Below are 57671 nucleotides of genomic sequence, written 5' to 3'. Positions count from 1 at the left end.
GTGATATCACCATTGAGCCGCTTCTGCCTGCCAGTCTGACTGAACTGGCGGATGCGGAGCAATTTATGGCGCGTCTGCCGGAGCTGGATAACGCCTTTGCAGCACGCGTCGCTCAGGCGCGCGATGAAGGCAAAGTGTTGCGTTTTGTCGGAGCGATTGCAGAAGATGGTCACTGCAGCGTTAAAATTGAGGCGGTAGACGGCAACGATCCGCTGTGCAAAGTGAAAAACGGTGAAAATGCGCTGGCGTTCTATAGCCGCTACTATCAGCCGATTCCGCTGGTACTGCGCGGGTATGGTGCAGGGAATGATGTTACCGCAGCGGGCGTGTTTGCTGATTTGCTGCGTACGCTGTCGTGGAAGTTAGGAGTTTAATGATGGTAAAAATTTATGCACCGGCCTCCATCGGCAACGTCAGCGTTGGCTTTGACGTGCTGGGAGCCGCGGTGTCGCCGGTGGATGGATCGCTGCTGGGTGACTGTGTGGCAGTTGAAGCGGCCGATCGTTTCAGCCTTGAGAATCGCGGTCGGTTTGTCAGCAAGCTGCCTGACGATCCCAAAGAAAATATCGTTTATCAGTGCTGGGAGCGTTTCTGTCAGGCGATTGGCAAAGAAGTGCCGGTGGCGATGACGCTGGAGAAAAATATGCCGATCGGCTCCGGCCTCGGCTCTAGCGCCTGTTCCGTCGTGGCAGGCTTAATGGCGATGAACGAATTCTGCGGCAAGCCGCTCAGCGATACCGCACTGCTGGCGCTGATGGGCGAGCTGGAAGGGCGTATCTCTGGCAGCGTACATTATGACAATGTGGCTCCGTGCTTTCTCGGCGGCGTACAATTGATGATTGAAGAGCAGGGGATTATCAGCCAGCAGGTGCCCTGCTTTGATGAGTGGCTGTGGGTTATGGCGTATCCCGGCATTAAAGTCTCTACCGCGGAAGCGCGGGCGATTCTGCCGGCGCAATATCGCAAGCAGGATGTGATTAAACATGGCCGCCTGCTGGCTGGCTTTATCCACGCCTGCCATACCCGGCAGCCGCAGCTGGCGGCTAAGTTAATGCAGGATGTGGTGGCCGAACCGTACCGCACCAAACTGCTGCCAGGCTTCGCCGCAGCACGGCAGGCGGCAGCCGATATTGGCGCGCTGGCCTGCGGCATCTCGGGCTCCGGTCCGACGCTTTTCGCTGTTTGCAATGAGATGGCAACGGCGCAGCGGATGGCAGACTGGCTGAGCCAGCACTATCTGCAGAATGAAGAAGGCTTCGTCCATATCTGCCGTCTTGATACGGCTGGCGCACGTAAACTGGGATAACGTATGAAACTCTATAATCTTAAGGATCACAACGAGCAGGTCAGCTTCTCGCAGGCAGTCAAACAGGGGCTGGGCTCGCAGCAGGGGCTGTTCTTTCCACTGGAGCTGCCGGAATTTGAACTGACCGATATCGATGCGATGCTGGAGATGGACTTTGTCAGCCGCAGCAGCAAAATCCTGTCTGCTTATATCGGCGATGAAGTTACCCCGCATCAGCTGGCTGAGCGGGTCAAAACGGCCTTTACCTTCCCGGCACCGGTGGCGAAAGTCAGCGAAGATATCGCCTGTCTGGAGCTGTTCCACGGCCCGACGCTGGCATTCAAAGATTTCGGCGGCCGCTTTATGGCGCAGATGCTCTCCTATGTCTCCGGCGCAGATGAGCAGATCACTATTCTGACTGCGACCTCAGGCGATACCGGCGCTGCCGTAGCGCACGCTTTCTACGGTATGGACAATGTGCGTGTAGTAATCCTCTATCCACAGGGCAAAATCAGTGCCCTGCAGGAAAAACTGTTCTGTACGCTGGGTGGCAATATTGAAACTATCGCGATTGATGGCGATTTCGATACCTGCCAGTCGCTGGTTAAGCAGGCGTTTGATGATGAGGAGCTGAAAAAAGCGATTGGCCTTAACTCCGCTAACTCCATCAATATCAGCCGCCTGCTGGCGCAGATCTGCTACTACTTTGAGGCGGTCGCACAGCTTCCGCAGGAGCAGCGTAATCAGCTGGTGGTTTCCGTACCCAGCGGTAACTTTGGCGATCTCACGGCTGGCCTGCTGGCGAAATCGCTCGGTCTGCCAATCAAACGGTTTATTGCCGCAACCAACGCCAACGACACCGTACCGCGCTTTCTCGGCAACGGTGCCTGGCAGCCAAATGCCACCGTGGCTACCCTGTCAAACGCAATGGATGTCAGCCAGCCGAACAACTGGCCGCGCGTGGAAGAGCTGTTCCGCCGTAAAACCTGGCGTCTGACCGATCTCGCTTACGGTGCGGTCTCTGATGAGACGACGCAGGCCACGATGCGCGAGCTGGCCGAGCTGGGCTACCTCTCAGAGCCGCACGCGGCCATCGCTTATCGTCTGCTGCGCGATCAGCTGCAGGAAGGTGAGTATGGATTGTTCCTCGGTACAGCGCATCCGGCGAAATTCCGCGAGAGCGTAGAGGAGATTCTGGGGCAGACGCTTACGCTGCCGCAGGCGCTGGCCGATCGCGCCGATCTGCCGCTGCTGTCACACCAGATGCCGGCAGAGTTTGCCGCACTGCGCAAATTCCTGCTGCAGTAACAGATCGGGGCGTAGTTTATGGCAGCCAGGGGCGCATAAATGCGCCCCCTACAGGTACCCCATCCGTAGGGGCACCATTCATGGCGCCCGGATTGATGCGTGTTTGAAACGTGATGACGCCATTNATAAATGCGCCCCCTACAGGTACCCCATCCGTAGGGGCACCATTCATGGCGCCCGGATTGATGCGTGTTTGAAACGTGATGACGCCATTCATGGCGCCCGGGTTGATGTGCGTACGAAACGTGATGACGCCAGGGGCGCATAAATGCGCCCCCTACGGATATTGGATGTTCCCGTAGGGGCGCCATTCATGGCGCCCGGGTTGATGTGCGTACGAAACGCGATAGCGCCAGGGGCGCATAAATGCGCCCCCTACAGGTACCCCATCCGTAGGGGCACCATTCATGGCGCCCGGATTGATGCGTGTTTGAAACGTGNGCCAGGGGCGCATAAATGCGCCCCCTACAGGTACCCCATCCGTAGGGGCACCATTCATGGCGCCCGGATTGATGCGTGTTTGAAACGTGATGACGCCATTTATGGCGCCCGGGTTGATGTGCGTACGAAACGCGATAGCGCCAGGGGCGCATAAATGCGCCCCCTACGGATATCCCATCCCCCCGTAGGGGCGCCATTTATGGCGCCCGGGTTGATGCGCGTACGAAACGTGATGACGCCCCGGCATCAATTGATTTATGCCTGCTCCTGACGCTTAAACACCAGCTCATTTCCCTGGCTGGCTGCCGCATCAAAACGGTATCCATCCACATCAAACTGCTTCAGCTGATCTGGCTGTGTCAGACGATGCTCAATTACAAAACGGCTCATCAGACCGCGCGCTTTTTTGGCATAAAAACTGATGACCTTATAGTGGCCGCTCTTTTCATCCAGAAACACCGGTTTTATCAGCCGGGCATTCAGTTTCGCCGGCTTTACCGCCCGGAAATATTCATCTGACGCCAGGTTAATCAGCACCTGGTCCCCCTGCGCCTGTAGCGCCTGATTCAGCGCTTCCGTGAGCGTATCGCCCCAGAAACTATAGAGATCGCGGCCAGCGGGGTTTGCCAGTCGGGTGCCCATCTCCAGCCGGTAGGGCTGCATCAGATCCAGCGGACGCAGCAGGCCGTACAGCCCTGAGAGCATACGCAGGTGCTGCTGGGCAAAATCAAAATCTGCCTCGCTAAAGCGTTCAGCCTGCAGGCCGGTATAAACATCCCCTTTGAACGCCAGAATAGCCGGACGCGCATTTTCCGGCGAAAAGGGCGGCTGCCACTGGTTAAAGCGCTCGGCGTTCAGGTGCGCCAGCTTATCGCTGATACGCATCAGCGAAGCGATATCAGCCGGAGAGAGGGCGCGCGCAACGTCAATCAGCTGCTGCGATTTTTCCAGCAGCTCAGGCTGGGTAAAGCGGGGGGTGGCAAGCGGGCTCTCATAATCCAGCGTTTTAGCCGGTGAAATCACCATCAGCATACCGGGTCTCCTTGTGCGCCTGCTTAAATATCAGGACATTAACGGAAAATGTATTGCGCGGAGTGTATCAAAAAAGCGGCATTAATCGGCAAATCACTCCTATTTGTCAGCGCTATCGTAAAGGGCACGCCACGATGTTGCGCCGCTGATTGCGCGTGATATTATCGATTCAGCCTTTTATACCCTGACAGTCAACCAAAGAGAAAAGAGAACCATGACGGATAAACTTACTTCCCTGCGTCAGCTGACTACCGTGGTCGCCGACACCGGTGATATTGCAGCGATGAAGCTCTATCAGCCGCAGGATGCCACGACAAACCCTTCCCTGATCCTCAACGCTGCTCAAATCCCTGAATACCGCAAGCTGATTGATGAAGCGATCGGCTGGGCACGTCAGCAGAGCAGCAACAAGGAAGAGCAGCTGGCGCTGGTCTCTGACAAACTGGCTGTCAACATCGGGCTGGAGATCCTCAAACTGATCCCGGGCCGCATTTCCACGGAAGTGGATGCACGCCTCTCCTACGATACCGAAGCGAGCATCGCGAAAGCGCGCAGCCTGATCAAACTTTATAACGACGCAGGCATCAGCAACGATCGTATTCTGATCAAACTCGCGTCAACCTGGCAGGGCATCCGTGCAGCGGAGCAGCTGGAAAAAGAGGGTATCAACTGTAACCTTACGCTGCTGTTCTCCTTTGCACAGGCACGCGCCTGTGCAGAAGCGGGCGTTTTCCTGATCTCCCCATTCGTAGGCCGTATTCTCGACTGGTACAAGCAGAACACCGACAAAAAAGAGTATGCGCCGCATGAAGATCCGGGCGTAGTGTCCGTATCTGAAATCTACAGCTACTACAAACAGCACGGCTATGAAACCGTGGTGATGGGTGCCAGCTTCCGTAACGTGGGCGAAATCATTGAGCTGGCGGGCTGCGACCGTCTGACCATCTCTCCGGGCCTGCTGAAAGAGCTGGCTGAGAGCGAAGGCAGCGTTGAGCGCAAGCTGAGCTACAGCGGCGAGATCAGCGAGCGCCCGGCGAAAATGACCGAAGCGGAGTTCCTGTGGCAGCATAATCAGGATCCGATGGCGGTCACTAAGCTGGCGGAAGGCATCCGCAACTTTGCCGTTGATCAGGGCAAACTTGAAAAGATGCTGACTGAACTGCTGTAAGCATGACGCCGCGGCGGTGCCTTGCCGCCGCGGCATTACGCATTTCTCTGCTCTGCGCTTTGTATTATCCTTTCTGCATCTCTCTTTCTTTGCCGCCACGCGGCTAACCACAGCGATACTCTTATGGATACTTTACGCATTGGATTAATTTCCGTTTCCGATCGCGCAGCAAACGGCATTTATCAGGATCAGGGCATTCCGGCACTGGAGAGCTGGCTCAGCGGTGCGCTGGCTACACCTTTCGAGCTGGAGACGCGCCTGGTGCCGGATGAACAGCCGATGATTGAACAGGCGATCTGTGAGCTGGTGGATGAACGTTTCTGCCATCTGGTGCTGACCACCGGCGGTACCGGACCGGCACGCCGCGACGTGACGCCGGATGCTACGCTGGCGGTAGCGGATCGCGAAATGCCTGGCTTTGGTGAGCAGATGCGTCAGATCAGCCTGCAGTTTGTACCCACTGCCATTTTGTCACGCCAGGTAGGGGTTATCCGCAAACAGTCGCTGATCCTCAATCTCCCCGGCCAGCCGAAATCGATTAAAGAGACGCTGGAAGGGGTAAAAGCGGAGGATGGTAGCGTAAGGGTACCCGGAATTTTTGCCGCCGTGCCTTACTGCTTACAGCTGCTGGAGGGGCCCTATATCGAGACGCATGCGGCGGTGGTAGCAGCATTTCGTCCGAAAAGCGCACGGCGTGAGACAAACCTCTGAATATAAGACTTTTCAGGCATAAAATTCAGCCTTGCTGGTGTGGTGCGGGTTTGCCGGTATAGTAACGTCTGCTCTACCTTTCCCGGCTCTGGATACCGCACCCTTATGGACTCGCTCACCTCGCATCGACTTAACCGGCAGGACTATAAAACCCTGTCGCTGGCTGCCCTTGGCGGGGCGCTGGAATTCTACGACTTCATTATTTTTATCTTCTTTGCTGCCGTCATTGGCGAGCTCTTTTTCCCGCCCGATATGCCTGACTGGCTGCGTCAGGTGCAGACGTTTGGTATTTTTGCTGCCGGCTATCTGGCGCGACCGCTGGGCGGCATCGTTATGGCGCACTTTGGGGACAAAGTCGGCCGGAAAAAGATGTTCAGCCTGAGTATTCTGCTGATGGCGCTGCCGACCCTGGCGATGGGCGCGCTGCCCACCTATGCGAGCATAGGTATCGCTGCACCGCTGCTAATGCTGCTATTGCGGATGCTGCAGGGGGCGGCAATTGGCGGTGAAGTGCCGGGCGCCTGGGTGTTTGTTGCTGAGCACGTGCCGGAAAAGCGTACCGGCTTTGCCTGCGGCACCCTGACCGCAGGCCTCACTGCCGGTATCCTGCTGGGTTCACTGGTGGCGACGCTGCTTAACAGCACGGTTTCGCCAGCAGCAATGCGCGACTACGGCTGGCGACTGCCATTCTTCCTTGGCGGTCTGTTTGGACTGCTGGCGATGTGCCTGCGTCGCTGGCTGCATGAGACCCCGGTGTTTCAGCAGATGCAGCAGCGAAAAACGCTGTCTGAACGGCTGCCGCTGCAGGCTATTTTGCTGCACCACAAGCGCAGTATCGCGATCTCAATGCTGCTGACCTGGCTGCTCTCCGCCTGCATTGTGGTGGTGATTTTAATGGCGCCCGCACTGATGCAGAAACAGGGCGTGCCTGCTGCGCTGAGCCTGCAGGCAAACAGCCTGGCCACCGTCATGCTGCTGGTCGGATGCGTGCTGGCAGGCTGGATCGTAGATCGCGCGGGTGCGGCGCGTACGCTGATAGCGGGATCGCTGCTGCTGGCTTTCTGCAGCTGGCACTTTTTCCAAAACACCGGCAGCGCGCCGCAGATGCTGTTTTTCTGGTACGGCGTAGTGGGGCTGAGCGTCGGCGTGGTAGGCGTAGTGCCGTTTGTCATGGTGCGCGCCTTTCCGCCCGCGGTACGCTTTACCGGCATCTCTTTCTCATACAACGTTGCTTACGCGATTTTCGGCGGCCTGACGCCCGTCAGCGTAACGCTGATGATGCAGCTGACGCCTATGGCACCGGCCTGGTATGTACTGGTGCTGGCAGCGATCGGTGCCGCTGTCGGCTGCTGGCTGTGGCGTGACGCACGTCAGCCAGCGGGGCACTCCTCGCGTTCTTTATCCTGATGAGCCCGGTACGGCGGGCAGCGCTGCTCCGCCGTACTGCTGCTGAAGTTGTACATTTTTCCGCCATTTATCCCGTCCGGGTAAAAGAATCGAAATATTTTTTGCTTTTAACCCTTGATGCGTATCGAAGCGGCCCCATTTACTTGTCATCGGGCGTTGTGAGGCAGCAAAAAAGCCTGCAGTCGCAGTTGAAAGTGGCGGTAACGACCACATCTCTGCATCACAACCCAATTTGACAAAGAATTTACGTGGGAGACGTTTAGATGGGTAAGATTATTGGTATTGACCTGGGTACAACCAACTCTTGTGTGGCGATCATGGACGGCGGCAAGGCACGCGTGCTGGAAAACGCTGAAGGCGATCGCACCACGCCGTCAATCATTGCGTATACCGCAGACGGCGAAACGCTGGTAGGTCAGCCGGCTAAACGTCAGGCAGTGACCAACCCGCAGAACACCCTGTTCGCTATCAAGCGTTTAATTGGTCGTCGTTTCCAGGACGAAGAAGTGCAGCGTGATATCAAAATAATGCCGTACAAAATCACCGGTTCTGACAACGGTGACGCATGGCTGGACGTGAAGGGCCAGAAAATGGCACCGCCGCAGATCTCTGCTGAAGTGCTGAAGAAAATGAAGAAAACCGCGGAAGATTTCCTCGGTGAAGCGGTGACTGAAGCGGTTATTACCGTACCGGCTTACTTCAACGATGCACAGCGTCAGGCAACTAAAGATGCGGGCCGTATCGCAGGCCTGGACGTTAAGCGTATCATCAACGAACCTACCGCAGCAGCGCTGGCTTACGGTCTGGATAAAGGCCAGGGCAACCGCACTATCGCGGTTTATGACCTGGGCGGTGGTACTTTCGATATCTCAATCATTGAGATCGATGACGTTGATGGCGAAAAAACCTTTGAAGTGCTGGCAACCAACGGTGATACCCACCTGGGTGGTGAAGACTTCGATAGCCGCCTGATCAACTATCTGGTAGCCGAGTTCAAGAAAGACCAGGGTATCGATCTGCATAACGATCCGCTGGCGATGCAGCGTCTGAAAGAAGCCGCTGAGAAAGCAAAAATTGAGCTCTCTTCAGCGCAGCAGACCGACGTTAACCTGCCATACATCACGGCAGATGCGACCGGTCCTAAGCACCTGAACATCAAAGTGACGCGTGCGAAACTGGAATCGCTGGTAGAAGACCTGGTAACCCGTTCAATTGAGCCGCTGAAAGTTGCGCTGCAGGATGCTGGCCTGTCAGTCTCTGACATCAACGATGTCATCCTGGTAGGTGGTCAGACTCGTATGCCAATGGTGCAGGCGAAAGTAACCGAGTTCTTCGGCAAAGAGCCGCGTAAAGATGTGAACCCGGACGAAGCCGTAGCGGTTGGTGCTGCCGTTCAGGGTGGCGTACTGGCAGGTGATGTGAAAGACGTTCTGCTGCTGGACGTAACGCCGCTGTCGCTGGGTATTGAAACCATGGGCGGCGTAATGACCGCGCTGATCAGCAAGAACACCACTATCCCGACCAAACACAGTCAGGTGTTCTCTACTGCTGAAGACAACCAGTCTGCCGTGACCATTCACGTGCTGCAGGGTGAGCGTAAGCGTTCCGGCGACAACAAATCGCTGGGTCAGTTTAATCTCGATGGCATCCAGCCTGCACCACGCGGTATGCCGCAGATCGAAGTCACCTTTGACATCGATGCTGATGGTATTCTGCATGTGTCAGCGAAAGATAAAAACAGCGGTAAAGAGCAGAAAATCACCATTAAAGCCTCTTCTGGTCTGAACGAANATGGCATCCAGCCTGCACCACGCGGTATGCCGCAGATCGAAGTCACCTTTGACATCGATGCTGATGGTATTCTGCATGTGTCAGCGAAAGATAAAAACAGCGGTAAAGAGCAGAAAATCACCATTAAAGCCTCTTCTGGTCTGAACGAAGAAGAGATCGAAAAAATGGTGCGCGACGCGGAAGCGAACGCGGAATCTGACCGCAAGTTTGAAGAGCTGGTACAGACGCGCAACCAGGGTGACCAGATTGCGCACAGCACCCGCAAGCAGCTGGATGAAGCGGGCGACAAGCTCTCTGCAGAAGACAAAGCACCTATCGAAGCTGCACTGACTGAGCTGAATACCGCGCTGAAAGGCGAAGATAAAGCGGCCATTGAAGCGAAAATGCAGGCGCTGATGGAAGTCTCCGGCAAACTGATGGAGATGGCACAGCAGCAGGGCCAGGCAGGCGCAGCGGACGCCGGCGACGCGTCAGCACAGCAGCAGGATGACGTAGTCGACGCTGAGTTCGAAGAAGTTAAAGATAAAAAATAATTGCCCCTGACCGGGCGCGACGGCTGGCCTGACAGCCGTTGAAACCAGCACGGGCGTAGGAGTTTCTCCACGCCCGTGCAACTATGTTAAGGGCAGAACAAAATGGCTAAGAGTGATTTTTACGAGATCTTAGGCGTCTCAAAATCGGCTGATGAGCGTGAAATCAAAAAGGCTTATAAGCGCCTGGCGATGAAATATCACCCGGACCGCAATCCGGGCGACAAAGAGGCCGAAGCAAAATTTAAAGAAGTGAAGGAAGCGTACGAAATTCTGACGGATGCTCAGAAGCGTGCGGCCTATGACCAGTATGGTCACGCAGCCTTTGAACAGGGCGGCGGTGGCGGCGGCTTTGGTGGCGGCTTCGGCGGCGGCGGCGCAGACTTCAGCGATATCTTTGGCGACGTATTTGGCGATATCTTTGGCGGCGGTCGCCGTCAGCGTGCATCACGCGGTGCCGATTTACGCTACAACATGGAGCTGACGCTGGAAGAAGCGGTACGCGGCGTGACCAAAGAGATCCGCATCCCGGTACTGGAAGAGTGCGACGTCTGCCACGGCAGCGGCGCCAAAGCGGGCACGCAGCCACAGACCTGTCCGACCTGCCACGGTGCAGGCCAGGTACAGATGCGTCAGGGTTTCTTCACCGTACAGCAGGCGTGTCCGACCTGTCACGGTCGCGGCTCGGTCATCAAAGATCCGTGCAACGCCTGTCATGGTCATGGGCGCGTAGAGCGTCAGAAAACGCTGTCGGTAAAAATTCCGGCGGGTGTAGATACCGGCGACCGCATTCGTCTGAGTGGCGAAGGGGAAGCGGGCGAGCATGGCGCGCCGGCGGGCGATCTCTACGTTCAGGTATCGGTGAAGAAGCACCCTATCTTTGAGCGTGAAGAGAACAACCTCTACTGCGAAGTGCCGATCAACTTTGCGATGGCGGCGCTGGGCGGTGAGATTGAAGTGCCGACGCTGGATGGCCGCGTGAAGCTGAAAGTGCCTGCGGAGACCCAGACCGGCAAGCTGTTCCGCATGCGTGGTAAAGGCGTGAAATCAGTGCGCGGTGGCGCCGTAGGCGACCTGCTGTGTCGTGTGGTGGTGGAAACCCCGGTCAGCCTGAACGATAAGCAGAAAGCGCTGCTGCGTGAGCTGGAAGAGAGCTTTGGTGGTCCGAGCGGTGAGAAGAACAGCCCGCGTTCAAAAAGCTTCTTTGATGGTGTGAAGAAGTTCTTTGATGACCTGACGCGCTGATTCAGCAGCAGGGTTGCAGACGAAAGCGGAGAGGTGACTCTCCGCTTTTTTATTGTTTTTAAACTGGCGTAAAGACGCGGTAAGCGGCTTTTATCACAGGGTTAACGCGGTTACACTCCTTAACAAATTGTCTTTGCTCAGGAGGAGTAGTGAATAAGCCCCGCTCAATCAAAACGTTGCTGAAAAGCTTTATAGAAAGCGATGCCAGCAACGGTATGGTATTAATTCTGGCTGCGGTCGCAGCTATGGTGCTGGCGAACAGCGCGGAAACAGCCGCTGGCTACCAGAGCTTCCTGGCTGAGCCGGTACAGATCCGCTTTGGCGCGCTTGATATCAGCAAGAATCTGCTGCTGTGGATCAACGATGCGTTAATGGCGCTGTTCTTTCTGCTGATTGGCCTGGAAGTAAAACGCGAGTTAATCAGCGGCGAGCTGGCCAGTCGCGATCGCGCCATTTTCCCGGTCATTGCTGCCCTCGGCGGTATGGTTGCGCCGGCGCTGATTTTCCTGATCTTCAACCATGACAATGAGATTGCCCGCAACGGCTGGGCGATCCCGACCGCGACCGATATTGCGTTCGCCCTGGGCGTCCTGGCGCTGCTTGGCAGTCGTGTTCCCGTGGCGCTGAAAGTGTTCCTGATGGCGCTGGCCATCATTGACGACCTTGGCGCCATTGTGATTATCGCTCTCTTCTATACCAGCGATCTCTCTGTGCTGTCGCTCAGCGTGGCGGCTGCCGCCATTGTGGTGCTGGCCATTCTTAACCGCTGTGGCGTACGTAACATTGCCGTCTATATGCTGGTCGGGATTGTGCTCTGGACCGCGGTGCTGAAGTCGGGCGTGCACGCCACGCTGGCGGGCGTGGTAGTTGGCTTCTTTGTACCACTGGAGGAGAAAGAGGGGCACTCACCCGCTGAACACCTGGCACACGGCCTGATGCCGTGGGTAAACTGGCTGATACTGCCGCTGTTCGCGTTTGCTAACGCCGGAATTTCACTGAGTGGTATCACGTTTGGTGACGTGCTGTCACCGGAGCCGCTGGGTATTATTCTCGGGCTGCTGATCGGTAAGCCGCTGGGTATTACGCTGTTCTGCTGGCTGGCCGTGAAGCTGCGTCTGGCAGCGCTGCCGGGCGGGACAACGATACGCGATATCATGGCCATTGGCGTGCTGTGCGGCATCGGCTTTACCATGTCTATCTTTATCAGTTCGCTGGCGTTTGACGCCGCCCATGAAGAGCTGGTGACCTTCTCAAAACTGGGTATTCTCAGCGGTTCGCTGCTGTCGGCCGTCATTGGCTATACGCTGTTGCGGATCAAGCTGCGTTAACCGGAGAGGAGGCGTCAGCCTCCTCTTACTCTGCCAGCGGCGGATAACAGGCATAAAAAAACCGGCTATACGCCGGTTCTTTCTACAAAGCGATAAACAGACGGGCGATTAAGCCAGTTTGTTGATCTGAGCCACCAGGTTTGCTTTATGGCGTGCAGCTTTGTTCTTGTGGATCAGACCTTTAGCAGCCTGACGGTCCACGATTGGTTGCATTTCGTTGAATGCGTTCTGCGCAGCAGCTTTGTCGCCGGTTGCGATAGCCGCGTATACTTTCTTGATGAAAGTACGCATCATAGAACGGTTGCTCGCGTTATGCTTGCGACGTTTCTCAGATGTTACGGCGCGTTTCTTAGCTGATTTGATATTAGCCAAGGTCCAACTCCCAAATGTGTTCTATATGGACAAATCAAAGGCCGAGGACTATGCCTTTTGCGCCTTCTTTTGTCAATGGATTTGTGCAAATAAGCGTCGTTTTAACCACGACACCCGCTTACGTAATTGATGGCGCAAGATTCTACCAGCAACCCCGCTCTGAATACAGTATTTCGCAAGAAATTTCTTCAGCAGGTAGGGTGGTTTGTTGCCCGGCGGCGGGCCAGAGGGCGCTTCAGCGCAGGAAAGGCGTGTATACGGGTTAACCTCAGCGCTATTCAAGGGTATAATCCGCCGATTTCCACCGGTTTGAGTCAGCCATGAAGTTAATCCGCGGTATTTATAATCTGAAACAGCAGCATCGCGGCTGCGTTCTGACCATTGGTAATTTTGATGGTGTGCATCGCGGTCATCAGGCGCTAATGGCGCAGCTGATTGCAGAGGGCCGCAAGCGCAACCTGCCGGTGGTGGTGATGCTGTTTGAACCGCAGCCGCTGGAGCTGTTTGCGGGTGAAAAAGCACCGGCCCGTCTGACGCGGCTGCGTGAAAAACTGCGCTGGCTGCAGCGTGCTGGCGTCGACGCCGTGCTCTGTATCCGGTTTGATCGTCAGTTTGCCGCTTATCCGGCTCAGCGTTTTATCAGCGAGCTGCTGGTGGAAAAACTCGACGTGCGCTTTCTGGCGGTGGGCGATGATTTCCGCTTCGGCGCTGGTCGCGAAGGGGATTTCCTGTTATTACAGAAAGCGGGTGCAGAGTATGGCTTTGAGGTCATTAGCACCCAGACCTTCTGCGACAGCGGTAAGCGCATCAGCAGTACGGCTGTCCGCCAGGCGCTGGCGCAGGATGATTTTGCGCAGGCGCAACAGCTGCTTGGCCATCCCTTCAGCATTTCAGGTCGCGTGGTGCACGGTGATGCACTGGGCCGGACCATCGGTTTTCCGACCGCTAATCTGCCGCTGCGTCGCGCGGTCACGCCAGTTAAGGGCGTGTTTGCCGTGGAAGTGCTGGGTCTGACCGCAGAGCCGGTGCCAGGCGTCGCCAATATCGGTACCCGCCCGACGGTAAAAGGTTTACGTCAGCAGCTTGAAGTTCATCTGCTCGACACACATATGGATCTCTATGGCCGCCATATTGAGGTGGTGCTGAAACAGAAGATCCGCGATGAACAGCGCTTTGCCTCGCTGGATGCGCTGAAAGAACAAATTGCAAAAGATGTGGTGACAGCCCGCCAATTCTTTGGGCTACAAACACCGGTTTAATGACCGACAGACGGAATCGAGAATCTGATGAGTGACTATAAATCTACCCTGAATTTGCCGGAAACGGGGTTCCCGATGCGTGGCGATCTGGCCAAACGCGAACCGGGCATGCTGCAGCGCTGGTACGATGACAATCTCTACGGCATCATCCGCGCCGCCAAAAAAGGGAAAAAAACCTTCATCCTGCATGATGGCCCTCCGTACGCAAACGGCAATATTCATATTGGTCACTCTGTTAACAAGATTCTGAAAGATATTATTGTTAAGTCGAAAGGCATGGCAGGGTATGACTCACCCTATGTTCCGGGCTGGGACTGTCACGGCTTACCGATCGAGCACAAAGTTGAGCAGATGATTGGCAAGCCGGGCGAGAAAGTTAGCGCGGCGGAGTTCCGTGCCGCCTGCCGCAGCTATGCCGCTGAGCAGGTAGAAGGACAGAAAAAAGATTTTATCCGCCTTGGCGTGCTGGGCGACTGGGATCGACCCTATCTGACCATGAACTTCACGACCGAAGCCAACATCATCCGTGCGCTGGGTAAAATCATCGGTAATGGCCATTTGCATAAAGGCGCGAAGCCGGTGCACTGGTGCATGGATTGCCGTTCAGCGCTGGCGGAAGCGGAAGTGGAGTATTACGACAAAACCTCTCCGTCTATCGACGTGATGTTCAACGCGCTGGATGCCGACGCGGTGCGGTCAGCCTTTGGCGTCAGCGCCTCAGAGGGGCCGGTTTCACTGGTGATCTGGACCACCACGCCGTGGACCATGCCCGCCAACCGCGCAATCTCCCTGCATCCCGAATTTGAGTACCAGCTGGTCCAGATTGAGGGCCGCAGCCTGATCCTCGCTAAAGATCTGGTGGAGAGCGTGATGAAGCGTGCCGGCATCAGCGAGTGGCAGGTGCTGGGTGAATGCCAGGGCGCAGCGCTGGAACTGCAGCTGTTTCAGCATCCGTTCCTGACGCAGGTTCAGTCGAAAGTGGTGCTGGGTGAGCACGTGACGCTGGAAGCGGGTACCGGTGCGGTGCATACCGCGCCCGGACACGGCCCGGATGACTACGTAATCGGTCAGAAATATGGCATCGAGACCGCTAACCCGGTGGCACCAGATGGTACCTATCTGCCGGGCACTTATCCGTCGCTTGATGGCGTTAATGTCTTTAAAGCCAACGACATGATTGTTGAGCTGCTGAAAGAGAAGGGCGCGCTGCTTCACGTGGAGAAGCTGCTGCACAGCTATCCGCACTGCTGGCGTCACAAAACGCCAATCATCTTCCGGGCGACGCCGCAGTGGTTTATCAGCATGGATCAGCAGGGGCTGCGCGCGCAGTCGCTGAAAGAGATCAAAGGCGTGCAGTGGATCCCGGACTGGGGTCAGGCGCGTATCGAAGCGATGGTTGCCAACCGTCCTGACTGGTGCATCTCGCGTCAGCGTACCTGGGGCGTGCCTATGGCGCTGTTTGTGCATAAAGAGAGCGAGCAGCTGCACCCTGACACGCTGGAGCTGATGGAGAAAGTGGCGCAGCGCGTGGAGCAGGATGGCATTCAGGCGTGGTGGGATCTCGATCCGCGCGAACTGATGGGTGACGACGCCGATCTGTACGTGAAAGTGCCGGATACGCTGGATGTGTGGTTTGACTCCGGATCAACCAGCTTCTCGGTGGTCGATGCGCGTCCGGAGTTTGAGGGACACGCGCCGGATATGTATCTGGAAGGCTCCGATCAGCATCGCGGCTGGTTTATGTCGTCGCTGATGATCTCCACGGCGATGAAAGGCAAAGCGCCTTACCGTCAGGTACTGACCCACGGCTTCACCGTCGACGGTCAGGGCCGCAAAATGTCGAAATCAATCGGCAATACCGTGGCACCGCAGGATGTGATGGATAAGCTTGGCGCCGACATTCTGCGCCTGTGGGTCGCCTCTACCGACTACTCCGGCGAAATGGCGGTATCGGATGAGATCCTGAAGCGCGCAGCCGACAGCTATCGCCGTATTCGTAACACCGCACGCTTCCTGCTGGCTAACCTGGCGGGCTTTAACCCGGCCACTGACTGCGTTAAGCCAGAAGAGATGGTCGTGGTCGATCGCTGGGCGGTAGGACGTGCGCTGGCTGCACAGCAGGATATCGTTGCCTCCTATGAAAACTACGATTTCCATGAAGTGGTGCAGCGTCTGATGCACTTCTGCTCCATTGAGATGGGGTCGTTCTACCTCGATGTGATTAAAGATCGTCAGTACACCGCGAAGGGCGATAGCCTGGCGCGTCGCAGCTGCCAGACCGCGCTGTGGCACATTGTGGAGGCGCTGGTGCGCTGGATGGCGCCTGTCATGTCCTTTACCGCTGATGAGATTTGGGGCCATCTGCCGGGCGAACGCGCGCAGTATGTCTTCACTGAAGAGTGGTATGACAATCTGTTCGGCCTTGCAGCGGATGAGCCGATGAACGATGCGTTCTGGGCCGATCTGCTGAAAGTACGCGGCGAAGTTAACAAAGCGATCGAGCAGGCGCGCAGCGACAAGCGCATCGGTGGCGCGCTGGAAGCGACGGTCACGCTCTATGCGGAACCGGAACTGGGCGCGAAGCTGCAGGCGCTTGGCGACGAGCTGCGCTTTGTGCTGCTGACCTCCGGCGCGTCGGTAGCCGATTACGCAACGGCGAGCGATGAGGCGCAGCAGAGCGAGTTGCTGAAAGGGCTGAAAATCGCTCTGCATAAAGCAGAAGGCGAGAAGTGCCCGCGCTGCTGGCACTATACTACCGACATAGGCCAGAATCCGGAGCACGCCGACGTGTGCGGACGCTGTTACTCAAACGTAGCCGGCGACGGTGAAGTACGGAAATTTGCCTGATGACTAAACTCAGTTCTACCGGACTGCGCTGGAGCTGGCTGGTGCTGGTCGTTATCGGCATCGATATGGCCAGCAAGCTGTGGGTCATGAACAATATGATGTTGCATGAAACGCAGCCGCTGATGCCGTTTCTGAATCTGTTCTATGCGCATAACTATGGCGCTGCGTTCAGTTTCCTGGCAGACAAAGGTGGCTGGCAGCGCTGGTTCTTTGCCGGTATTGCCATTGCCATTGTGGTTGCACTGCTGGTGATGATGTATCGCAACCGCGCCAGCAACAGGCTCAGCAATATTGCGTATGCGCTGATTGTGGGCGGTGCGCTTGGCAACCTGTTCGATCGCGCCTGGCACGGTTTTGTCGTCGACTTTATCGACTTCTATGTCGGTAACTGGCACTTCGCCACGTTCAATATCGCTGACTGCGGCATCTGCATCGGCGCGGCGCTGGTGGTGCTTGAGGGATTCTTCAGCCCCAGCGGCAAAAAAGCAACATCCTGACGTCTGCTGCCTGCACGCCGGTCACGGCTGCAGGCACGGGCATGATGAAAAAGAGAGTAAGGGTAACCGATGACAGAGACAGTTCAGCCCGATAGCGCGCTGCTGGTGCATTTCACGCTCAAGCTGGAGGATGGCTCTACTGCCGAATCCACCCGTGCTAACGGCAAGCCTGCGCTGTTCCGTCTGGGTGACGGCAGCCTGTCGGCGGCGCTGGAGCGCGAGCTGCTGGGGCGCAAAGCGGGCGATCGGCTCGCCTTTACCCTGGCGCCGGAAGATGCGTTCGGCGCCAGCAGCCCGGATCTGATCCAGTACTTTTCGCGTCGCGACTTTATCGACGCGGGCGAGCCGGAAATCGGTGCGATTATGCTGTTCAGCGGCGTGGGCGGCAGCGAGATGCCTGGCGTAATCCGTGAAATTTCCGGTGACTCAATCACTGTGGATTTCAATCATCCGCTGGCGGGGCAGCCTGTCCGGTTTGATATCGAAGTACTGGAGATCGATCCGGTACTGGAGGATAACAATGCAAATCCTGTTAGCTAACCCGCGCGGTTTCTGCGCCGGTGTGGATCGCGCTATCAGCATCGTTGAGCGGGCGCTGGAGATGTATGGCGCACCAATCTACGTGCGTCATGAAGTGGTGCACAATCGCTATGTAGTGAGCAGCCTGCGCGAGCGTGGCGCGATCTTTATCGAAGAGATTGCTGAAGTGCCGGATGGTGCCATTCTGATCTTCTCAGCGCACGGTGTGTCACAGGCGGTACGCGCTGAGGCAAAAGCGCGCAATCTGACCATGCTGTTTGATGCCACCTGTCCGCTGGTAACGAAAGTCCATATGGAAGTGGCGCGTGCCAGCCGTAAAGGGGTTGAGGCGATCCTGATTGGTCACGCCGGTCATCCTGAAGTGGAAGGCACTATGGGGCAATACAGCAACCCTAATGGCGGCATGTATCTGGTGGAATCACCGGAAGATGTGTTTAAGCTGACCGTCAAAGATGAGAACAACCTCTGCTTTATGACGCAGACTACCCTGTCAGTTGATGACACCTCTGACGTCATTGACGCTTTACGTCAGCGCTTCCCGGCCATTATCGGCCCGCGCAAAGATGACATCTGCTATGCCACCACCAACCGGCAGGAAGCGGTGCGCGTGCTGGCACAGGATGCTGAAGTGGTGCTGGTGGTGGGCTCAAAAAACTCCTCTAACTCTAACCGGCTGGCTGAACTGGCGCAGCGCGCAGGCAAGCTGGCGAAGCTTATCGACTCCGCGGACGATATTCAGGAGGAGTGGGTAACCGGCGTAGAGTGTATTGGCGTGACGGCAGGGGCTTCTGCGCCCGATATTCTGGTACAGCAGGTGATCCAGCGCCTGCGCGAACTCGGTGGTGAAGCGGCCATTGAGCTGATTGGCCGCGAGGAAAATATCGTATTCGAAGTGCCAAAAGAGCTGCGCGTTGACGTGCGCAACGTGCAGTAAGCGCTTAACCTTTGCTACCGTATCAGGCCGACATTGTTCGGCCTTTTCTTTATGTACGGCTGCGTGCCTCGTCACAACCAGCCGCCGGGATTGCTTTTACTGATAATGTTTTATCGCTGTCCTGAAATTCTTATATCCCTTTTTTATTGTGGCGTGACGGTTAGCTGATGGTTAACCTGTTTACGCTTTGCATGCATAGTTTTGTATCAGGAATGAATAAATATGAGTGATATCCGCTTAGCTATTGTTGGTGCGCCGGGCCGCATGGGACGTAATCTGATTCAGGCCGCGCATCAGGCGGAAGGCGTGGCGGTGGGCGCTGCGCTGGCGCGCAGCGGCTCTTCACTGCTGGGTACAGACGCGGGTGAGCTGGCGGGCATCGGTAAAACCGGCGTCACCGTCACCGATGATTTGCTAAAGGTAGTGAACGATTTCGATGTGCTGATCGACTTCACGCGTCCGGAAGGCACGCTGGAGTATCTGGCCTTTTGCCGCCAGCATCAAAAGGCGATGGTGATTGGCACAACCGGTTTTGATGACGCCGGAAAAGCCGCAATTCGTGCAGCGGCAGAGGAGATCGGCATTGTGTTCGCTGCCAACTTCAGCGTTGGCGTCAACCTGATGCTGAATCTGCTGCAGCAGGCGGCCTCAGTGATGGGAGAGTATGCGGATATTGAGATCGTTGAGGCGCACCATCGCCATAAAGTTGATGCGCCCTCAGGAACCGCGCTGGCAATGGGTGAAGCCATTGCGGACGCCATGGAGTGGAAGCTGGAGGATCATGCGGTTTACGCGCGTGAAGGCCATACCGGTGAGCGCAAACCGCACACTATCGGTTTTGCCACGGTGCGCGCCGGCGATATCATTGGTGAGCATACTGCTCTGTTTGCTGATATCGGCGAACGGATAGAGATTAGCCATAAGGCTTCAAGCCGGATGACCTTTGCAAAAGGTGCCGTCCGGGCTGCTGTATGGGTTGAGTCGCGTAAAAGTGGTCTTTATGACATGCGAGACGTGCTTAATTTAGCAAGAAATTGATTGTTGTGAGCCATCGTGATGTGGTTTTTCAGTCGCTAGTGCATTGATTGGCAGGGCAATATTCTTATTGCCCTTTATTTTTGTCAAAATAACCTTTTCGTTATAAAATATCTTCGTAATGGCTTTATTTTCAAGTTAACTCATCTTTTTATCAGCCTGTAAGGTTAAATTTGACCATTTGGTCAAAAATTTTCCCTGACTTCCCTCATTTGGCGTTTATGGTGAGCAGGCAACCGATTAATCACCTCGCTAAGATGCTGCTTTTGACCTGTTTGTACTGTATTTATGTTATAGCCTCCGAAAAAGATAAAAAAACAGCCTCTCCGGGTAGACATCAGCAGAGGTGATCATTAGAATGCGCGCAATTTGCCAAAAATCGAGCAGTCAGGCGGTTTTTGCATTGATTCAGGCCAGCATTATGAATTAATATGCATATATTGTGACTGTTTATTCCCTGGAGGATGTTTTGATTAAGTCAGCGCTCTTGGTTCTGGAAGACGGAACCCAATTCCACGGTCGGGCCATCGGGGCTACGGGTTCGGCAGTGGGTGAGGTCGTTTTCAACACGTCAATGACCGGTTATCAAGAAATCCTTACTGATCCCTCCTATTCCCGCCAGATTGTTACTCTTACTTATCCCCACATCGGCAACGTTGGCGTCAATATCGCAGATGATGAATCAAACCAGATTCACGCTCAGGGCCTGGTGATCCGCGACCTGCCACTGATTACCAGCAACTTCCGCAGTGAAGAGAGCCTTTCTGCCTGGCTGCAGCGCAATAATATTGTCGGCATCGCTGATATCGATACGCGTAAGCTGACGCGTCTGCTGCGTGAAAAGGGCGCGCTGAACGGCTGCATCATTGCGGGTGACGCACCGGACGCCGCGCTGGCGCTGCAGAAAGCGCAGGCGTTCCCGGGGCTGAAAGGTATGGATCTGGCGAAAGAAGTGGCTACCACGGAGACTTACACGTGGCAGCAGGGGAGCTGGACGCTGCAGGATGGCCTGCCTGAGCAGCAGTCCGCTGACGCACTGCCTTACCACGTGGTCGCCTATGNGGCGCCAAGCGCAACATTCTGCGTATGCTGGTGGATCGCGGCTGCCGCCTGACGGTGGTACCGGCGCAGACGCCGGCAGAAGAGGTGCTGGCACTTAATCCGGACGGCATTTTTCTCTCTAATGGCCCGGGCGATCCGGAGCCGTGCGACTATGCAATCCGCGCGATTCAGGCGTTTCTGGAGACAGAAATCCCGGTATTTGGTATCTGCCTGGGTCATCAGCTGCTGGCGCTGGCCAGCGGTGCAAAAACTGTCAAGATGAAGCTGGGTCACCACGGCGGCAACCATCCGGTAAAAGATCTCGATAACAATACTGTGATGATCACCGCACAGAACCACGGTTTTGCCGTCGATGAGAGCCAGATACCGGCCAATCTGCGCGTGACGCATGTGTCGCTGTTTGACCAGACCGTGCAGGGTATTCATCGTACCGATAAACCCGCTTTCAGCTTCCAGGGACATCCGGAAGCGAGTCCTGGCCCGCACGATGCGGCGCCGCTGTTCGATCACTTTATCGAACTGATTGAAGCCTACCGTTCAAACGCGAAGTAATCAGGAGCCTCCGATGCCAAAACGTACTGACATAAAATCTATCCTGATCCTTGGCGCTGGCCCGATCGTTATCGGTCAGGCGTGTGAATTTGACTACTCGGGCGCACAGGCGTGTAAAGCGCTGCGTGAAGAGGGCTATCGCGTCATTCTGGTTAACTCCAACCCGGCGACCATCATGACCGACCCGGAAATGGCTGACGCGACTTATATTGAGCCAATTCACTGGGAAGTGGTGCGCAAAATCATCGAAAAAGAGCGCCCGGATGCGGTACTGCCTACCATGGGCGGGCAGACCGCGCTGAACTGCGCGCTGGAGCTGGAGCGCCAGGGCGTGCTGGAAGAGTTTGGCGTGACCATGATTGGCGCCACGGCTGACGCTATCGATAAAGCTGAAGATCGCCGTCGCTTTGACGTGGCGATGAAAAGCATCGGTCTCGATACCGCCCGTTCGGGTATCGCCCATACGATGGAAGAGGCGCTGAAGGTTGCGGAGGAGGTCGGTTTCCCGTGCATTATTCGTCCCTCCTTTACCATGGGCGGCACCGGCGGCGGTATCGCTTACAACCGCGAAGAGTTTGAAGAGATTTGTGAACGCGGCCTCGACCTCTCCCCGACCAACGAGCTGCTGATAGATGAGTCGCTGATTGGCTGGAAAGAGTATGAGATGGAGGTGGTGCGCGATAAAAATGATAACTGCATCATCGTCTGTTCAATTGAAAACTTCGACGCCATGGGCATTCACACCGGCGACTCCATCACCGTAGCACCAGCGCAGACGCTGACCGACAAAGAGTATCAAATCATGCGTAACGCCTCGCTGGCGGTGCTGCGTGAGATCGGTGTTGAAACCGGCGGCTCTAACGTTCAGTTCTCGGTCAACCCGAAAGATGGGCGTCTGATTGTCATCGAAATGAACCCGCGCGTGTCGCGCTCCTCCGCGCTGGCGTCCAAAGCTACCGGGTTCCCGATTGCTAAAGTCGCGGCTAAGCTGGCGGTGGGCTTTACGCTCGATGAGCTGATGAACGACATCACCGGCGGCCGCACGCCGGCGTCGTTTGAGCCCTCAATTGACTATGTCGTGACCAAAATCCCGCGCTTTAACTTTGAGAAGTTTGCGGGTGCCAACGATCGCCTCACGACACAGATGAAATCAGTGGGTGAGGTGATGGCGATTGGCCGTACCTTCCAGGAGTCGATGCAGAAAGCGCTGCGCGGCCTTGAAGTCGGTGCTAACGGCTTTGATCCAAAAGTGGATCTGGATGACGCCGATGCGCTGACCCGCATCCGCCGCGAGCTGAAAGACGCCGGCTCGGACCGCATCTGGTATGTTGCTGACGCGTTTCGTGCCGGTATGTCGGTGGATGGCGTATTTAATCTCACCAACATCGATCGCTGGTTCCTGGTACAGATTGAAGAGCTGGTGCGGCTGGAAGAGCAGGTTGCACGTGAAGGCGTTAACGCACTGGATGCCGGTTTCCTGCGTGCGCTGAAGCGTAAAGGCTTTGCCGATGCGCGTCTGGCAGCGCTGGCGGGTGTGGCAGAAAGCGAAATCCGCAAGCTGCGTCAGCAGTACAATCTGCATCCGGTCTATAAGCGGGTGGATACCTGTGCCGCTGAGTTCTCGACGGATACCGCCTATATGTATTCCACCTATGAGGAGGAGTGCGAAGCGAACCCGAATCAGGATCGTGACAAAATCATGGTGCTGGGCGGCGGACCAAACCGTATCGGCCAGGGTATCGAGTTTGACTACTGCTGCGTCCATGCATCGCTGGCGCTGCGTGAAGATGGTTATGAAACCATCATGGTTAACTGCAACCCGGAAACGGTCTCAACCGACTATGACACCTCCGATCGCCTCTACTTTGAGCCGGTTACGCTGGAAGATGTGCTAGAGATTGTACGGATTGAGCAGCCAAAAGGCGTTATCGTGCAGTATGGTGGCCAGACGCCGCTGAAACTGGCGCGTGCGCTCGAAGCAGCGGGTGTACCGGTTATCGGTACCAGCCCGGACGCGATTGACCGCGCTGAAGACCGCGAGCGTTTCCAGCAGGCGGTGGAGCGTCTGAAACTGAAACAGCCCGCTAACGCCACGGTTGCCACGCTGGAGCAGGCGGTAGAGAAAGCTGCCGGTATCGGTTATCCGCTGGTGGTGCGTCCTTCCTATGTACTGGGCGGCCGTGCGATGGAAATCGTCTATGACGAAGTGGATCTTAAGCGCTATTTCCAGACTGCGGTATCCGTCTCTAACGATGCGCCGGTGCTGCTGGATCGCTTCCTGGATGATGCGGTAGAAGTCGATGTGGATGCCATCTGCGACGGCGAGCGAGTACTGATTGGCGGCATCATGGAACACATTGAGCAGGCGGGTGTTCACTCCGGCGACTCAGCCTGTTCCCTGCCAGCCTATACGCTGAGCAGCGAGATCCAGAACGTGATGCGTCAGCAGGTTGAGAAGCTGGCGTTTGAACTTAACGTACGCGGTCTGATGAACGTGCAGTTTGCGGTCAAAGATAACGAGGTTTACCTGATTGAGGTGAATCCGCGTGCGGCACGTACCGTTCCCTTTGTCTCCAAGGCTACCGGCGTACCGCTGGCCAAAGTGGCGGCGCGCGTCATGGCGGGCAAAACCCTGCTGGAGCAGGGCGTGACGGAAGAGGTCATTCCGCCTTACTACTCGGTGAAAGAGGTGGTGCTGCCGTTTAATAAATTCCCGGGCGTCGATCCGATTCTGGGGCCGGAAATGCGCTCCACCGGTGAGGTGATGGGCGTCGGCCGTACCTTTGCTGAAGCCTTTGGTAAAGCGATGCTGGGCGCGCAGAGCAACATGAAGAAAAGCGGTCGTGCGCTGCTCTCGGTGCGTGAAGGCGATAAAAAGCGCATCGTCGATCTGGCGGCTAAGCTGCAGAAGTTTGGCTTTGAGCTGGACGCTACCCACGGTACGGCGGTGGTGCTGGGTGAAGCCGGTATCAATCCACGCCTGGTCAATAAGGTGCATGAGGGACGCCCGCATATTCAGGATCGCCTGAAGAACGGTGAATACACCTATATTGTTAACACCACGGCGGGACGTCAGGCGATTGAAGACTCTAAGCTGATTCGCCGCAGCGCGCTGCAGTATAAAGTGCATTATGACACCACGCTGAACGGCGGCTTCGCGACGGCGATGGCCCTGAATGCAGATCCCACTGAGAAAGTGATTTCAGTGCAGGAGATGCATGCGCAGCTGAAAGGCAAATAAGCGCAGCGTCCGTAAGAGACAGCGGCCCCGTATGGGGCCGTTTTTTTTGCCTGAAACAGAACAGCCGTAGCAAACCTGCTGATTTGGCTTAACTTTTAGCTATTGGTGCTGCTGTCTCTCTCTTTAAGATTTTTCGCACAAAATTATAACCCGCGATCCGGTGAGGGCGCCTTACTATCTGGCGCGCTCAACCATAGAGCCTTTACCTTCACCGGAAAATATAAAATGAACATGCGTGCTTTGACTCTTAGCGCAGTGGCTGCGTTACTTATGGCTGCGCCGCTCGCCAGCCAGGCTGAAATTACTCTGCTGAAGCAGGACCCGCAGGCGAACAATGCGTTCGATCGCCTTGGCTTTAAAGTGGGCGGCAGTATTCGCCCGCAGTTTATGCATCAGAATGGCGTAAATGACACATCCTACAAGCGTAATGGCTACGACGGCGGCTCGCGCTTCCGCTTTGGCGCAGACTACGCGATCGCAGAAGATCTGAGCTGGGTAGGCTACTACGAGCTGGGCGTTAACTTCCCGGCGTGGTGGGGCTGGGACCATCACTATGCCAGCGGCGCACGCGATACCTCACGTCGTCAGCTCTATACCGGTTTTAAAAGTGCCAGCCTCGGCGAACTCTATTTTGGTCAGCAAAACAGCGTCTATTACGATGTGGTTGGCGCAAAAACCGATATCTGGGATTACGACATGCTGGCCCAGGGTTCCGGCGTCGGTATCAACGGCGATTACGACGGCAGCTATCGCTCGCGCAAAATGCTGAAGTATAAAACCCGTGCCGGCGCCGCCGATCTGTACGCCTCTTATCTGTTTGAGGATACCGAATATCTGCCGGGTAACGGCCTGCGCTACAAGCGCAACGGCGGCGGATCGCTGGGTGTCAACTATCACATCAGCGATGAGCTGGCGTGGGGAACCGCGTGGAATTATACCCGTGCCACCGTACGCAATCCGGGCAACGGCGACAGCGAGCGCTACGATCAGAATATCTGGGGCACCTCGGTCAGCTGGACGCCGGATAGCTGGACGCTGGCGGCAGGCGCCGGCTGGTATCAGAACTTTGCGCCAACCCGCCTGAAGAGCGCAACAAACTACTTTGCGGATGACGCGTGGGGCATCGAGTATTTTGCCGGTTATAAATTTGCTATAGGCCAGTACGCGGTGAAAACCCTTCAGCCTTACGTGATGGGCGATCGCCTGGAGTTCGTCAACGGACGCCACTATAAGCGTATCGATAATGGCATGGGCATCAGTGCGCAGCTCGACTACGGCTTCCGCGTTGATTATGAATATGTCATCACCTCCGATACCAGCAAGGCGCTGGGCAACGTGAACCTGGTCCGTCTGCGTTACGACTTCTGATGAGTGCAGCGGCTCCCCGCGGAGCCGCTCAGTGCGCTTTTCTTTACACTCTTTCTGAAATCCTGCCGCTAATGCCGCTGAGTTGTGCCAGCTGCGCAGTCGAATATGGCGGCTCTCTCCGTTAATCGCAGTAAAGTCGGTGTAAAGCTCTGCCCGGCAGCCTGAATCTGGCGGCAAAAGAGCTTTACGCAAATAGCACGGCTGGCCTATCGACGAAACTTTCGCCTTTACGTATCATTGCGCCAATTTTTTCCAGCAGGTTTTTAATCATGATTAGTCTGATCGCAGCACTGGCTGCGGATCGCATTATTGGTATGGAAAACGCCATGCCGTGGCATTTACCCGCCGATCTCGCCTGGTTCAAACGCACTACGCTGAATAAACCGGTGATCATGGGGCGTCTGACCTTTGAATCGATTGGCCGTCCGCTGCCAGGCCGGCTCAATATTGTGGTCAGCAGCCAGCCCGGTACGCACGAGGGGGTGACCTGGGTTACTTCACCGGAAGCGGCAATCGAGGCAGCCGGTGACGCAGAAGAGATTATGGTGATTGGCGGCGGCCGTATCTATGAGCAGATGTTGCCCCGCGCCGATCGTCTTTACCTGACGCACATTGATGCTGAAGTGGAAGGGGACACGCAGTTCCCTGATTACGAGCCAGATGAGTGGCAGTCGACGTTCAGCGAGTTCCACGATGCGGATGCGCAAAATTCGCACAGCTACTGCTTTGAGATCCTGGATCGTCGTCGTTAATTGATCCCTGCCAGGCGTGCATAAATGCGCGCCCTGCGCAAAAGCCCCGCTGATATCGCGGGGCTTTTTTTATGGATTGTTGCTCAGCGGAGGAGTCGCGGCGGCGCCTTCAGCGGCCAGTACGGCTTCACGCCGGGAGCGCTGCACATAATATTGCTGTGTTTCCCAGTGCAGCAGCGTCAGCGTGCCGCCCCAGCAGCAACCGGTATCCAGACCAATAACGTGTTCGGGTGTGCCTTTGCCTTCAAGGGAGGCCCAGTGGCCGAAAATCTGCGTGTAGTCGCTGCCCATTTTACCCGGCACGTTGAACCAGGGCCGCAGCGGCGGCGGAGCGGAGTCGGGCGCCTCTTTGCAGATCATATCCAGCTGGCCGTTAGGGAAGCAGAAACGCATGCGCGTCAGGGCATTCGTACTGAATCGCAGGCGCGCCAGGCCGCTCAGCTCCGGTGTCCAGTTGTTGGGCATATCGCCATACATGGCGTCCAGAAACAGCGGATAGCTGTCGCTGGAGAGCACCGCTTCTACTTCACGCGCGCACGCTTTTGCCGTCGCGAGATCCCACTGCGGGGTAATGCCGGCATGCGCCATGACGAGCTTTTTCTCTTCATCCACCTGCAGCAGCGGCTGGCGCCGCAGCCAGTTGATCAGCGCATCAGCATCGTCCGCCTCCAGCAGCGGCGTCAGACGGTCTTTCGGTTTATTACGGCTGATGCCGGCGAAAACCGCCAGCAGGTGCAGGTCATGATTACCCAGCACCATGCGTACGCTGTCACCCAGTGATTTTACGTAGCGCAGCACATCAAGTGAACCGGGACCGCGCGCCACAAGGTCGCCGGTCAGCCAGAGTTCATCCTGCTGCGGATCAAAGCTTACCTGCGCCAGCAGCGCGCGCAGCTCATCGTAACAGCCGTGGATATCGCCAATCAGATATGTACTCATGATATCAGTCCGGTAAAACGCGCCGCCCGGACGAGCCGGGCGGGGGAGATCAGTGAATGTGGGTTTGCACGGCGAGGCGAAACACCGGGATATCGACGTTAAAGGCGCTGCCCTCTTCATCGATCATAACGTAGTGGCCCTGCATGGTGCCCATCGGCGTTTCCAGAATCGCCCCGCTGGTATACTGGTATTCGCCACCCGGTTCGATAAACGGCTGCTCGCCTACTACGCCATCGCCCTGAACTTCCGTTTCGCGGCCGTTGCCGTTGGTGATCAGCCAGTAGCGGCTGCGCAGCTGAACGCGCGTGCGCCCGGGATTGCGGATAGTGATGGTATAGGCAAACACGTAGCGATCCTCGTCCGGTGAGGATTGCGATTCCACATACTGACTCAGTACCTGAACACAGACGCGCGCCATATCACTCATGCACTTAGTTCTCCGCTGTTTTTGCCTGATGGTTACCCAGCCAGTTTGCCAGCTGACAATACTGCGCAACGCTGACGTTTTCAGCACGCAGCGAGGTATCAATATTTAACTCTTCCAGCGCACCCGCCGCAACCAGATGGCCCAGGCTGTTGCGCAACGTTTTGCGGCGCTGACCAAAAGCCTCGGTGGTAATGCGGCTCAGGATCTTAACATCACTGACCGGGTAAGGCGGCTGTGCATAAGGCACCAGTCGCACCACGGCAGAATCCACTTTAGGTGGCGGCGTAAACGACTGCGGCGGCACTTCAAGAACCGGGATCACCTGGCAGTAATATTGCGCCATCACGCTGAGACGACCATATGCTTTACTGCCCGGGCCGGCAACCAGACGGTTAACCACCTCTTTCTGCAGCATGAAGTGCATATCTTTGATCGAACCAGTATAGCTGAAAAGATGAAACATCAGCGGCGTGGAGATGTTGTAGGGCAGGTTGCCGAACACGCGCAGCGGCTGACCTTTCTCCTGCGCCAGCGCAGCAAAATCAAAGGTCATCGCATCCTGCTGATAAATGGTCAGCTTGGGACCGAGGAACGGATGCGTCTGCAGACGAGCCGCCAGATCGCGATCCAGCTCAACGACGGTCAGCGCGTCCAGGCGTTCGCCTACCGGCTCGGTCAGGGCACCGAGACCGGGACCGATCTCAACCAGCGCCTCCTGCTTTTGCGGATGAATAGCAGAGACGATGCTATCGATAATGTACTGATCGTTCAGGAAGTTCTGCCCGAAACGTTTACGGGCGTAATGCCCCTGATGGACGCGATTATTCATTACTGCTCTTGATCATAGTGATGGCGAGATTAAGCGCCGTGATAAAGCTGCCCGGCTCTGCCTGCCCAAGACCGGCCAGTTCCAGCGCGGTACCGTGATCGACAGAGGTTCGGATAAAAGGCAGGCCCAGGGTGATATTCACCGCCCGACCAAAACCCTGATATTTAAGGACCGGCAATCCCTGGTCATGATACATCGCCAGCACCGCATCGGCATGTTGCAGATACTTGGGCTGAAACAGCGTATCGGCCGGCAGTGGCCCCGTCAGACGAATGCCCTGCTGACGCAGCGCATCCAGCGCTGGCGTAATGGTGTCAATCTCTTCACGCCCCATATGCCCGCCTTCGCCTGCGTGCGGATTAAGACCGCAGACAAAGATATGCGGCTGCGCCAGGCCAAACTTCTGCTGCAAATCCTGATGCAGAATGGTGATGACCTCATGAAGGCTCTCGCGCGTGATGGCGGCAGAGACATCTTTCAGCGGCAGATGGGTGGTTGCCAGCGCCACGCGCAGTGACTCGGTTGCCAGCATCATGACCACGCGGTCGCCACCGGCGCGATCGGCGAAAAATTCGGTATGGCCGGTAAACGGAATGCCGGCGTCGTTGATGACGCCTTTGTGTACCGGCCCGGTGATCAGCGCCGCAAACTCGCCCCGAAGCGCACCGTCACAGGCGCGCGCCAGCGTCTCCAGGACATAGGCACCGTTAGCCACGCAGAGCTGACCCGGTACCACCGGCTGCGCTGTATCAATCTGCAGCAGCGTCAGGGTACCCGCCTGCTGCGGCTGCGGTGCGCGATCAGGCTGCCACGGCTGCAGGGTTAGCGGCAGGCCAAGCTGCGCGGCACGCTGCCGCAGCACCTCGCCGTCAGCACAGACCACCAGTTCAACCGGCCAGTTGCGCTGCGCCAGCTGCACCGTGAGATCGGGACCAATCCCGGCGGGTTCGCCGGGCGTGATCGCAACGCGATAGCTATCAGTTGCCATCAAGGATCTTCACGTAGGCGCTGGCGCGCTGCTCCTGCATCCAGGTCTGCGCTTCTTCTGCAAACTTACGGTTGAACAGCAGGCGATAGGCGCGCTCTTTCTGCGCCGCATCGGTTTTATCCACCTGGCGCGTATCCAGCAGCTGAATCAGATGCCAGCCAAATGAAGAGTGAACCGGTGCGCTGACCTGACCTTTCTGCAGCTTCAGCAGCGCGTCGCGGAAAGCGGGATCGTAGATGTCGGGTGATGCCCAGCCAAGATCGCCGCCCTGGTTAGCAGAGCCCGGATCGTCAGAGAACTGTTTGGCGGCAGCGGCAAAAGTGGTTTTTCCGCTTTTGATGTCAGCGGCAAGCTGCGTAATTTTTTCACGCGCCTGATCGTCGCTCAGGATCGGTGATGGCTTCAGCAGAATATGGCGGGCGTGTACCTCAGTGACCGAGATATTCTTGCTCTCACCGCGCAGATCGTTGACTTTGAGGATATGGAAGCCCACGCCGGAACGAATCGGACCGACCACATCGCCTTTTTTCGCGCTGCTCAGCGCCTGTGAGAACAGCGTCGGCAGCTCTTCAATTTTGCCCCAGCCCATGTTGCCGCCTTTCAGCGCCTGTGGATCGGCTGAGTAGGTCACCGCCAGCTTACCGAAATCGGCACCGCCTTTGATCTCGCCCACCAGCTGACGTGCCAGCGCTTCCTGATCGTCAACCTGCTGCTGCGTCGGATTTTCCGGCAGCGGCAGCAGAATCTGACTGATATTCAGCTCGGTGCCCTGCGAGTTCTGTGAACCAATCTGCTTCGCCAGCGTATCAACTTCCTGCGGCAGAATGGTGACGCGACGACGCACTTCATTGTTACGTACTTCAGAGATCAGCATCTCTTTACGGATCTGTGCACGGTAGTCGCTGTAGTTCATGCCGTCATAGGCGAGGCGACTGCGCAGCTGATCGATGCTCATACGGTTCTGCGCAGCGATGTTCTGGATCGCCTGATCCAGCTGCTGATCGCTGATCTGCAGGCCCGCTTTTTCACCCATCTGCAGAATAATGTTATCCATGACCTGACGCTCAAGGATCTGATGACGCAACGTACGATCCTCAGGCAGCTGCTGACCCGCCTGCTGCGCCTGGGATTTTACCGTGCGCATCATGTTATCGACGTCACTTTCCAGCACCACGCCGTTGTTCACGACGGCGGCGACTTTATCAACTACCTGTGGGGCTGCGAAAGCGGTGCCGGCCGACATCGCCGCACCCAGAATCAGCATTCTCCAGTTCTTCATACTTTATCCATTATTGTTTCCGCACTGCGGGATCGCCTGTCAAACATCACAACATCAGAATGCGCGCTGATAGGGAATAATGCCCTGACGCAGCATTTCATTAGTGCCTAAGCCGTAGTTGGAACTCAGGCCACGCAGCTCAATGTTGAATGAGATTTGGTTGTCATATTTACTGTCGTTGTTTTCCCAGCCGTTAATCTTGCGCTCGTAACCCAGACGAATAGCGTAGCAGCAGGAGCTGTACTGCACGCCTACCAGCTGCTCTGCCGGACGGCTGTTGCGGGTATCATAGTAGTATGCCCCCACCAGCGACCAGGCATCGGCAATCGGTACGCTGCCGGTTGCACCGACCTGCGAAATGCCATTTTTATAAATCGGATTGTTGATCAGGCTGGCGTTGTTACGCGCCTGCGCGACATATTCCGGGCTGCTGTAGCGATAGCTCAGCTGCAGCATGCGATCGGCATCACGGCGATACTCCAGTACCGTATTACCCTGTGAAACGTTGTCGAGACGGGTGTCATACTGCAGTCCGCCACGCACGTTCCAGCGATCGCTGATTTTCCAGTACGTGTCGCCAGCCCATACCAGGCTGCCGGTATCATCTTCTTTATTTGTCTGGTTTACGCCGGTACGCGACGGAGTAAACGAGTAGATTTGACCTACAGAAACGTTAAAACGTTCAACCAGATCGTTGTCATAAATGCGTGTTGTTACGCCACTTGCCACTTCATTCGAGGAGGCGATGCGATCGAGACCGCTATAGGTGCGATCGCGGAACAGGCCGGTATAGTCGGTCTGCAGCAGCGTAGAGTCGTAAGGATAGATGTTGCTCTGATCGCGATACGGAATATAGAGATACTGAACGCGCGGCTCCAGCGTCTGGGTATAGCCCTGCGACCAGTCCATATCGCGATCAAATACCAGACGGCCATCTACTTTAAACTGCGGCAGCGTACGGTTTACGGAATCTTTCAGCCGTCTGCTGTTATTGTTTGTGGCGTCAGGATTAAAGCGGGTGTTATAGCTTTCGATATTGTCCTGCTGATAGTGCGTAGCCAGCAGTTTTGCTTCGGTATCGAGACTGGCCCAGCCGTTGGAGAGCGGCAGATTCAGCGTCGGCTCAATGTGCAGACGCGTCGCTTCCGGCATCCGGTTGCTGACGTTGGTAAACTTCACCGCCTGTGCATAGACGCGGCCATCAAACGGACCGATATCATTCTGGTAGGCGTTAACGTCAAGCTGCGGCGCAGCACGGTAGACGTTGGCAGAGCTGGTATTGCCGAAGACCTGGAAATCTTTGGTCGAGAGCGTCGCATCCCAGTTGGTATCCGCGTAGCCGATGCTGAATTTCTGCGTCGCATAGTTATTGGTCGAGCTGTAATATTTCGAGTCGATATCGTTGAAATAGTAGGGATCGCTGACCTTGGTATAATCCGCCGCAAAGCGCCAGTGCTGATCGTAAACGCCTGAATGGCGCCAGAAGAAGAGCCAGCGTTTGGAGTCCTGATCGTCTTCAATAGAAGAGCGCGCCGCGCGATCTTTTTCATACTGCTTATCGGACGGCAGGTAATCCAGCTCCATCAGGCCGGCGCCAAACACCGTAAGGTAACGGAACTCCGTTTGCAGCTGCGTACCGCGCTTGCTCATATAGTGTGGCGTCAGCGTGGCATCCGCCTGCGGCGCAATATTCCAGTAGTACGGCAGCATAAATTCGAAGCCGTTATTACTGCCATATTTCGCATTCGGGATCAGGAAACCGGAACGACGACGATCGCCGATCGGCAGCTGCAGATAAGGGCTGTAAAACACCGGCACATTGCCGAGTTTAAAGCGCGCGTTCCAGATCTCCGCCACCTCTTCTTGACGATCCTGGATCACCTCTGATCCCACCACGCTCCAGCTGTTAGAGCCCGGCAGACAGGAGGTAAAGGTGCCATTTTCGAGGATGGTATACCGGTTATTGCCACGCAGCTTCATCTGGTCGGCATCACCGCGTCCCTGACGTCCCACCATCTGGTAGTTACCGTTCCAGACGTTGGTGTCTTTGGTATTCAGATTGGACCAGGCTTTCGGACCTTTCAGGATGACCTGATTATCGTCATAGTGCACATTACCCAACGCATCCACGGTGCGTACCGGCGCGGTCTGGCCCTCCTGCTGACGCTGATGCAGCTGCATTTCGTCAGCGCGCAGACGGCTGTTACCCTGCTGCACATCGACATTACCGGTGAATACTGCATCATCCGGATAATTGCCTTTTGCCGAATCGGAATTGATGGTTACCGGCAGGGAGTTAGCGTCACCATTGATAACCGGGCGGTTGTAGCTTGGCACGCCCAGCATACACTGCGACATCAAATCGTCGGCCAGCGCGTGCTGACTATAAAGTGCGGCACCAATCATGGTTGCCAGCAGGGTAGGTATACGTTTTTTCATACGCGGTTTCGATAATTCCATGGACACTGGCATCATGCCGACAATCCGGACAGAGACTAACTTACCGCCCGGCGTAGTGCCAGCGTTAATCCTTTTCTGTCTGCGTTGCCGTTAGGCGCGGAGATAAATGACAGGTATGATAATGCAATTTTCAGCCACAAGCATGGCGAATTGAGGAGTTTATGCGCTACTGGGGAAAAGTTATTGGTCTTGCGCTTGGCGTGATGTCAGGCGCGGGGTTCTGGGGCATTGTCCTGGGTCTGATCATTGGTCATCTGATTGATAAAGTGCGCAGCGTAAAAGGGCAGGGATATTTTGCCAATAATCAGTCGCGGCAGATGCTGTTTTTCAGCACGACGTTTCAGGTCATGGGACATCTGACCAAATCAAAAGGGCGCGTCACCGAAGCGGATATTCAGATTGCGTCGCTGTTTATGGATCGTATGCAGCTGCATGGAGAAGCGCGTACTGCCGCGCAGCGCGCCTTTCGTGAAGGCAAGCAGAGCGACTATCCGCTACGTAACAAACTGCGTGAGCTGCGCAGCGCCTGTTTTGGCCGCTTCGATCTGATTCGGATGTTTCTGGAAATTCAGATTCAGGCGGCATTTGCGGATGGTTCTCTGCATCCGAATGAGCGGCAGGTGCTGTATGTGATTGCCGAAGAGCTGGGGATCTCGCGCCAGCAGTTCGATCAGTTTCTGCGCATGATGGAAGGCGGCCAGCAGTTTGGCGGCGCGGGTGCCTCAGGCGGCGGCTGGCAGCAGGCGAAGCGCGGACCCACGCTGGAAGACGCCTGCAGCGTACTGGGCGTGAAAAGCAGTGATGATAACACCACCATTAAACGCGCTTATCGCAAGCTGATGAGTGAACATCATCCCGATAAGCTGGTGGCAAAAGGCCTGCCGCCGGAAATGATGGAGATGGCGAAACAGAAAGCGCAGGAGATTCAGGCCGCGTACGACCTGATCCGCAAAGAGAAAGGGTTTAAATAGCCCGGCCATCCCGCCCTTTTGACCGGAAAGAGGGCGGGGTGACGCAGGTCAGAACTCCGCTGGCTGACGAAACGTCATGCTGCTGCCAAATGCCGGATGGGTAATGGTCAGCGACTCCGCATGCAGCTGCAGACGGGCTGCCATCGCCAGCGCCGCCTCATGTGCATAGAAACGATCGCCGAGGATCGGATGTCCCAGCGCCAGCAGATGCACGCGCAGCTGATGTGAGCGACCGGTAATGGGCTTCAGCAGCACGCGCGCGCTGTTATCGGCGGCATACTCCAGCACTTCATACTCCGTCTGAGCCGGTTTTCCCAGTTCGTGACTTACCATCTGCTTTGGCCGGTTCGGCCAGTCACAAATCAGCGGCAGATCGATCAGGCCCTTTTCCGCTGCCGGATGGCCCCAGACGCGCGCCACATAGTGCTTTGACGGCTCACGCTCGCGAAACTGACGCTTCAGCTCGCGCTCTGCCGCCTTGTTCAGCGCCACCACAATCACGCCGCTGGTCGCCATATCGAGCCGATGCACCGATTCCGCCTGCGGAAAATCACGCTGGATGCGCGTCATCACGCTATCCCTGTGCTCCTCCAGCCGGCCCGGCACCGACAGCAATCCGCTCGGTTTGTTGACCACCATAATGTGCGCATCCTGATACAGAATATGCAGCCAGGGTTCGGACGGCGGATTGTAGGGTTCCATCAGCATGTCAGCCTCACCTGCTTACTGGTGCGTTACGACGATCAGGCGCAGCGCATCGAGACGCCAGCCCGCATTGCTCAGGCTGGCCAGCACCTGCGCACGATTGCTCTCCAGCGCCTCAACCTCATCGTCACGGATGTTAGGATTGACGGCGCGCAGTGCTTCGAGTCGCGACAGCTCCGCGCTCAGCTTTTCATCCGCCTCCGCTTTCGCCGCGGCAATCAGCGCCTGCGCTTCCGGCACCACGGCCTGCTCCGCCTGCGTCAGAATGGCATGCACATCCTGCTGGACGGCGTTGACCAGTTTGCTGCCGGTATGGCGGTTAACCGCGTTAAGCTGACGGTTGAAGCTCTCAAACTCCACTTTGCCCGCCAGATTATTACCCGCGCGATCCATCAGCATGCGCACCGGCGTCGGCGGCAGGAAGCGGGTAAGCTGCAGCTGTTTCGGTGCCTGCGCCTCAACCACATAGATCATCTCAACCAGCAGCGTACCGACCGGAAGCGCCTTGTTCTTCAGCAGTGACAGGGCGCAGCTGCCGGTATCGCCGGAGAGGATAAGATCCAGACCATTGCGAATCAGCGGATGCTCCCAGGTAATGAACTGCGTATCTTCGCGCGACAGCGCCTGATTACGGTTAAAGGTAATCGTACAGCCATCTTCCGGCAGGCCGGGGAAATCGGGTACCAGCATGTGATCGGAAGGGGTCAGAACAATCAGATTGTCGCTGCGATCTTCCTGATTGATGCCGACAATGTCGAACAGATTGAGCGCAAAGTTTACCAGCTCGGTATCATTATCCTGAGCTGCAATGGTATCAGCCAGCGCCATCGCCGCTTCGCCGCCGTTGGAGTTAAGCTCCAGCAGGCGGTCGCGGCCCTGCTCCAGCTGCGCTTTCAGCGCATCGTGCTGCTTACGGCTTTTCAGGATGAACTCATCAAGACCCTGCGGGTTTTCCGGTGCCGCCAGGAACTCAATCAGCTGATTATATTCAGCGTCATAAATAGCGCGGCCGGTAGGGCAGGTGTGCTCAAATGCGTCCAGTCCTTCGTGATACCAGCGCAGCAGCACCGCCTGTGCGGTTTTCTCCAGCCAGGGCACCATGATCTGGATATCGTGCAGCTGACCGATACGATCGAGGCGTCCGATACGCTGCTCCAGCAGATCGGGGTTAAACGGCAGATCGAACATCACCAGCCGGCTGGCGAACTGGAAGTTACGGCCCTCAGAGCCGATCTCCGAGCAGATCAGCACCTGCGCGCCCTCTTCCTGCGAGGCGAAGAACGCCGCCGCGCGATCGCGCTCAATAATGGAGAGACCTTCATGGAACACCGCCGCGCGAATACCTTCACGCTCGCGCAGCACCTGCTCCAGCTGCAGCGCAGTGGCCGCTTTGGCACAAATCACCAGCACTTTCTCTTTGCGGTTGCTGGTGAGATAACCCATCAGCCACTCAACGCGCGGATCAAAGTTCCACCATGTGCCGCTATCGCCTTCAAACTCCTGATAGATCTGCTCGGGATAGAGCATGTCCCGGGCGCGCTCCTCCGGCGACTTGCGAGCCGCCATAATGCCGGAGACTTTGATCGCTGTCTGATACTGCGCCGGCAGCGGCAGGCGGATCTGCTGCAGCTCGCGCTTTGGAAAGCCCTTCACGCCGTTACGGGTGTTGCGGAACAGAACGCGGCTGGTGCCGTGGCGGTCCATCAGCATCGAAACCAGCTCTTTGCGCGCATCCTCTTTACCGTCGCGGTCGCTGTTAGCAACCTGCAGTAGCGGTTCGATATCCTGCTCGCCAATCAGCTCGTTGATCAGGTTCATCTCATCTTTGCTGATCGCCTGGTCCGCCAGCAGTGAGCTGACGGCATCGGCCACCGGACGATAGTGCTGCTGCTCGGCGACAAACTGGCTGAAATCGTGAAAGCGGTCGGGATCGAGCAGGCGCAGACGGGCAAAGTGGCTCTCCAGCCCCAGCTGTTCCGGCGTGGCGGTAAGCAGCAGTACGCCCGGCGTGTTCTCCGCCAGCTGTTCAATCACCTGATATTCGCGGCTGGGTGCCGCTTCACTCCACGCCAGGTGGTGCGCCTCATCCACGACCAGCAGATCCCACTCCGCATCCGCCAGCAGTTCCAGACGCTGTTTATTGCGGCGCACAAAGTCGAGCGAGCAGATAATCAGCTGTTCCGTTTCAAACGGATTGTCGCTGTCGTGCTGCGCTTCGGTATAACGATCGTCATCAAACAGAGCAAAGCGCAAGTTAAAGCGGCGCAGCATCTCTACCAGCCACTGATGCTGCAGCGTTTCCGGCACCACGATCAGCACGCGGTCGGCGCGTCCCGCCAGCAGCTGCTGCTGGATGATCATGCCCGCCTCAATGGTTTTACCCAGGCCGACTTCATCTGCCAGCAGCACGCGCGGCGCGTGACGGCGGCCCACATCGTGTGCGATATGCAGCTGGTGCGGGATAAGGTTGGTGCGCATGCCGCGCAGGCCGCTGACGGCAAGGCGATACTGCTCGCTCTGATATTTGCGCGCGCGAAAGCGCAGGGCGAAGCGATCCATGCGATCGAGCTGACCGGCGAACAGGCGATCCTGCGGCTTGCTGAAGACCAGCTTGCTGTCCAGCATCACTTCGCGCAGCACCACGTTGCTCTCTTCGGTATCAGCACGGGTACCGATGTAGGTCACCAGCTCATTTTCATGCCGCACTTCATCAACCAGCATCTGCCAGCCTTCATGGCTGGTAACGGTATCACCCGGATTGAAAATCACGCGGGTGACCGGAGAATCATGACGGGCATAGAGGCGGTTCTCGCCGGTTGCGGGAAACATCAGCGTGACCATGCGCGTATCCAGCGCCACGACCGTACCCAGTCCCAGTTCACTTTCCGTATCACTTATCCAGCGTTGACCCAGTGTAAATACCATATATTTTTTGCTCGATTCTCTGAATGACTTAAAGACGTTCGCCTGCTCTCAGGCAATAACAAAGCGCCAGACAGATGTCTGGTCAGGTTGTGCATGCTGAAATACAGGAAGGGCGCTATGGTACTGGATGGCAGGGCGTTCGTCACCTGTCAAAAAAGCCCCAGCTGCCCGGTAATCAGTGTAGCAAAGTCGTCGCCGACAAACGGCAGAATGCCATCCGCTATCGGCTGCAGCTGTTTGCTCACGTAATGATCGTAATCGAGTGGCGTGGTACGCACCTCCAGCGGCTCCGGCCCGGCGGTCGCCATCACATAGCGGATGGAACCGCCTTTCTGGTACTGCAGCGGACGCTGCAGCCTGCGGTTATGTTCATCGGCAAGACGCGCCGCGCGCACGTGCGGCGGAACGTTGCGCTCATACTCATGCAGCGGTCGCCGCAGGCGTTTTTTATACACCAGCAGATCGTCAAGCTGGCCGGCCATCAGCTGCGCGACCGTTTCACGGATATAGGCCTGCCAGGGCTCCCCGCGGAAAATACGGCCATAGAGCTGTTGCTGAAACTGCTGCGCCAGCGGCGTCCAGTCAGTACGCACTGACTCCAGCCCTTTAAACACCAGACGCTGCTGCGCGCCGCTGCCGCTCAGCCCGGCGTAGCGCTTTTTGCTGCCCTGTTCGGCGTTGCGAATGGTGGGCATCAGAAAACGGCTGAAGTGCGTCTCATACTCCAGTTCCAGTGCGCTTGTCAGGCCGAGCGTCTGCTGCAGATGCTGCTGCCACCAGCGGTTGATCAGCGTCGTCAGCCGCTGGCCGGTGGCCGCTGCCTGCTCCTCGCTATATTTGCCCTGCAGCCAGACAAACGTGGAGTCGGTGTCACCGTAGATCACCGTAAACCCTTCCGCCTCAATCAGCGCCCGCGTCTGCTGCATGATGGCGTGGCCGCGCAGCGTGATTGAGGAGGCGAGGCGTGAATCAAAAAAGCGACAGGCGCTGGTGCCCAGCACGCCGTAAAAGGCGTTCATGATGATTTTCAGCGCCTGCGAGAGCGGCGCATTGCCGTCGCGCTTTGCGGCTTCACGCCCCTGCCAGATCTGCGCCACGATATCAGGCAGGCAGTGAAGGTGACGCGAGAAGCGCGCTTCGCGAAAGCCAGGCACAGACTCTGCGTCAGACGGATGGGCCAGGCCCTCAACCAGCCCGACGGGATCGATCAGAAAAGTACGGATGATTGAGGGATAGAGGCTTTTGTAATCCAGCACCAGCACTGAATCATAGAGGCCGGGACGGGAGTCCATCACATAGCCGCCGGGACTCGCCTCCGGCGCCACGTCGCCCTGATTGGGCGCTACGTACCCCGCGCGATGCATACGCGGAATATAGAGATGACTGAACGCCGCAACCGAGCCGCCGTGCCGATCCAGCGCCAGGCCGTTAACGCTGGCACGCTCCAGTAAAAAGGGCATGATGGCGGTATGGTGAAAAATGCGCGTCACCAGCTCGCAATCTTTCAGGTTATAGGTCGCGAGCGCGGGTTTATCATGGGCAAAGCGCCAGTTGATCTCCTCCATGCGCTGCCACGGATTATTGATCGCTTTACCTTCACCCAGCAGCTCGCGCGCAACGGATTCCAGACTGAAAGAGGGGAAATCCCAGTAGGCAGACTTCAGCGCTTCAATGCCGTCAATGACGACGCGGCCGGCGAGCTGGGCGGTAAAGATGCCTGGCTTAATGCCGTGTTCACGCCACTCCAGCGGCTGCTGCTGACGGCCGAGGCGCAGCGGAATGCCGTAGCGATCGGCATGCTTTTGCAGCACCCGCAGGTCAAACTGCACCACGTTCCAGCCAATGACCACATCGGGATCGTGCCGCGCGAACCAGGCGTTAAGCTGCTCCAGCAGCTGCTGGCGGCTCTCAACGTAAATCAGCTCAAAGCTGAGCGCGCTGGCGTCGCCGTTGGGCGGGCCCAGCATATAAACCTGACGCTGACCGCAGCCTTCCAGCCCGATACAGTAAAGCTCGCCGCGTTCGGTGGTTTCAATATCCAGCGACACCCAGCGCAGAGGCGGCCGGTAGCCGGGATGCGGCTTCAGGCGGGCGTTGATCAGAGTATCACCGCGCGGCTCGCCGCTGAACCAGACCGGGGCGGTAATAAAGCGCTCCATCAGATAGCGCTCGGGCGGCCGGATATCGGCTTCATAAACGCTGATGCCGTTCTCCCGCAGACGTTTCTCCAGCTGCTGCAGCTGACGATGGCTGCGGCAATAGAGGCCAAACACCGGACGGCAATGGAAATCTTTCAGCGTCAACGACTGCAGACGGGTGTGGGCTTCGTCGCGGATGAGCGCTTCGGTCTGACGGCGGAACGCTTCGGGAATAAACGCCACTGACTCCTGCGCGGGCAGCACCAGCCGCTGCGGTCCGGCATCGGTTGCCAGCCACAGCGTGATCTCGCTGCCTGAAGGGGTATCCCGCCAGTGGCGGGTCAGCAGATAGCCTGCGCGCGGTTCTGTCACGGTAACTCCGGAGAAGAAATTATGCGCAGTATACCATGGATGTTTATACAGTGTCGGCAACTCTCTGCAGCGCAGCGGGAAAAGCTTGACGCCCTGACGCAGGCTCAGGACAATCCAGCCTTCATATTCCGCAGAGGATAGCTATGGAAGCCTGGATTCAACACCTGTTTACACAATCGCTGGAGTACGCGCTGTTCGCCGTTGCTCTGGTGACCTTTCTTGAATCACTGGCGTTTGTGGGTCTGCTGCTGCCGGGTACCGTGCTGATGGCCAGCCTGGGGGCGCTGGTGGGCAGCGGTCAGATTGGCCTCTATCCGGCGTGGGCAGCGGGGCTGATTGGCTGCCTGCTGGGCGACTGGATCTCCTACGGTATCGGCTGGAAGTTTCAGGGGCCGCTGCACCGCTGGAAGTATCTGAAAAAGTATCAAAGCCTGCTGGATAAGACCGAGCATGCGCTGCATCAGCACAGCATGTTTACCGTGCTGGTAGGGCGCTTTGTCGGTCCGACACGTCCGCTGATCCCGCTGGCGGCCGGTATGCTTGAGCTGCCGGTGCGGAAGTTTCTGCCGCCCAATATCATCGGCTGTATTTTGTGGCCGCCCGCCTATCTGCTGCCGGGGATCCTCGCCGGTGTGGCCATTGATGTGCCGCAGGCGCAGGGCGACAGTTTTAAATGGCTGCTGCTGCTGGTAACGATTCTGCTCTGGCTGGGCGGCTGGCTGCTCTGGCGCTGGTGGCGCAGTGACAAAACGCGCGACTGGGCAACCCGCTACCTGCCGAAAGCGCGCCTGCGCTGGCTGGCGCCGCTGATGGCCATAGCGGGCAGCGCCGCGTTTATCGCGCTGCTGTTTCATCCGATGATGCCTGTTTTCCTGCAGCTGCTCTGGAAAGTCTTCTTCGCTTAAGCTGGCGTAATACCCAGGCACGCGGCGCTGCTGCTCTCACCCCGAAGCAGCGCCGCCGTCTCACCATCCCACTCGATCCGGCCATCAGCAATCACCAGACTGCGTGCGGCAATCTGCTGCGCATCCTCCAGACTGTGCGACACCATCAGCAGCGTGATATTGCGTGCGTCACACACCGTGCGCACCAGCTGCAGCATTTCGCGGCGCAGCGCCGGGTCAAGCGCGGAAAAAGGCTCATCCAGCAGCAGTACCGGCTGGTTGCGCAGCAGGCAGCGTGCCAGCGCCACCCGCTGCCGCTGGCCGCCGGAGAGCTCGCCAGGCAAGCGCGCCAGTAAATCATGCAGTCCGGTCTGGTGTGCAATCTCCCCCAGCTGCTGCTGCTGGTCGCGCGTGAGCTTCAGACCCGGATGCAGACCCAGGGCCAGATTCTGCTGCACCGAAAGGTGCGGAAAGAGATTGTTCTCCTGAAACAGCATCGAGACCGGACGCAGCGCCGGTACGCTGCGGGTGTGGTCGCGGCCGTTAATCAGCAGCGTGCCGTGGCTGACCGGCAGAAAGCCGCCGATCAGGCTCAGCAGCGTGCTTTTACCGGCGCCGCTCGGGCCAAGTATCGCCAGCCGTTCGCCCGCCTGAGCGCTGAAGCTGAAACGCATCGGCAGATGCTGATAAAGATAAGTAAGATCAGTGAGTGTCAGCATGGCGTCCCGGCAGTTTTTCCATCAGAGTAAAAAGTAACAGGCAGAGCAGCAGCAGCAGCAGGGCGGTCGCGGCACCGTCGGCACCGCGATAGGCACCGATCTGCTGATAAAGATACCAGGGCAGGGTGCGGAAATCGGCGTTGCCAAACAGCGCCACTACGCCAAAGTCGCCAATCGAGAGCACGCAGGCAAAGGCGAGCGCCTGCGCCAGCGGACGCTTCAGCAGCCGCAGCTCAATCAGCTTCAGGCGATTGAGGCCGGAGAGACCGAGCGAAGCGCAGAGCGGCGCATAGCGTGCGGTGATATCGCGCATCGGGTTTTCCAGCACTTTCATGGCGTAGGGAATGGCGATCAGCGCATTGGTAAAGATCACCAGCCCGTCGGCACGCGCCGGCAGCCCGGAGGTGGCGGTAAACAGCAGGAAAAAGCCGCTGGCCAGCACGATGCCCGGCATCGCCAGAATCAGCATGCCGCTCAGCTCCAGCGCCTGTGCGCTCGCCCGATGCTGGCGCTGACGCAGCTCGCGGCTGCTCCACAGCAGCATCATCGTCAGGATCACACAGAGTGCGCCCGCGCCAAGGGCGATGCGCAGCGAGGTCAGCGTGGCCTGCCAGAGCGCCGGCTGCTGCAGCGCGCCGGCCACACCGCCGCGCACGCCATCGGCCACCACCGCCGCCAGCGGAGGCAGCAGCAGCAGCAGCGCGAGAGCAATCAGCAGCATGTCGCTGACGCGTGCAAACCCGCTATCCTGCGGATCGCGCCAGCCCTGCAGCGTCTGACTGCCGGCAGGGATCGCTTTACTGAAGCGCTGACTGAGCAGCACCAGCAGCAGACAACAGCTGAGCTGCAGCAGCGCCAGCAGCGCGGCGCGGCCGGGATCGTAATCAAAACTCAGCGCCTGGTAGATCGCCAGCTCCAGCGTGGTCGCTTGCGGCCCGCCGCCCAGCGCCAGCACCGTGGCGAAGCTGGCAAAGCAGAGCATAAAGATCAGCGCCGCGGTCGGCAGGATCTGCCGGCGCAGCCAGGGCCACTCCAGCAGCCGGAACAGATTCCAGCCGCGCAGCCCAAGCTGAGCCGCCAGCTGACGCTGCTCCGGCGGAATGCTCTCCAGCGCCTGCAGCAGCATGCGCGTGGCCAGCGGCAGGTTAAAGAAGACGTGCGCCAGCAAAATACCCTGCAGGCCATAGGGAGAGAAGTGGTAGGGAATACCCAGCAGCGTGCAGAGCTGCGCCAGCCAGCCGCTGCGGCCGTAGACGCTCAGCAGGCCAAATACCGCCACCAGCACCGGCAGCACCAGCGTCATCGCACATAAACGCAGCAGCAGCGTGCGGCCAGGAAAGCGGCGGCGGTAGAGCGCGCGCGCCAGCAGCACGGCCGGCAGCACGGAGCAGAGTGCCGAGAGCAGCGCCTGCTCAAATGAGAACGCCAGCACGTGATGCAGATAGCTGTCACTGAGCAGTGTGCGCATGTCCGGCAGCGGGGCCGCCGTCAGCAGCGCCCCCAGCGCGAGCAGCGCCACGGCGCACAGCAGCAGCGCGCTCAGCGCGCCGGGTATCAGCCAGCCGGGCATCAGCGGCTGACAGCCCGCTGCCAGGCGCTGATCCACGCGGCGCGCTGGTCAGCCACTTCTGCCGATGAAAACTGCAGCGCTTTTTGCGGCACGTTCAGCGCCCGATAGCCAGCCGGCAGATCGCTTTTGATCACCGGGTACATCCAGTTGCCGGTGGGGATCGTCTGCTGGAAAGCGGGGCTGACGATAAACTGCATAAAACGCTGCGCCAGCGCCGGCTGTTTGCTGCTGGCCAGCCGTGCAGCGACTTCGACCTGCAGATAGTGCCCCTCGCTGAAGGTGGCAGCGGCGTAGTTCTCTTTCTTCTCTTCAATAATGTGGTAAGCGGGCGACGTGGTATAGCTCAGCACCAGATCGCCTTCGCCCTTGAGAAACAGGCCGTACGCTTCACTCCATCCTTTGGTGACGGTAACGGTTTTCGTCGCCAGCTTCTGCCACGCCGCGTCGCTGCGATCGCCAAACACTTTTTGCATCCAGAGCAGCAGGCCGAGTCCTGGCGTACTGGTACGCGGGTCTTCATAGATAACCCGCCATTTCTCCGGGCTTTCAACCAGCTCCTGCAGGCTTGCAGGCGGATTCTTCAGGCGGTTTTTGTCATATACAAAGGCGAAGTAGCCGTAATCAAAGGGAACAAAGGTGTCGTTCTGCCAGCGCTCAGGCAGCTGCAGCGCCGCGGTATCGACCTGACTTTTAGCAAACAGACCGGTTTTCTCCGCCGCCTGCAGAAGGTTGTTATCCAGTCCCAGCACAACGTCCGCTTTACTGTTTTTCCCTTCCATGCGCAGACGGTTGAGCAGCGAGACGCCATCCTCCAGCGCCACGTAGCGCAGCTCGCAGCCGCACTCCGCTTCAAACGCTTTCTTTACCGCCGGGCCCGGGCCCCATTCAGCGGCGAACGAATCATAGGTATAGACAGTCAGTAGCGGTCTGGCGGCGAATACCGGCGCAGATAACAGCAGCAGGACAGGCAGAACGTTCTTTAACACTTTGCGCTCCTTAAGGAGAGGATATGAGTGAGTCGCAAAGGATCTGAGGCTGGCACATCTCAAATCCCTACGCCGGTATTAACCGGATCAGGTTCGACGGGTTTCTCTCAGCCTGACGACGCAGGCACCCCGTTGAGAACGGCTTAGTGTAGACATTTCCGCCACGGCGTGAAAGCGTCATAACGCAGGTGGCGCAAACCAGGCAGATTTAAAATCGAACCAGCCCAGCGTGTTCAGCCGTACGCCGCGCATGCTGCGCTGGCCTTCCAGCAGCAGCCAGTGGTGAAACAGCGGATGCAGCCAGTCCTGATCCACCAGCTGGCGCGCCCACTCAGCCAGCGGCAGGCGTTTTTCACGCCAGCGCGCAGCATCCTCATGCCACGCCAGCGGAATGCAGTGCTGCATCAGCGGCAGCTCATAGAGCTGCGCAAACAGTGCGTACTCCAGCGGCAGAGTGAAGTTAACGCTGCCGAGCCAGATATCACTCTCTCCGGCGCCGGCAAACCACGCTTCGTAGCTCACCACTCGCGTGATCAGTTCAACCCCCTGCATCGCCAGCAAGGGACGCAGCGCGCTGGCGATGCCTTCATGCTCGACGTGGTCGCTGTACCAGCTTAACGTCAGCCGGGTCAGACCTTCCGGCTTGTCCGCCGCCCGCAGATCGCGGCGATGGTGCCAGCGCGGCAGCAGGCCCCAGGCAGGAAACCAGTAACGCTGATAGCCGGGATCGGCATGATGCAGCAGGGTAACCGGATTAAGCAGGTCGCTGACCCAGCGGCGGAACCGGGCATGGCGTCCCCAGGCGGAGCGCTGGTCAAACAGCAGGAAGTAGCAGCCCTCCTCCAGACGACTCTCTTCCGCTATCTCATCCGCCTCGCTGCCCTGCAGTTTTACGCCAGAGTAGACCAGCTCGTCACTGACTTCCGGCAACACCCAGATGGAGACTTCATCAATCAGCGCGCGGTAACCAAAGTAGTCGTCAAACGCGGCAATTTTCAGCTGCGTCTGCTGATTACGTACCACGCTGTAAGGGCCGCAGCCGGCAGGCTGGCGGGCAAAGTCGGGCAGGGACGGCCATTCGCGCGGCAGGATCATGGCGCTGACGCTGCCCAGCAGCCACGGCAGCCAGCTGTCAGGCTGGGTCAGAGTGATATCCAGCGTCCAGGGCGCCGGCGAGTGCAGCTGCGAGATATGCGCAAATAGCGGCAGAGCAGCGCTGCGCTGCAGCGAATCAAGAATATCTGCCATCTCCAGCTCGCGCCCGTGATGAAAGCGGATGGCCGGACGCAGATAAAAGCGCCACTGCTGCGCGGAGAGTTGCTGCCAGTGGTGAGCGATATCGGGTTCAATTTCCCCGTTTTCCTCATTTATGCGCGTCAGGCCGCTGAAGATCTGGCGGGCCAGGTGCGTTTCCGAGCGGCGCAGCGGCGAGGCGGGCAGCAGGTTCTGCAGCGGACGGTAGTAGAGCACGCGCAAAATATGTTTTCCCTGACGCACGCTGCGGCCAAGGTGGGCAGCAATCATCTGCCGCATCTGCGCTTTGTCGCCAACCAGCTGAACCAGCTGGTCAATACCGTCCTGCTCCAGCAGCGCTTCTGCCCGCTGCTGCTGCAGCGCCAGACCGGTACAGCGGAAGCGCAGCTGCGAACGCTTTCCGCGTCCCGCCTCAGCCTGCCAGGTCAGCCAGCCTTCATGCTGCATCGCCTGAAGCAGGTTGCGCATATGGCGCCGTGAGCAGTGCAGGCTGCTGGCCAGTGCATCAAGCGTTGTCGCCCGATCCTGACCTTCACACTGCTGCCAGAGACGAATAAATTGCTGCTGCAGACGAGGTGAAGACATAAAAGGGGAACTCCGTGGCGATTTCGCTCAGTGTTTGCTGCCCTATAATAGAGGCATACTGCCAGCTAATGGAAGAGCGGGAGGCACCCGATCCGGGTGGCGCTCAACCAGCTGTGTCGCCCGTGTGGCACATTTTTTCTGAGTAGGGTGCAATTACACCGCCAGCAGATTTTTCTCTGCTGGCTTTTTTCATAGCGGTGTGAAATCGTCTACGCTCTTTCGCTACTCTTTTCTGTTTTTTCCAAAGGGATTTCTGCATGAAGTCGCTGTTAACGCGGCAGCGCCGCCCCGATCCGGTCTATCTCGCTTTTATGGCTGTCACCTTTATGGCAGGCGTTGCGGGTGCGCTGCAGGCACCAACCCTCAGCCTGTTTCTGACCCGCGAGGTGCAGGTACGGCCCTTCTGGGTCGGACTCTTTTTCACCATCAACGCACTCGGCGGCATTGTGATCAGTATGCTGGTAGCAAAGCGCTCCGACACGCGCGGCGACCGGCGCCATCTGATCCTCTTTTGCTGCCTGATGGCCATTCTGAACGCGCTGCTGTTTGCGTTTAACCGTCACTACGCCACGCTGATAAGCCTGGGCGTGCTGCTCTCCGCGCTGGCCAGCGTCGCAATGCCGCAGATATTTGCGCTGGCGCGGGAGTACGCGGACGCATCAGCGCGTGAAGTGGTAATGTTCAGTTCGGTGATGCGGGCGCAGCTGTCGCTGGCGTGGGTCATCGGTCCGCCGCTCTCCTTTGCGCTGGCGCTTAATTTCGGTTTCGTCACGCTGTTCGCCGTGGTGGCGGGCATGTTTTTACTGAGTATGCTGCTGATCTGGCGCGGCCTGCCGTCGGTACCGCGCGTGGTGGCGACGCCGGAGCAGCTGCTGCTGCAGGTCAGCCCGTGGAAAGATGCGCAGGTGATGCTGCTGTTTATCGCCTCAGTAATCATGTGGGCGTGTAACACCATGTATTTTATTGATATGCCGCTCTACATGAGTAACACGCTGGGGCTGCCGGAAAAGCTGGCGGGCCTGCTGATGGGAACGGCCGCCGGGCTGGAGATCCCGATTATGCTGCTGGCGGGCTTTTACGCGAAGCGCGTCGGCAAGCGCGCGCTGATGCTGATGGCGGGCGTGGCGGCAATTCTCTTTTATCTCGGGCTGGTGCTGTTTACCTCAAAAACGGCGCTGATGCTGCTGCAGCTGTTTAACGCCGCTTTTATCGGCATTATCGCCGGTATTGGTATGCTCTGGTTTCAGGATCTGATGCCCGGCCGGGCGGGCGCGGCAACAACGCTGTTTACCACCTCTATCTCCACCGGACTGATCGTAGCCGGCCTGCTGCAGGGGATCCTGAGCGAGCGCTTCGGGCATGAATCGGTTTATCAGGTGGCGCTGGGCATGTCCGTGCTGGCGCTGCTGCTGATCGCGCGCGTGCGCGATGTGCAGCCGGCGACGGAGATCGCCGGCGCGTAAAACGTGCCGCTACCTGACGTAGCGGCGTTTAATCATTAGCGCAGGAAAGCGGGCTGCTGCTGCTCGTAGCGCGCGATCGACTCTTCATGCTGCAGCGTCAGGCCGATACTGTCCAGGCCGTTAATCATGCAGTGGCGGCGGAAGCTGTCGATCTCAAACGTATAGATCTTATCGCCTGCCGTGACCGTCTGCGCTTCCAGATCCACCGTAAAGCGCATGCCCGGACTGGCGTCAACCAGCCGGAACAGTGCGTCAACATCCTCTTCGCTCAGTCGCACCGGCAGCAGCTGATTGTTAAAGCTGTTGCCGTAAAAGATATCGGCAAAGCTCGGCGCAATGACGACATGGAAACCGAAGTCGGTCAGCGCCCAGGGGGCGTGCTCACGGGAGGAGCCGCAGCCGAAGTTCTCGCGCGCCAGCAAAATGCTGGCACCGGCAAACTCAGGCTTGTTAAGCACAAAGCTGGCGGTAGGCTGTGTGCCGGCATCATCGTCAAAACGCCAGTCGTGAAACAGGTGGGCACCGAAGCCAGTGCGGGTGACCTTCTGCAGAAACTGCTTTGGAATAATGGCATCGGTATCGACGTTGGCCGCATCCAGTGGCGCGACAATACCGGTGTGCTGCGTAAATTTAGTCGCCATCGCTTAAGCTCCCTGAGTCAGTTCACGAATATCGGCAAAACGGCCGGAGACCGCTGCGGCGGCAGCCATCGCCGGGCTGACCAGGTGCGTACGGCCACCACGGCCCTGACGGCCTTCAAAGTTGCGGTTGCTGGTCGAGGCGCAGCGCTCGCCCGGATTCAGGCGATCGTTATTCATGGCGAGACACATAGAGCAGCCCGGCAGTCGCCACTCAAAACCCGCCTCAAGAAAGATTTTATCCAGACCTTCCGCTTCCGCCTGCGCTTTAACCGGGCCGGAACCTGGCACGACCATCGCGATTACGCCGGGTGCCACTTTACGCCCTTTGGCAATCGCCGCGGCAGCGCGCAGATCCTCAATGCGTGAGTTAGTACAGGAGCCGATAAAGACTTTATCGATAGCTACATCGGTCAGCTTCACACCTGGCTGCAGGTTCATGTAAGCCAGCGCTTTTTCAGCAGAGGCGCGCTCAACCGGATCGGCAAACGAGGCGGGATCGGGTATCGCCTGATCCACCGCCATCACCTGACCCGGATTGGTGCCCCAGGTGACCTGCGGAGCAATATCGGCGGCGTTCAGCGTCACCACGCTGTCGAACACTGCGTCCGGATCTGACTTCAGCGTGCGCCAGTAGGCCACGGCCTGCTCCCAGTCGTCGCCTTTCGGCGCGAACTGCTTATCTTTCAGGTAGGCGAACGTGGTGTCATCCGGCGCCACCAGACCCGCTTTCGCGCCCATCTCAATCGCCATATTGCACAGCGTCATGCGGCCTTCCATGCTCAGCGCTTCAATCGCCGGGCCGCAGAATTCAACCACGTGACCGGTGCCGCCGGCGCTGCCGGTTTTACCGATGATCGCCAGCACGATATCTTTTGCAGTAATGCCCGGCGCAGCGGCGCCCGACACGTTGATTTTCATGGTTTTCGCACGACCCTGTTTCAGCGTCTGGGTGGCGAACACGTGCTCGACCTCAGAGGTGCCGATACCAAACGCCAGTGAACCAAAGGCGCCGTGCGTGGCGGTATGTGAGTCGCCGCAGACGATGGTCATACCCGGCAGGGTCATACCCTGTTCCGGCCCGATCACGTGTACGATGCCCTGGAAGGGATGGTTCAGGTCGTAGAGCTGGATGCCGAACTCGTCGCAGTTCTTCATCAGCTCCTGCATCTGAATCCGCGCCATTTCACCGGACGCATTGATATCTTTCGTCTGGGTTGAAACGTTGTGATCCATGGTGGCAAAGGTTTTTTCCGGCTGACGCACTTTACGGCCGTGCGCGCGCAGGCCGTCGAACGCCTGCGGGGAGGTCACTTCGTGGATCAGGTGACGATCAATATAGAGCAGCGGCGTTTCATCGGGCGCTTCGTGAACGACATGTGCGTCAAATAACTTCTGGTATAAGCTTTTCATTTTTATTTTTCTCCGGCAATGAAGCCCGCGATGAGGCTACCCATTTCATCCGTACTGACGGCAGGGCCGTCGCCCGCCAGATCGCGGGTGCGATGGCCCGCTTCCAGCGCCTGGCTGACCGCCTGTTCGATAGCATCAGCAGCGTCGGCGGCGTTCAGGCTGAAGCGCAGCAGCATTGACAGCGACAGGATCTGGGCAATCGGGTTAGCGATATTTTGTCCGGCGATATCTGGCGCAGAGCCGCCAGCGGGTTCAAACAGGCCAAAGCCCTCTTCATTCAGGCTGGCTGACGGCAGCATGCCCATCGACCCGGTGATCATGGCGCACTCATCAGAGAGAATGTCGCCAAACAGGTTGGAGCAGAGCAGGACATCAAACTGCGACGGATCTTTGATCAGCTGCATGGTGGCATTGTCGATATACATATGCGCCAGCTGCACGTCAGGATACGCTTTTGCCACTTCATTCACGATTTCGCGCCACATCACCGAACTCTGCAGCACGTTAGCTTTATCGATGGAGGTAACATGATGACGGCGCTTGCGTGCGGCTTCAAAGGCGTTACGCGCAATGCGCTCAATCTCAAAGCGGTGGTAAATCTCAGTATCGAACGCCCGCTCGTGTGCACCGCTGCCTTCGCGTCCTTTTGGCTGGCCAAAATAGATGCCGCCGGTGAGCTCACGTACGCAGAGAATATCAAAACCGCGCGCTGCAATATCGCTGCGCAGCGGGCAAAATGCTTCAAGACCTTTATAGAGCGCGGCAGGGCGCAGATTGCTGAACAGTTTGAAATGCTTGCGCAGCGGCAGCAGCGCCCCGCGTTCCGGCTGGCCAGCCGGCGGCAGATGCTCCCACTTCGGGCCGCCAACAGAGCCAAACAGAATTGCGTCTGCCTGCTCAGCCCCGGCTACGGTCGCAGGCGGCAGTGGTTCACCGTGACGATCGATGGCGATACCGCCAACATCATATTCGCTGGTAGTGATACGCATGCCAAAGCGGGTGCGAACCGCGTCGAGCACTTTCATCGCCTGCGCCATCACTTCCGGGCCGATTCCGTCGCCAGGCATGACCGCAATATGATATGAGTGAGTCATAGTTACACCGTTTCCTTCTGTTCTTTAAATTTACGCTGCAGTTCTTTTTCGACCTGTCGGGCTCGCCAGATGTTGTTGAGTGCGTTGATCATCGCTTTGGCAGAGGATTCAACGATATCGGTGGCGAGACCTACGCCGTGGAACTTGCGTCCGTTGTAGTTCACTACGATATCCACCTGGCCCAGGGCATTTTCGCCGTGGCCTTTCGCCGTCAGCTTGTAGTTCACCAGCTCGGCGTCAAAGCCGGTAATGCGATTGATTGCCTGATAGACCGCGTCAACCGGACCGTTGCCGGTAGCCGCATCCGCTTTGGTCTCTTCACCACAGCCGAGCTGGACTGAAGCGGTTGCCGTGACGCTGGAGCCGGTCTGTACGTTGAATTCGTTGAGCTGGAAAAATTCCGGCTCTTCATGCTGTTTGTTGATAAAGGCGAGCGCTTCCAGATCGTAGTCAAACACCTGACCTTTCTTGTCAGCCAGCTTCAGGAAGGCGTCATAGAGCGCGTCGAGGTCGTAGTCAGCCTCTTTATAGCCCATCTCTTCCATACGATGTTTTACCGCCGCGCGTCCGGAGCGGGAGGTAAGGTTCAGCTGAATTTTGTGCAGGCCGATCGATTCTGGCGTCAGAATTTCGTAGTTTTCGCGGTTTTTCAGCACGCCATCCTGATGAATGCCGGAAGAGTGCGCAAACGCATTTGAGCCGACCACCGCTTTGTTCGCCGGAATCGGCATGTTGCAGATCTGGCTGACAATCTGGCTGGTGCGGTAGATCTCCTGGTGATTGATAGCGGTGTGAACGTTCATGATCTGCTGGCGGGTTTTGATCGCCATGATCACCTCTTCCAGCGCGCAGTTACCGGCACGCTCGCCCAGACCATTCAGCGTGCCTTCAACCTGACGCGCGCCCGCCAGTACCGCAGCAATAGCGTTGCCGGTTGCCATCCCTAAATCATCATGGGTGTGCACTGAAAGGATCGCTTTGTCGATGTTAGGCACGCGATTAACCAGCTGCCCGATAATATTGGCGTACTCGCCAGGCAGGGTATAGCCAACGGTATCGGGAATATTGATGGTGGTAGCGCCGGCGCTGATGGCGGCTTCAACCATGCGGCAGAGATCGTCAATCGGCGTGCGTCCGCCATCTTCACAGGAGAACTCCACATCATCGGTGTAGTTGCGTGCGCGTTTTACCATGTGCACCGCGCGTTCAATCACTTCCGGCAGCGTGCTGCGCAGCTTGGTCGCAATATGCATCGGTGAGGTAGCGATAAAGGTGTGAATACGGAACGCATCGGCGACGCGCAGTGATTCGTAAGCGGCATCAATATCTTTCTCGACACAGCGCGCCAGCCCGCAGACACGGCTGTTTTTGATCGTACGGGCAATGGTCTGTACCGATTCAAAGTCACCGGGTGAAGAGACCGGGAAACCCACTTCCATTACGTCCACGCCCATTCTTTCCAGCGCCAGGGCGATCTGCAATTTTTCTTTAACACTCAGGCTGGCCTGTAACGCCTGTTCGCCGTCGCGCAGAGTGGTATCGAAAATAATAACTTGCTGGCTCATGGTTATCTTCCTTTTGCATTAACGTCGCCGGTGCAACGAGCATAAAAAAACCCGCGCAGTGGCGCGGGTTTTTAACTTTCAGCGGGTTGGAATCAGTTGTTGATTTCGCCCACGAGTCTACCGCGCAAACTGGATGCGTTTAGTAGTAGACCGAGTAGGCGGAAAGAACGAAACATGAATCAGACCCCATAAAATGTGTGCTGTACATATTGGTACTGGATTAGCGATGTGATGTCAACCCTGAGCCAGCGGCTATTTTTCTTACGCCAAAAGCGCGATCTGCTGGAAATATTGACGCCTGTGGAGGATCGCGAAAAAAATAGCGCACTGCATCACAGGGTCAGATGTAATGCGCGCTATTACAAATCGATTATTTTGATTAAGCAGCTGATTTTATTTATCTATTTTAATTTTCACGCCAGATGAAAATACAAGTCTCGGGCTGCAGGGCAGAATAATATAATGCCTCCGGCAATTTTTGACGTTAATCACGCGGCAAAGAAAGAAGTTAAAAATATTGTGGGCTATAGCAGCAGGCGATAACAAAAATATATTTCTTACAACTCGCTGAAAATAATCTCCAGGCCAGCATATTCCTCTGAATTTATGCCTGACGATTAGTTTATTCATCGTACCCTGACCCGACACGTCAGAGGCTTGCGTGTCAGAGAACGCACGTCACAGGCCCTGGCGGTTTGCAGCCCGCAGGCTCTGCGGTTATGGTAATCGTCCTACTCTCAAAAGAATTCATTCAGGTAGATTCCCGATATCTGGAAGGCGGAAATGAATTCCTTCTTCTGAGCATAAACATAAGATTTTGATCTTAATTGGCGATAAGGGAACAGATGCGACACCGTGCGCTGGACAGCGCTGCCCGTCGCGGCTGTTCCTGACGCCTGGAGGCAGAAAATGGAGATGTTGTCAGGAGCCGAAATGGTCGTCCGTTCGTTGATCGATCAGGGCGTAAAGCAGGTATTCGGTTATCCGGGCGGAGCAGTGCTCGATATCTATGATGCGCTGCAGACGGTCGGTGGAATTGACCATGTACTGGTGCGTCACGAACAGGGCGCAGTGCATATGGCAGATGGTCTGGCGCGGGCAACTGGCGAAGTTGGCGTGGTGCTGGTGACGTCTGGCCCGGGGGCGACAAATGCCATCACCGGTATCGCAACCGCCTATATGGATTCGATTCCGCTGGTGATCCTGTCAGGCCAGGTGCCCTCATCGCTGATTGGCTATGATGCGTTTCAGGAGTGTGACATGGTCGGTATCTCCCGACCGGTGGTCAAACACAGCTTTCTGGTAAAGAGCACGGAAGAGATCCCCACTGTACTGAAAAAGGCATTCTGGCTGGCGGCCAGCGGACGCCCTGGCCCGGTGGTAATCGATCTGCCTAAAGATATCCTTAATCCGGCAAACAAGCTGCCGTATGCCTGGCCGGAAAGCGTCAGCATGCGCTCTTATAATCCGACCCTGCAGGGCCATAAAGGTCAGATCAAGCGCGCGCTGCAGACGCTGCTGGCTGCGCATAAACCGGTAATCTATGCCGGTGGCGGGGCGATCACGTCAGGATGCGAAGCGGAACTGCGCCAGCTGGCTGAGCAGCTTAACATCCCGGTAACCACCTCGCTGATGGGGCTGGGCGCATTTCCCGGGACGCACCGTCAGTGCGTCGGCATGCTGGGCATGCACGGCACGTATGAAGCCAACATGACGATGCACAACGCCGATTTGATCTTCGGCATCGGCGTACGCTTTGACGATCGCACCACCAACAATCTGGCAAAATATTGCCCGAATGCCACCATCATGCATATTGATGTGGATCCGACATCTATTTCAAAAACGGTCAGCGCAGATATTCCGATCGTTGGCGATGCCAGACAGACGCTGGTGCAGATGCTGGAGCTGCTGGCGCAGAGCGAAAGGCAACAGCAGCACGACAGCCTGCGCGACTGGTGGCAGAACATTGAAACCTGGCGCAGCCGTAAGTGCCTGGAGTTCGATCGCAGCAGCGATAAAATCAAACCGCAGGCGGTGATAGAGACAATTGCGCGTCTGACGGGCGGCGAGGCTTACGTGACCTCTGATGTCGGACAGCATCAGATGTTTGCTGCGCTCTACTATCCGTTTGACAAGCCGCGTCGCTGGATCAACTCCGGCGGCCTTGGCACTATGGGCTTTGGCCTGCCAGCTGCGCTGGGCGTGAAGATGGCGCTGCCGGAAGAGACGGTGATCTGCGTCACCGGTGATGGCAGTATCCAGATGAACATTCAGGAGCTGTCGACAGCGCTGCAGTACGATCTGCCCGTGCTGGTGCTCAATCTGAACAACCGTTTCCTCGGCATGGTGAAACAGTGGCAGGATATGATCTATTCCGGACGCCATTCACAATCCTATATGGAGTCGCTGCCCGATTTTGTCCGCCTGGCTGAGGCGTATGGCCATGTCGGCATCGCTATCCAGCATCCGGCCGAGCTGGAAGAGAAGCTGCAGCTGGCGCTGGATACGCTGGCAAAAGGGCGACTGGTGTTTGTGGATGTCACCGTTGATGGCAGCGAGCACGTCTATCCGATGCAGATTCGGGGCGGCTCAATGGATGAAATGTGGTTGAGCAAGACGGAGAGGACTTAATTATGCGTCGTATTCTATCGGTGCTGCTGGAGAATGAGTCAGGCGCCTTGTCCCGCGTGGTCGGACTTTTCTCCCAGCGCGGTTATAACATTGAGAGCCTGACCGTTGCGCCCACCGACGATCCTACTCTGTCGCGCATGACCATTCAGACCGTGGGCGATGAAAAAGTGATTGAGCAGATTGAGAAGCAGCTGCATAAGCTGGTGGATGTACTGCGCGTCACTGAACTGGGGCAGGGTGCTTACGTTGAGCGTGAGATCATGCTGGTCAAAATTCAGGCCAGCGGCTATGGCCGTGAAGAGGTGAAACGCAGCGCGGAGATTTTTCGCGGGCAGATTGTTGATGTCACACCGACGCTTTACACGGTTCAGCTGGCAGGCACCAGCGATAAGCTGGATGCGTTTCTCAACAGCGTACGTGAAGTGGCAGAGATTGTTGAGGTGGCACGTTCAGGTATCGTTGGCGTATCACGCGGCGAGCGAATTATGCGTTAATCCCGCGCCGTTATCACCGCACTTCACTCTAACCCGGCGTAATGCCGGGTTTTTTTATTTTATGCGCCGGCTTTGTTTGCTGATGAAAAGCGGTTGCTCAGGCTGGTTTTCTGCGGTTAGATGTAACAAAGATTTTATCCACAGCTACGTTGCGGATATCTCCGCCAGCTCTGGCTTATCGACATGAAGGTGTTATCGTGAAACTGGATGAAATTGCGCGTCTGGCCGGCGTCTCGCGTACCACCGCCAGCTATGTGATCAATGGTAAAGCGCGGCAGTATCGTGTCAGCGACAAAACGGTTGAGAAAGTGATGGCGGTGGTGCGCGAGTATAACTACCACCCCAATGCGGTCGCTGCAGGCCTGCGTGCAGGGCGCACGCGCTCTATCGGACTGGTGATCCCCGATCTCGAAAACACCAGCTACACGCGTATTGCTAACTATCTGGAGCGTCAGGCGCGCCAGCGCGGCTATCAGCTGCTTATCGCCTGTTCAGAAGATCAGCCTGATAACGAGATGCGCTGTATCGAGCATCTGCTGCAGCGTCAGGTCGATGCCATCATCGTCTCTACTTCGCTGCCGCCGGAGCACCCGTTCTACCAGCGCTGGATAAACGATCCGCTGCCGATTGTCGCGCTGGATCGTGCGCTGGATCGTGAGCACTTTACCAGCGTTGTCGGTGCCGATCAGGATGACGCACGCGCGCTGGCGGCTGAATTGCGTCAGCTCCCGGTGAAAAACGTGCTGTTTATGGGGGCGCTACCGGAGCTTTCCGTGAGTTTTCTGCGTGAAATGGGCTTCCGCGAAGCCTGGCAGGATGATGAGCGTTCAGTCAGTTACCTCTACTGCAACAGTTTTGATCGCGCGGCTGCGGCTGCCCTGTTTGAGCGCTATCTGGATGAAAATCCCATGCCTGATGCGCTTTTTACCACATCATTTGGTCTGCTGCAGGGGGTAATGGATGTGACGCTGAAACGAGAAGGGCGGTTGCCAAAAGATCTGGCGATCGCCACGTTTGGCGATCACGAATTACTCGATTTCCTCGATTGTCCGGTACTGGCGGTGGGGCAGCGTCATCGCGACGTTGCAGAGCGGGTTCTGGAGCTGGTGCTGGCGTCTCTTGATGAGCCCCGCAAACCCAAGCCCGGGTTAACGCGCATTCGCCGTAACTTATTTCATCGCGGCCAGTTAAGTCGCCTGACAAAATGAGTTAGCGGACGCGATGATGCCCGCCATTTATTCCCTATCTGGCGGGCAATTAATTATCTGACGTAAAAAAGCGTAAATAACAGCCATTAATTTTCACAAAACAGCGATCAATTTAATCCTGCTGGATAAAAGTTAGTCACTTTAATCCCTGCCAGCAGGCGCTTGCGCTGGGCTTCCGTTCAGAAATCCCCTAAAATGCCGCCGCTGTCGCATAACCCTGCGCTACTGCACTTAAGCCAAATCTGAATCAAATTTAATCATGTCTGAAGCAGGCAGATATTTTTATACTGTTATTCATCGGTTTAATTTTACTTTGCCATTCCTCGCGCTTTTTTATTTCGCTTTCCGCTTATTTTTCCGGGATGTAAAGAGTGATATTCACCTGCCGTTGCGGCTTGACAATGTTTTCATCGGCTCCGTAAACTC

Annotated in this window: 45 protein-coding genes, 1 pseudogene and 1 riboswitch (1 of these 47 only partly in view); of the genes and pseudogenes, 25 read left to right on the top strand and 21 right to left on the bottom strand. The window is 57.2% G+C overall.

Annotated elements, in window-relative coordinates; all coding sequences use genetic code 11:
• The 3 genes in view from thrA to thrC are tightly spaced (at most 3 nt apart) and all read left to right on the top strand, a layout consistent with a single transcriptional unit that may run on beyond the window.
• On the top strand, positions 1-374 hold the final stretch of the coding sequence (thrA, locus tag F3I15_RS11485) for a bifunctional aspartate kinase/homoserine dehydrogenase I (RefSeq protein WP_150017998.1). 2089 nt of this gene lie to the left of the window's left edge; 374 of the gene's 2463 nt are visible here — the last part of the coding sequence; its start codon lies beyond the left edge, outside the window; it ends in the stop codon at positions 372-374.
• 2 nt (positions 375-376) lie between these two features.
• Positions 377-1306, top strand: coding sequence for a homoserine kinase (gene thrB / locus F3I15_RS11480; RefSeq protein WP_039385707.1), 930 nt, complete (start codon positions 377-379; stop codon positions 1304-1306).
• 3 nt (positions 1307-1309) lie between these two features.
• On the top strand, positions 1310-2593 hold the full coding sequence (gene thrC, locus F3I15_RS11475) for a threonine synthase (RefSeq protein ID WP_150017997.1): 1284 nt from the start codon (positions 1310-1312) through the stop codon (positions 2591-2593).
• A 696-nt stretch (positions 2594-3289) separates the two neighbouring features.
• Here thrC and yaaA read toward each other — a convergent pair.
• Positions 3290-4066 (bottom strand): peroxide stress protein YaaA, encoded by a 777-nt coding sequence (gene yaaA / locus F3I15_RS11470; RefSeq protein WP_150017996.1) that lies wholly within the window; start codon positions 4064-4066, stop codon positions 3290-3292.
• Between the two features lie 214 nt (positions 4067-4280).
• Here yaaA and tal point away from each other — a divergent pair, with 214 nt between their 5' ends.
• The 3 genes from tal to F3I15_RS11455 all read left to right on the top strand — a co-directional run bounded on the left by tal (position 4281) and on the right by F3I15_RS11455 (position 7352).
• On the top strand, positions 4281-5234 hold the full coding sequence (gene tal, locus F3I15_RS11465) for a transaldolase (protein ID WP_094110716.1): 954 nt from the start codon (positions 4281-4283) through the stop codon (positions 5232-5234).
• 123 nt (positions 5235-5357) lie between these two features.
• The gene (gene mog, locus F3I15_RS11460) at positions 5358-5945 is read left to right on the top strand and encodes a molybdopterin adenylyltransferase (RefSeq protein WP_065650178.1); all 588 of its coding nucleotides are present in this window, start codon (positions 5358-5360) and stop codon (positions 5943-5945) included.
• Positions 5946-6050: 105 nt separating this feature from the next.
• Positions 6051-7352, top strand: coding sequence for an MFS transporter (locus F3I15_RS11455; RefSeq protein WP_150017995.1), 1302 nt, complete (start codon positions 6051-6053; stop codon positions 7350-7352).
• Here F3I15_RS11455 and F3I15_RS11450 read toward each other — a convergent pair.
• The gene (locus F3I15_RS11450; protein ID WP_150017994.1) at positions 7344-7565 is read right to left on the bottom strand and encodes a hypothetical protein; all 222 of its coding nucleotides are present in this window, start codon (positions 7563-7565) and stop codon (positions 7344-7346) included. The two genes, F3I15_RS11455 and F3I15_RS11450, sit on opposite strands and share 9 nt — an antisense overlap.
• A 50-nt stretch (positions 7566-7615) precedes the next feature.
• Here F3I15_RS11450 and dnaK point away from each other — a divergent pair, with 50 nt between their 5' ends.
• The 3 genes from dnaK to nhaA all read left to right on the top strand — a co-directional run bounded on the left by dnaK (position 7616) and on the right by nhaA (position 12246).
• Positions 7616-9676, top strand: coding sequence for a molecular chaperone DnaK (dnaK, locus tag F3I15_RS11445; protein ID WP_150017993.1), 2061 nt, complete (start codon positions 7616-7618; stop codon positions 9674-9676).
• Positions 9677-9778: 102 nt separating this feature from the next.
• Positions 9779-10918 (top strand): molecular chaperone DnaJ, encoded by a 1140-nt coding sequence (gene dnaJ, locus F3I15_RS11440; RefSeq protein WP_071669092.1) that lies wholly within the window; start codon positions 9779-9781, stop codon positions 10916-10918.
• A 149-nt stretch (positions 10919-11067) separates the two neighbouring features.
• On the top strand, positions 11068-12246 hold the full coding sequence (gene nhaA, locus F3I15_RS11435) for a Na+/H+ antiporter NhaA (protein WP_150017992.1): 1179 nt from the start codon (positions 11068-11070) through the stop codon (positions 12244-12246).
• Positions 12247-12354: 108 nt separating this feature from the next.
• Here the strand turns inward: nhaA and rpsT are convergent, their stop codons facing one another.
• Complete coding sequence (gene rpsT / locus F3I15_RS11430) at positions 12355-12618, bottom strand: 30S ribosomal protein S20 (protein WP_039382484.1); 264 nt, start codon at positions 12616-12618, stop codon at positions 12355-12357.
• 320 nt (positions 12619-12938) lie between these two features.
• On the opposite strand from rpsT, the gene ribF reads away from it, so the two are divergent.
• The 10 genes and pseudogenes from ribF to folA all read left to right on the top strand — a co-directional run bounded on the left by ribF (position 12939) and on the right by folA (position 26705).
• Positions 12939-13877, top strand: a complete 939-nt coding sequence (ribF, locus tag F3I15_RS11425; protein WP_150017991.1) for a bifunctional riboflavin kinase/FAD synthetase — start codon at positions 12939-12941, stop codon at positions 13875-13877.
• Between the two features lie 27 nt (positions 13878-13904).
• Positions 13905-16724, top strand: a complete 2820-nt coding sequence (gene ileS, locus F3I15_RS11420; RefSeq protein ID WP_150017990.1) for an isoleucine--tRNA ligase — start codon at positions 13905-13907, stop codon at positions 16722-16724.
• Positions 16724-17221 (top strand): signal peptidase II, encoded by a 498-nt coding sequence (gene lspA / locus F3I15_RS11415; RefSeq protein ID WP_039382492.1) that lies wholly within the window; start codon positions 16724-16726, stop codon positions 17219-17221. The genes ileS and lspA overlap by 1 nt, the downstream gene beginning before the upstream one ends.
• A gap of 69 nt (positions 17222-17290) precedes the next feature.
• Positions 17291-17761 (top strand): FKBP-type peptidyl-prolyl cis-trans isomerase, encoded by a 471-nt coding sequence (gene fkpB / locus F3I15_RS11410; protein ID WP_150017989.1) that lies wholly within the window; start codon positions 17291-17293, stop codon positions 17759-17761.
• Entirely contained in the window at positions 17742-18695 is a 954-nt protein-coding gene (gene ispH, locus F3I15_RS11405; RefSeq protein ID WP_150017988.1) for a 4-hydroxy-3-methylbut-2-enyl diphosphate reductase, read from the top strand. Before fkpB ends, ispH begins: the two co-directional genes overlap by 20 nt.
• A 222-nt stretch (positions 18696-18917) precedes the next feature.
• Positions 18918-19733 carry a 4-hydroxy-tetrahydrodipicolinate reductase gene (dapB, locus tag F3I15_RS11400; protein WP_150017987.1) on the top strand — a complete coding sequence of 272 codons (816 nt, stop codon included), beginning with the start codon at positions 18918-18920 and terminating at the stop codon, positions 19731-19733.
• A 466-nt stretch (positions 19734-20199) separates the two neighbouring features.
• Positions 20200-21344, top strand: a pseudogene (gene carA / locus F3I15_RS11395) (glutamine-hydrolyzing carbamoyl-phosphate synthase small subunit).
• A 13-nt stretch (positions 21345-21357) separates the two neighbouring features.
• Entirely contained in the window at positions 21358-24585 is a 3228-nt protein-coding gene (gene carB, locus F3I15_RS11390) for a carbamoyl-phosphate synthase large subunit (protein WP_150017986.1), read from the top strand.
• A 225-nt stretch (positions 24586-24810) separates the two neighbouring features.
• Entirely contained in the window at positions 24811-25953 is a 1143-nt protein-coding gene (locus F3I15_RS11385) for a porin (RefSeq protein ID WP_150017985.1), read from the top strand.
• A 269-nt stretch (positions 25954-26222) separates the two neighbouring features.
• On the top strand, positions 26223-26705 hold the full coding sequence (folA, locus tag F3I15_RS11380; protein ID WP_039382513.1) for a type 3 dihydrofolate reductase: 483 nt from the start codon (positions 26223-26225) through the stop codon (positions 26703-26705).
• Positions 26706-26774: 69 nt separating this feature from the next.
• Here folA and apaH read toward each other — a convergent pair whose 3' ends face one another.
• Genes apaH through lptD form a run of 6 tightly spaced genes read right to left on the bottom strand, consistent with a single transcriptional unit; the run spans position 26775 to position 33606 of the window.
• Positions 26775-27644, bottom strand: a complete 870-nt coding sequence (gene apaH, locus F3I15_RS11375; protein WP_150017984.1) for a bis(5'-nucleosyl)-tetraphosphatase (symmetrical) ApaH — start codon at positions 27642-27644, stop codon at positions 26775-26777.
• Between the two features lie 49 nt (positions 27645-27693).
• Positions 27694-28071: a Co2+/Mg2+ efflux protein ApaG gene (apaG, locus tag F3I15_RS11370; RefSeq protein ID WP_039382517.1), complete on the bottom strand. Its 378-nt coding sequence runs from the start codon at positions 28069-28071 to the stop codon at positions 27694-27696.
• A 4-nt stretch (positions 28072-28075) separates the two neighbouring features.
• A complete protein-coding gene (gene rsmA / locus F3I15_RS11365; RefSeq protein ID WP_039382519.1) occupies positions 28076-28900 on the bottom strand; it encodes a 16S rRNA (adenine(1518)-N(6)/adenine(1519)-N(6))-dimethyltransferase RsmA in 825 nt (274 codons plus the stop codon).
• Positions 28893-29888, bottom strand: coding sequence for a 4-hydroxythreonine-4-phosphate dehydrogenase PdxA (gene pdxA / locus F3I15_RS11360; RefSeq protein WP_150017983.1), 996 nt, complete (start codon positions 29886-29888; stop codon positions 28893-28895). The genes rsmA and pdxA overlap by 8 nt, the downstream gene beginning before the upstream one ends.
• Complete coding sequence (surA, locus tag F3I15_RS11355) at positions 29878-31167, bottom strand: peptidylprolyl isomerase SurA (protein ID WP_150017982.1); 1290 nt, start codon at positions 31165-31167, stop codon at positions 29878-29880. Before surA ends, pdxA begins: the two co-directional genes overlap by 11 nt.
• A 54-nt stretch (positions 31168-31221) precedes the next feature.
• Positions 31222-33606 (bottom strand): LPS assembly protein LptD, encoded by a 2385-nt coding sequence (gene lptD, locus F3I15_RS11350; RefSeq protein WP_150017981.1) that lies wholly within the window; start codon positions 33604-33606, stop codon positions 31222-31224.
• A gap of 182 nt (positions 33607-33788) precedes the next feature.
• On the opposite strand from lptD, the gene djlA reads away from it, so the two are divergent.
• Entirely contained in the window at positions 33789-34598 is an 810-nt protein-coding gene (djlA, locus tag F3I15_RS11345) for a co-chaperone DjlA (protein ID WP_150017980.1), read from the top strand.
• 48 nt (positions 34599-34646) lie between these two features.
• Here djlA and rluA read toward each other — a convergent pair whose 3' ends face one another.
• The 3 genes from rluA to polB all read right to left on the bottom strand — a co-directional run bounded on the left by rluA (position 34647) and on the right by polB (position 40738).
• Positions 34647-35306, bottom strand: a complete 660-nt coding sequence (gene rluA / locus F3I15_RS11340) for a bifunctional tRNA pseudouridine(32) synthase/23S rRNA pseudouridine(746) synthase RluA (RefSeq protein WP_150017979.1) — start codon at positions 35304-35306, stop codon at positions 34647-34649.
• A gap of 15 nt (positions 35307-35321) precedes the next feature.
• Complete coding sequence (gene rapA / locus F3I15_RS11335; RefSeq protein ID WP_150017978.1) at positions 35322-38228, bottom strand: RNA polymerase-associated protein RapA; 2907 nt, start codon at positions 38226-38228, stop codon at positions 35322-35324.
• 149 nt (positions 38229-38377) lie between these two features.
• On the bottom strand, positions 38378-40738 hold the full coding sequence (polB, locus tag F3I15_RS11330; RefSeq protein ID WP_150017977.1) for a DNA polymerase II: 2361 nt from the start codon (positions 40736-40738) through the stop codon (positions 38378-38380).
• 143 nt (positions 40739-40881) lie between these two features.
• Here polB and F3I15_RS11325 point away from each other — a divergent pair, with 143 nt between their 5' ends.
• Positions 40882-41643 carry a DedA family protein gene (locus F3I15_RS11325; protein ID WP_150017976.1) on the top strand — a complete coding sequence of 254 codons (762 nt, stop codon included), beginning with the start codon at positions 40882-40884 and terminating at the stop codon, positions 41641-41643.
• Here F3I15_RS11325 and thiQ read toward each other — a convergent pair.
• The 4 genes from thiQ to sgrR form a co-directional block, all read right to left on the bottom strand.
• Positions 41640-42341, bottom strand: a complete 702-nt coding sequence (thiQ, locus tag F3I15_RS11320; RefSeq protein WP_150017975.1) for a thiamine ABC transporter ATP-binding protein ThiQ — start codon at positions 42339-42341, stop codon at positions 41640-41642. The two genes, F3I15_RS11325 and thiQ, sit on opposite strands and share 4 nt — an antisense overlap.
• A complete protein-coding gene (thiP, locus tag F3I15_RS11315) occupies positions 42325-43935 on the bottom strand; it encodes a thiamine/thiamine pyrophosphate ABC transporter permease ThiP (RefSeq protein ID WP_150018001.1) in 1611 nt (536 codons plus the stop codon). The genes thiQ and thiP overlap by 17 nt, the downstream gene beginning before the upstream one ends.
• Complete coding sequence (gene thiB / locus F3I15_RS11310) at positions 43911-44897, bottom strand: thiamine ABC transporter substrate binding subunit (protein ID WP_150017974.1); 987 nt, start codon at positions 44895-44897, stop codon at positions 43911-43913. The genes thiP and thiB overlap by 25 nt, the downstream gene beginning before the upstream one ends.
• A gap of 46 nt (positions 44898-44943) precedes the next feature.
• A riboswitch (TPP riboswitch) is annotated at positions 44944-45039 on the bottom strand.
• Between the two features lie 35 nt (positions 45040-45074).
• Positions 45075-46736 (bottom strand): HTH-type transcriptional regulator SgrR, encoded by a 1662-nt coding sequence (gene sgrR / locus F3I15_RS11305; protein WP_150017973.1) that lies wholly within the window; start codon positions 46734-46736, stop codon positions 45075-45077.
• Between the two features lie 257 nt (positions 46737-46993).
• Here sgrR and F3I15_RS11300 point away from each other — a divergent pair, with 257 nt between their 5' ends.
• On the top strand, positions 46994-48199 hold the full coding sequence (locus tag F3I15_RS11300; protein WP_150017972.1) for an MFS transporter: 1206 nt from the start codon (positions 46994-46996) through the stop codon (positions 48197-48199).
• 35 nt (positions 48200-48234) lie between these two features.
• Here F3I15_RS11300 and leuD read toward each other — a convergent pair whose 3' ends face one another.
• The 5 genes from leuD to leuL form a co-directional block, all read right to left on the bottom strand.
• The gene (gene leuD, locus F3I15_RS11295) at positions 48235-48840 is read right to left on the bottom strand and encodes a 3-isopropylmalate dehydratase small subunit (RefSeq protein ID WP_104085543.1); all 606 of its coding nucleotides are present in this window, start codon (positions 48838-48840) and stop codon (positions 48235-48237) included.
• Positions 48841-48843: 3 nt separating this feature from the next.
• Complete coding sequence (gene leuC / locus F3I15_RS11290) at positions 48844-50250, bottom strand: 3-isopropylmalate dehydratase large subunit (RefSeq protein WP_150017971.1); 1407 nt, start codon at positions 50248-50250, stop codon at positions 48844-48846.
• Between the two features lie 2 nt (positions 50251-50252).
• Entirely contained in the window at positions 50253-51344 is a 1092-nt protein-coding gene (gene leuB / locus F3I15_RS11285; RefSeq protein WP_150017970.1) for a 3-isopropylmalate dehydrogenase, read from the bottom strand.
• 2 nt (positions 51345-51346) lie between these two features.
• Positions 51347-52909 carry a 2-isopropylmalate synthase gene (leuA, locus tag F3I15_RS11280; protein ID WP_150017969.1) on the bottom strand — a complete coding sequence of 521 codons (1563 nt, stop codon included), beginning with the start codon at positions 52907-52909 and terminating at the stop codon, positions 51347-51349.
• A 92-nt stretch (positions 52910-53001) separates the two neighbouring features.
• Positions 53002-53085, bottom strand: coding sequence for a leu operon leader peptide (leuL, locus tag F3I15_RS18455; RefSeq protein WP_108569992.1), 84 nt, complete (start codon positions 53083-53085; stop codon positions 53002-53004).
• Between the two features lie 733 nt (positions 53086-53818).
• Between leuL and ilvI the strand changes: the two genes are divergently transcribed.
• From ilvI to cra, 3 genes are all read left to right on the top strand, one after another.
• Complete coding sequence (gene ilvI, locus F3I15_RS11270) at positions 53819-55543, top strand: acetolactate synthase 3 large subunit (RefSeq protein ID WP_150017968.1); 1725 nt, start codon at positions 53819-53821, stop codon at positions 55541-55543.
• Between the two features lie 2 nt (positions 55544-55545).
• Complete coding sequence (ilvN, locus tag F3I15_RS11265) at positions 55546-56037, top strand: acetolactate synthase small subunit (protein WP_039382558.1); 492 nt, start codon at positions 55546-55548, stop codon at positions 56035-56037.
• 197 nt (positions 56038-56234) lie between these two features.
• Positions 56235-57245: a catabolite repressor/activator gene (cra, locus tag F3I15_RS11260; protein ID WP_039382560.1), complete on the top strand. Its 1011-nt coding sequence runs from the start codon at positions 56235-56237 to the stop codon at positions 57243-57245.
• Positions 57246-57671: the final 426 nt, after the last annotated feature.

The organism is Pantoea sp. M_9 (assembly GCF_008631385.1).
Taxonomy (GTDB): Bacteria; Pseudomonadota; Gammaproteobacteria; order Enterobacterales; family Enterobacteriaceae; genus Pantoea; species Pantoea eucrina.
This window is presented reverse-complemented; position numbering and strand designations above follow the sequence as displayed.

Coding starts and splice junctions, on each gene's coding strand:
- thrB (WP_039385707.1), top strand. CDS start 377: ATGGTAAAAATTTATGCACCGGCCTCCATCGGCAACGTCAGCGTTGGC.
- thrC (WP_150017997.1), top strand. CDS start 1,310: ATGAAACTCTATAATCTTAAGGATCACAACGAGCAGGTCAGCTTCTCG.
- yaaA (WP_150017996.1), bottom strand. CDS start 4,066: ATGCTGATGGTGATTTCACCGGCTAAAACGCTGGATTATGAGAGCCCG.
- tal (WP_094110716.1), top strand. CDS start 4,281: ATGACGGATAAACTTACTTCCCTGCGTCAGCTGACTACCGTGGTCGCC.
- mog (WP_065650178.1), top strand. CDS start 5,358: ATGGATACTTTACGCATTGGATTAATTTCCGTTTCCGATCGCGCAGCA.
- F3I15_RS11455 (WP_150017995.1), top strand. CDS start 6,051: ATGGACTCGCTCACCTCGCATCGACTTAACCGGCAGGACTATAAAACC.
- F3I15_RS11450 (WP_150017994.1), bottom strand. CDS start 7,565: ATGTGGTCGTTACCGCCACTTTCAACTGCGACTGCAGGCTTTTTTGCT.
- dnaJ (WP_071669092.1), top strand. CDS start 9,779: ATGGCTAAGAGTGATTTTTACGAGATCTTAGGCGTCTCAAAATCGGCT.
- ribF (WP_150017991.1), top strand. CDS start 12,939: ATGAAGTTAATCCGCGGTATTTATAATCTGAAACAGCAGCATCGCGGC.
- ileS (WP_150017990.1), top strand. CDS start 13,905: ATGAGTGACTATAAATCTACCCTGAATTTGCCGGAAACGGGGTTCCCG.
- lspA (WP_039382492.1), top strand. CDS start 16,724: ATGACTAAACTCAGTTCTACCGGACTGCGCTGGAGCTGGCTGGTGCTG.
- fkpB (WP_150017989.1), top strand. CDS start 17,291: ATGACAGAGACAGTTCAGCCCGATAGCGCGCTGCTGGTGCATTTCACG.
- ispH (WP_150017988.1), top strand. CDS start 17,742: ATGCAAATCCTGTTAGCTAACCCGCGCGGTTTCTGCGCCGGTGTGGAT.
- dapB (WP_150017987.1), top strand. CDS start 18,918: ATGAGTGATATCCGCTTAGCTATTGTTGGTGCGCCGGGCCGCATGGGA.
- carB (WP_150017986.1), top strand. CDS start 21,358: ATGCCAAAACGTACTGACATAAAATCTATCCTGATCCTTGGCGCTGGC.
- F3I15_RS11385 (WP_150017985.1), top strand. CDS start 24,811: ATGAACATGCGTGCTTTGACTCTTAGCGCAGTGGCTGCGTTACTTATG.
- folA (WP_039382513.1), top strand. CDS start 26,223: ATGATTAGTCTGATCGCAGCACTGGCTGCGGATCGCATTATTGGTATG.
- apaH (WP_150017984.1), bottom strand. CDS start 27,644: ATGAGTACATATCTGATTGGCGATATCCACGGCTGTTACGATGAGCTG.
- apaG (WP_039382517.1), bottom strand. CDS start 28,071: ATGAGTGATATGGCGCGCGTCTGTGTTCAGGTACTGAGTCAGTATGTG.
- rsmA (WP_039382519.1), bottom strand. CDS start 28,900: ATGAATAATCGCGTCCATCAGGGGCATTACGCCCGTAAACGTTTCGGG.
- pdxA (WP_150017983.1), bottom strand. CDS start 29,888: ATGGCAACTGATAGCTATCGCGTTGCGATCACGCCCGGCGAACCCGCC.
- surA (WP_150017982.1), bottom strand. CDS start 31,167: ATGAAGAACTGGAGAATGCTGATTCTGGGTGCGGCGATGTCGGCCGGC.
- lptD (WP_150017981.1), bottom strand. CDS start 33,606: ATGAAAAAACGTATACCTACCCTGCTGGCAACCATGATTGGTGCCGCA.
- djlA (WP_150017980.1), top strand. CDS start 33,789: ATGCGCTACTGGGGAAAAGTTATTGGTCTTGCGCTTGGCGTGATGTCA.
- rluA (WP_150017979.1), bottom strand. CDS start 35,306: ATGCTGATGGAACCCTACAATCCGCCGTCCGAACCCTGGCTGCATATT.
- rapA (WP_150017978.1), bottom strand. CDS start 38,228: ATGGTATTTACACTGGGTCAACGCTGGATAAGTGATACGGAAAGTGAA.
- F3I15_RS11325 (WP_150017976.1), top strand. CDS start 40,882: ATGGAAGCCTGGATTCAACACCTGTTTACACAATCGCTGGAGTACGCG.
- thiQ (WP_150017975.1), bottom strand. CDS start 42,341: ATGCTGACACTCACTGATCTTACTTATCTTTATCAGCATCTGCCGATG.
- sgrR (WP_150017973.1), bottom strand. CDS start 46,736: ATGTCTTCACCTCGTCTGCAGCAGCAATTTATTCGTCTCTGGCAGCAG.
- F3I15_RS11300 (WP_150017972.1), top strand. CDS start 46,994: ATGAAGTCGCTGTTAACGCGGCAGCGCCGCCCCGATCCGGTCTATCTC.
- leuD (WP_104085543.1), bottom strand. CDS start 48,840: ATGGCGACTAAATTTACGCAGCACACCGGTATTGTCGCGCCACTGGAT.
- leuC (WP_150017971.1), bottom strand. CDS start 50,250: ATGAAAAGCTTATACCAGAAGTTATTTGACGCACATGTCGTTCACGAA.
- leuB (WP_150017970.1), bottom strand. CDS start 51,344: ATGACTCACTCATATCATATTGCGGTCATGCCTGGCGACGGAATCGGC.
- leuA (WP_150017969.1), bottom strand. CDS start 52,909: ATGAGCCAGCAAGTTATTATTTTCGATACCACTCTGCGCGACGGCGAA.
- leuL (WP_108569992.1), bottom strand. CDS start 53,085: ATGTTTCGTTCTTTCCGCCTACTCGGTCTACTACTAAACGCATCCAGT.
- ilvI (WP_150017968.1), top strand. CDS start 53,819: ATGGAGATGTTGTCAGGAGCCGAAATGGTCGTCCGTTCGTTGATCGAT.
- ilvN (WP_039382558.1), top strand. CDS start 55,546: ATGCGTCGTATTCTATCGGTGCTGCTGGAGAATGAGTCAGGCGCCTTG.